This window comes from Streptomyces sp. NPDC006174 (genome assembly GCF_040614075.1).
Lineage (GTDB): Bacteria > Actinomycetota > Actinomycetes > Streptomycetales > Streptomycetaceae > Streptomyces.
The window spans coordinates 114,227-171,045 of sequence record NZ_JBEXTJ010000013.1 but is presented as its reverse complement, the minus strand read 5'-3'; the positions used below and the strand labels follow the sequence as shown (position 1 = coordinate 171,045).

At 71.4% G+C, this 56,819-nt stretch carries 51 protein-coding genes and 3 tRNA genes (1 of these 54 cut by a window edge); 30 read left to right on the top strand and 24 right to left on the bottom strand.

Annotation, left to right across the window (positions count from 1 at the left end; genetic code table 11):
* The first annotated feature begins 77 nt into the window (after positions 1-77).
* The 4 genes from ABZ267_RS27120 (at position 78) to ABZ267_RS27105 (ending at position 3,734) form a co-directional block, all read left to right on the top strand.
* Positions 78-1,184 (top strand): peptidase, encoded by a 1,107-nt coding sequence (locus ABZ267_RS27120; protein ID WP_356751497.1) that lies wholly within the window; start codon positions 78-80, stop codon positions 1,182-1,184.
* Between the two features lie 47 nt (positions 1,185-1,231).
* The gene (locus tag ABZ267_RS27115) at positions 1,232-2,011 is read left to right on the top strand and encodes a GntR family transcriptional regulator (RefSeq protein ID WP_356751496.1); all 780 of its coding nucleotides are present in this window, start codon (positions 1,232-1,234) and stop codon (positions 2,009-2,011) included.
* A gap of 274 nt (positions 2,012-2,285) precedes the next feature.
* On the top strand, positions 2,286-2,444 hold the full coding sequence (locus ABZ267_RS27110) for a hypothetical protein (protein ID WP_356751494.1): 159 nt from the start codon (positions 2,286-2,288) through the stop codon (positions 2,442-2,444).
* 561 nt (positions 2,445-3,005) lie between these two features.
* Positions 3,006-3,734, top strand: a complete 729-nt coding sequence (locus ABZ267_RS27105; RefSeq protein ID WP_356751492.1) for an HAD family phosphatase — start codon at positions 3,006-3,008, stop codon at positions 3,732-3,734.
* An 18-nt stretch (positions 3,735-3,752) separates the two neighbouring features.
* On the opposite strand, the gene dhaL is transcribed toward ABZ267_RS27105, so the two are convergent.
* The 3 genes from dhaL to ABZ267_RS27090 all read right to left on the bottom strand — a co-directional run bounded on the left by dhaL (position 3,753) and on the right by ABZ267_RS27090 (position 6,261).
* Positions 3,753-4,430: a dihydroxyacetone kinase subunit DhaL gene (gene dhaL, locus ABZ267_RS27100; protein WP_356751490.1), complete on the bottom strand. Its 678-nt coding sequence runs from the start codon at positions 4,428-4,430 to the stop codon at positions 3,753-3,755.
* A gap of 43 nt (positions 4,431-4,473) precedes the next feature.
* Positions 4,474-5,466 carry a dihydroxyacetone kinase subunit DhaK gene (locus ABZ267_RS27095; protein ID WP_356751488.1) on the bottom strand — a complete coding sequence of 331 codons (993 nt, stop codon included), beginning with the start codon at positions 5,464-5,466 and terminating at the stop codon, positions 4,474-4,476.
* Between the two features lie 345 nt (positions 5,467-5,811).
* Complete coding sequence (locus ABZ267_RS27090) at positions 5,812-6,261, bottom strand: universal stress protein (RefSeq protein ID WP_356751486.1); 450 nt, start codon at positions 6,259-6,261, stop codon at positions 5,812-5,814.
* A 233-nt stretch (positions 6,262-6,494) separates the two neighbouring features.
* On the opposite strand from ABZ267_RS27090, the gene ABZ267_RS27085 reads away from it, so the two are divergent.
* From ABZ267_RS27085 to ABZ267_RS27035, 11 genes are all read left to right on the top strand, one after another.
* Complete coding sequence (locus ABZ267_RS27085; protein ID WP_356751484.1) at positions 6,495-7,619, top strand: TIGR03364 family FAD-dependent oxidoreductase; 1,125 nt, start codon at positions 6,495-6,497, stop codon at positions 7,617-7,619.
* A 5-nt stretch (positions 7,620-7,624) separates the two neighbouring features.
* Positions 7,625-8,338 carry a phosphonatase-like hydrolase gene (locus tag ABZ267_RS27080; RefSeq protein WP_356751482.1) on the top strand — a complete coding sequence of 238 codons (714 nt, stop codon included), beginning with the start codon at positions 7,625-7,627 and terminating at the stop codon, positions 8,336-8,338.
* Positions 8,335-9,462, top strand: coding sequence for an ABC transporter ATP-binding protein (locus tag ABZ267_RS27075; RefSeq protein WP_356751481.1), 1,128 nt, complete (start codon positions 8,335-8,337; stop codon positions 9,460-9,462). The genes ABZ267_RS27080 and ABZ267_RS27075 overlap by 4 nt, the downstream gene beginning before the upstream one ends.
* Positions 9,455-10,345, top strand: coding sequence for a 2-aminoethylphosphonate ABC transporter permease subunit (locus ABZ267_RS27070; RefSeq protein WP_356751479.1), 891 nt, complete (start codon positions 9,455-9,457; stop codon positions 10,343-10,345). Before ABZ267_RS27075 ends, ABZ267_RS27070 begins: the two co-directional genes overlap by 8 nt.
* Positions 10,332-11,129: an ABC transporter permease subunit gene (locus ABZ267_RS27065; protein WP_356751477.1), complete on the top strand. Its 798-nt coding sequence runs from the start codon at positions 10,332-10,334 to the stop codon at positions 11,127-11,129. Before ABZ267_RS27070 ends, ABZ267_RS27065 begins: the two co-directional genes overlap by 14 nt.
* A gap of 44 nt (positions 11,130-11,173) precedes the next feature.
* Entirely contained in the window at positions 11,174-12,238 is a 1,065-nt protein-coding gene (locus ABZ267_RS27060; RefSeq protein WP_356751475.1) for a 2-aminoethylphosphonate ABC transporter substrate-binding protein, read from the top strand.
* A gap of 196 nt (positions 12,239-12,434) precedes the next feature.
* A complete protein-coding gene (locus tag ABZ267_RS27055; protein ID WP_356751473.1) occupies positions 12,435-13,979 on the top strand; it encodes an alkaline phosphatase family protein in 1,545 nt (514 codons plus the stop codon).
* Positions 13,980-14,053: 74 nt separating this feature from the next.
* Positions 14,054-14,860, top strand: a complete 807-nt coding sequence (locus ABZ267_RS27050) for an HAD-IIA family hydrolase (RefSeq protein WP_356751471.1) — start codon at positions 14,054-14,056, stop codon at positions 14,858-14,860.
* 91 nt (positions 14,861-14,951) lie between these two features.
* Positions 14,952-15,518 (top strand): hypothetical protein, encoded by a 567-nt coding sequence (locus ABZ267_RS27045; RefSeq protein ID WP_356751469.1) that lies wholly within the window; start codon positions 14,952-14,954, stop codon positions 15,516-15,518.
* A gap of 1 nt (position 15,519) precedes the next feature.
* On the top strand, positions 15,520-16,179 hold the full coding sequence (locus ABZ267_RS27040) for a class F sortase (protein ID WP_356751468.1): 660 nt from the start codon (positions 15,520-15,522) through the stop codon (positions 16,177-16,179).
* A 337-nt stretch (positions 16,180-16,516) separates the two neighbouring features.
* On the top strand, positions 16,517-17,527 hold the full coding sequence (locus tag ABZ267_RS27035) for a glycoside hydrolase family 6 protein (RefSeq protein ID WP_356751466.1): 1,011 nt from the start codon (positions 16,517-16,519) through the stop codon (positions 17,525-17,527).
* 87 nt (positions 17,528-17,614) lie between these two features.
* Here the strand turns inward: ABZ267_RS27035 and ABZ267_RS27030 are convergent.
* Positions 17,615-17,688, bottom strand: a tRNA-Lys gene (locus ABZ267_RS27030).
* A gap of 192 nt (positions 17,689-17,880) precedes the next feature.
* On the opposite strand from ABZ267_RS27030, the gene ABZ267_RS27025 reads away from it, so the two are divergent.
* The 3 genes from ABZ267_RS27025 to ABZ267_RS27015 all read left to right on the top strand — a co-directional run bounded on the left by ABZ267_RS27025 (position 17,881) and on the right by ABZ267_RS27015 (position 21,902).
* Complete coding sequence (locus tag ABZ267_RS27025; protein WP_356751464.1) at positions 17,881-19,173, top strand: peptidoglycan-binding protein; 1,293 nt, start codon at positions 17,881-17,883, stop codon at positions 19,171-19,173.
* Between the two features lie 51 nt (positions 19,174-19,224).
* Complete coding sequence (locus ABZ267_RS27020) at positions 19,225-21,087, top strand: SPFH domain-containing protein (RefSeq protein WP_356751462.1); 1,863 nt, start codon at positions 19,225-19,227, stop codon at positions 21,085-21,087.
* A gap of 224 nt (positions 21,088-21,311) precedes the next feature.
* Positions 21,312-21,902 (top strand): lytic polysaccharide monooxygenase auxiliary activity family 9 protein, encoded by a 591-nt coding sequence (locus ABZ267_RS27015; protein WP_356751460.1) that lies wholly within the window; start codon positions 21,312-21,314, stop codon positions 21,900-21,902.
* A gap of 161 nt (positions 21,903-22,063) precedes the next feature.
* Here the strand turns inward: ABZ267_RS27015 and ABZ267_RS27010 are convergent.
* From ABZ267_RS27010 to ABZ267_RS26980, 7 genes are all read right to left on the bottom strand, one after another.
* Positions 22,064-22,137 (bottom strand) — tRNA-Lys (locus ABZ267_RS27010).
* Between the two features lie 61 nt (positions 22,138-22,198).
* The gene (locus ABZ267_RS27005) at positions 22,199-22,957 is read right to left on the bottom strand and encodes an IclR family transcriptional regulator C-terminal domain-containing protein (RefSeq protein WP_356751458.1); all 759 of its coding nucleotides are present in this window, start codon (positions 22,955-22,957) and stop codon (positions 22,199-22,201) included.
* 167 nt (positions 22,958-23,124) lie between these two features.
* Entirely contained in the window at positions 23,125-23,991 is an 867-nt protein-coding gene (gene ehuA / locus ABZ267_RS27000) for an ectoine/hydroxyectoine ABC transporter ATP-binding protein EhuA (RefSeq protein ID WP_356751456.1), read from the bottom strand.
* The gene (gene ehuD, locus ABZ267_RS26995) at positions 23,981-24,622 is read right to left on the bottom strand and encodes an ectoine/hydroxyectoine ABC transporter permease subunit EhuD (protein WP_356751454.1); all 642 of its coding nucleotides are present in this window, start codon (positions 24,620-24,622) and stop codon (positions 23,981-23,983) included. Before ehuD ends, ehuA begins: the two co-directional genes overlap by 11 nt.
* Positions 24,619-25,350: an ectoine/hydroxyectoine ABC transporter permease subunit EhuC gene (gene ehuC / locus ABZ267_RS26990; RefSeq protein WP_356751452.1), complete on the bottom strand. Its 732-nt coding sequence runs from the start codon at positions 25,348-25,350 to the stop codon at positions 24,619-24,621. Before ehuC ends, ehuD begins: the two co-directional genes overlap by 4 nt.
* Before the next feature lie 18 nt (positions 25,351-25,368).
* A complete protein-coding gene (ehuB, locus tag ABZ267_RS26985) occupies positions 25,369-26,271 on the bottom strand; it encodes an ectoine/hydroxyectoine ABC transporter substrate-binding protein EhuB (RefSeq protein WP_356751450.1) in 903 nt (300 codons plus the stop codon).
* A gap of 147 nt (positions 26,272-26,418) precedes the next feature.
* Entirely contained in the window at positions 26,419-27,402 is a 984-nt protein-coding gene (locus ABZ267_RS26980; RefSeq protein ID WP_356751448.1) for a D-2-hydroxyacid dehydrogenase, read from the bottom strand.
* 212 nt (positions 27,403-27,614) lie between these two features.
* Between ABZ267_RS26980 and ABZ267_RS26975 the strand changes: the two genes are divergently transcribed.
* Positions 27,615-28,382 (top strand): decarboxylase, encoded by a 768-nt coding sequence (locus ABZ267_RS26975; RefSeq protein WP_356751446.1) that lies wholly within the window; start codon positions 27,615-27,617, stop codon positions 28,380-28,382.
* 123 nt (positions 28,383-28,505) lie between these two features.
* Complete coding sequence (locus tag ABZ267_RS26970; RefSeq protein ID WP_356751444.1) at positions 28,506-29,633, top strand: LLM class flavin-dependent oxidoreductase; 1,128 nt, start codon at positions 28,506-28,508, stop codon at positions 29,631-29,633.
* An 89-nt stretch (positions 29,634-29,722) separates the two neighbouring features.
* On the opposite strand, the gene ABZ267_RS26965 is transcribed toward ABZ267_RS26970, so the two are convergent.
* On the bottom strand, positions 29,723-31,636 hold the full coding sequence (locus ABZ267_RS26965) for an EAL domain-containing protein (RefSeq protein ID WP_356751442.1): 1,914 nt from the start codon (positions 31,634-31,636) through the stop codon (positions 29,723-29,725).
* 404 nt (positions 31,637-32,040) lie between these two features.
* Here ABZ267_RS26965 and ABZ267_RS26960 point away from each other — a divergent pair, with 404 nt between their 5' ends.
* Positions 32,041-33,282, top strand: coding sequence for a M6 family metalloprotease domain-containing protein (locus ABZ267_RS26960; protein ID WP_356751440.1), 1,242 nt, complete (start codon positions 32,041-32,043; stop codon positions 33,280-33,282).
* A gap of 61 nt (positions 33,283-33,343) precedes the next feature.
* Here ABZ267_RS26960 and ABZ267_RS26955 read toward each other — a convergent pair.
* The 7 genes from ABZ267_RS26955 to ABZ267_RS26925 form a co-directional block, all read right to left on the bottom strand.
* Positions 33,344-33,417 (bottom strand) — tRNA-Lys (locus ABZ267_RS26955).
* The gene (locus tag ABZ267_RS26950) at positions 33,408-34,082 is read right to left on the bottom strand and encodes a bifunctional DNA primase/polymerase (RefSeq protein WP_356751438.1); all 675 of its coding nucleotides are present in this window, start codon (positions 34,080-34,082) and stop codon (positions 33,408-33,410) included. Before ABZ267_RS26950 ends, ABZ267_RS26955 begins: the two co-directional genes overlap by 10 nt.
* Positions 34,083-34,236: 154 nt before the next feature.
* Positions 34,237-34,578: a hypothetical protein gene (locus ABZ267_RS26945; protein ID WP_356751436.1), complete on the bottom strand. Its 342-nt coding sequence runs from the start codon at positions 34,576-34,578 to the stop codon at positions 34,237-34,239.
* 109 nt (positions 34,579-34,687) lie between these two features.
* The gene (locus ABZ267_RS26940) at positions 34,688-36,022 is read right to left on the bottom strand and encodes an AAA domain-containing protein (protein WP_356751434.1); all 1,335 of its coding nucleotides are present in this window, start codon (positions 36,020-36,022) and stop codon (positions 34,688-34,690) included.
* A complete protein-coding gene (locus ABZ267_RS26935; RefSeq protein ID WP_356751432.1) occupies positions 36,019-37,635 on the bottom strand; it encodes a hypothetical protein in 1,617 nt (538 codons plus the stop codon). The genes ABZ267_RS26940 and ABZ267_RS26935 overlap by 4 nt, the downstream gene beginning before the upstream one ends.
* Positions 37,626-38,825: a hypothetical protein gene (locus ABZ267_RS26930; protein ID WP_356751540.1), complete on the bottom strand. Its 1,200-nt coding sequence runs from the start codon at positions 38,823-38,825 to the stop codon at positions 37,626-37,628. The genes ABZ267_RS26935 and ABZ267_RS26930 overlap by 10 nt, the downstream gene beginning before the upstream one ends.
* Positions 38,737-39,702 carry a phosphatase PAP2 family protein gene (locus ABZ267_RS26925; RefSeq protein WP_356751430.1) on the bottom strand — a complete coding sequence of 322 codons (966 nt, stop codon included), beginning with the start codon at positions 39,700-39,702 and terminating at the stop codon, positions 38,737-38,739. The genes ABZ267_RS26930 and ABZ267_RS26925 overlap by 89 nt, the downstream gene beginning before the upstream one ends.
* Positions 39,703-39,946: 244 nt before the next feature.
* On the opposite strand from ABZ267_RS26925, the gene ABZ267_RS26920 reads away from it, so the two are divergent.
* Positions 39,947-40,546: a histidine phosphatase family protein gene (locus ABZ267_RS26920; RefSeq protein ID WP_356751428.1), complete on the top strand. Its 600-nt coding sequence runs from the start codon at positions 39,947-39,949 to the stop codon at positions 40,544-40,546.
* Positions 40,547-40,819: 273 nt separating this feature from the next.
* On the opposite strand, the gene ABZ267_RS26915 is transcribed toward ABZ267_RS26920, so the two are convergent.
* Entirely contained in the window at positions 40,820-42,178 is a 1,359-nt protein-coding gene (locus ABZ267_RS26915) for a tetratricopeptide repeat protein (protein ID WP_356751426.1), read from the bottom strand.
* A gap of 279 nt (positions 42,179-42,457) precedes the next feature.
* Between ABZ267_RS26915 and ABZ267_RS26910 the strand changes: the two genes are divergently transcribed.
* Both ABZ267_RS26910 and ABZ267_RS26905 read left to right on the top strand, forming a co-directional pair.
* On the top strand, positions 42,458-42,925 hold the full coding sequence (locus tag ABZ267_RS26910) for a hypothetical protein (RefSeq protein WP_356751424.1): 468 nt from the start codon (positions 42,458-42,460) through the stop codon (positions 42,923-42,925).
* Positions 42,926-43,019: 94 nt separating this feature from the next.
* Positions 43,020-43,925, top strand: a complete 906-nt coding sequence (locus ABZ267_RS26905; protein WP_356751422.1) for a fused MFS/spermidine synthase — start codon at positions 43,020-43,022, stop codon at positions 43,923-43,925.
* A 9-nt stretch (positions 43,926-43,934) separates the two neighbouring features.
* On the opposite strand, the gene ABZ267_RS26900 is transcribed toward ABZ267_RS26905, so the two are convergent.
* Positions 43,935-44,513 (bottom strand): hypothetical protein, encoded by a 579-nt coding sequence (locus tag ABZ267_RS26900; protein WP_356751421.1) that lies wholly within the window; start codon positions 44,511-44,513, stop codon positions 43,935-43,937.
* Positions 44,514-44,656: 143 nt separating this feature from the next.
* On the opposite strand from ABZ267_RS26900, the gene ABZ267_RS26895 reads away from it, so the two are divergent.
* The 3 genes from ABZ267_RS26895 to ABZ267_RS26885 all read left to right on the top strand — a co-directional run bounded on the left by ABZ267_RS26895 (position 44,657) and on the right by ABZ267_RS26885 (position 48,453).
* Complete coding sequence (locus ABZ267_RS26895) at positions 44,657-45,373, top strand: response regulator transcription factor (protein WP_356751419.1); 717 nt, start codon at positions 44,657-44,659, stop codon at positions 45,371-45,373.
* Positions 45,370-46,815 (top strand): HAMP domain-containing sensor histidine kinase, encoded by a 1,446-nt coding sequence (locus ABZ267_RS26890; RefSeq protein ID WP_356751417.1) that lies wholly within the window; start codon positions 45,370-45,372, stop codon positions 46,813-46,815. The genes ABZ267_RS26895 and ABZ267_RS26890 overlap by 4 nt, the downstream gene beginning before the upstream one ends.
* Positions 46,816-46,959: 144 nt before the next feature.
* Complete coding sequence (locus ABZ267_RS26885) at positions 46,960-48,453, top strand: cellulose binding domain-containing protein (RefSeq protein ID WP_356751415.1); 1,494 nt, start codon at positions 46,960-46,962, stop codon at positions 48,451-48,453.
* Between the two features lie 96 nt (positions 48,454-48,549).
* Here ABZ267_RS26885 and ABZ267_RS26880 read toward each other — a convergent pair whose 3' ends face one another.
* Genes ABZ267_RS26880 through aspT (ABZ267_RS26870) form a run of 3 tightly spaced genes read right to left on the bottom strand, consistent with a single transcriptional unit; the run spans position 48,550 to position 53,625 of the window.
* Positions 48,550-50,220, bottom strand: a complete 1,671-nt coding sequence (locus ABZ267_RS26880; RefSeq protein WP_356751414.1) for a bifunctional aspartate transaminase/aspartate 4-decarboxylase — start codon at positions 50,218-50,220, stop codon at positions 48,550-48,552.
* Positions 50,221-50,243: 23 nt separating this feature from the next.
* A complete protein-coding gene (aspT, locus tag ABZ267_RS26875; RefSeq protein ID WP_356751412.1) occupies positions 50,244-51,947 on the bottom strand; it encodes an aspartate-alanine antiporter in 1,704 nt (567 codons plus the stop codon).
* A gap of 1 nt (position 51,948) precedes the next feature.
* Positions 51,949-53,625 (bottom strand): aspartate-alanine antiporter, encoded by a 1,677-nt coding sequence (aspT, locus tag ABZ267_RS26870; protein WP_356751410.1) that lies wholly within the window; start codon positions 53,623-53,625, stop codon positions 51,949-51,951.
* A 375-nt stretch (positions 53,626-54,000) separates the two neighbouring features.
* On the opposite strand from aspT (ABZ267_RS26870), the gene ABZ267_RS26865 reads away from it, so the two are divergent.
* The 3 genes from ABZ267_RS26865 to ABZ267_RS26855 all read left to right on the top strand — a co-directional run.
* Entirely contained in the window at positions 54,001-55,326 is a 1,326-nt protein-coding gene (locus ABZ267_RS26865; protein ID WP_356751408.1) for an extracellular solute-binding protein, read from the top strand.
* 168 nt (positions 55,327-55,494) lie between these two features.
* Complete coding sequence (locus ABZ267_RS26860; protein WP_356751406.1) at positions 55,495-56,520, top strand: sugar ABC transporter permease; 1,026 nt, start codon at positions 55,495-55,497, stop codon at positions 56,518-56,520.
* Positions 56,517-56,819, top strand: the start of a protein-coding gene (locus ABZ267_RS26855) for a carbohydrate ABC transporter permease (protein ID WP_356751404.1). It continues 621 nt past the right edge of the window; only the first 303 of its 924 coding nucleotides appear in the window; the start codon lies at positions 56,517-56,519; the stop codon falls past the right edge of the window. The genes ABZ267_RS26860 and ABZ267_RS26855 overlap by 4 nt, the downstream gene beginning before the upstream one ends.

Here is a 56,819-nt window from a genome sequence, read left to right as displayed (position 1 = left end):
GCGCGCGCGTGCTTGCGTCGGAGAACACCACCGGTGGCGCCGCCCCGGTCGTCCGCGAGCAGCGAAGGGTCCCCGCCATGTCCCCCACCTCCCGCGCGCGGCTGCGTGACGCCCGTGCGTTCGCCGGCCTCGGGCTGGCCGCCGGGATCGCGGTGCCCGCCGCGCTCCTGGCCGGTCCGCAGGCCGCCGCCCAGCCGGCCGCCTCCTTAACGGCCCAGGCCGAGGCCGACGGCGAGCAGGCTGCCTGCGGTGATCCGGGTGCCAAGGAGTTCCCGATCGAGACCCGGATCCAGGACGCGCCGAGGACGTACGCCTCCGGTGGCGGTCACGGCACCTGGTTCCTCGATCTCACCAACACCACCGACACCGCCTGCCACGCCTTGCACCCGGTGCTCGTGCTCAGCGACGAGGACCGGGAGCTGACCGCCGACCAGATCCGGCTGACGTTCTCCGAGGCCGGCCGGCCCGGCGCCGAACACCGCGTGAGCTGGGAGACCACCGACCGCCACGAGCAGATCGGCGTCTTCGGCGGCGCGCCCGAATCCACCGCTGCCGACGACTTCCTCGGCCTCACCGTCCCCGCCGGCGCCACTGTCAGCGTCCGGGTCGAGATGGCCTTCACCTCCGCCGCCGGCCCCGGCCGGATCACCGCCCACGCCGCCGTCGTCCAGCGCCACCACCAGGACAAGGCGAAGGGCGGCGGGCGCGAGGACGGGGACTGGGTGGGGGAGTCGGGGGCGTACCGGTTCGTGATCGTCGACGGAGTCACCGGCGAGTACCCGCGGCCGCGGGCCACCGAGGAGGACCGCGACGGCCGTACGGACGTGCCAGCCGAGCCCCGGCCCCGTACGGACACCACCTCAGCCGCGCCCAAGCCTTCCTCCACGCCCGCGCCCACTCCCACCTACACCGGCCCCGGCAAGGAGCCCGTCCCGGACCCCAGCTCCCTTCCCCGTACGGAACCCGGTACAGAACCTCGTACGGAAACGTCGGCGCCTCCCCGCCGGGACGGCGAGGAGCGGCCCGTGCGCCCGCCGCAGTACGCGACCGGCCGCCCGCTCCCCGAACTCGCCCGCACCGGACCCGAGCTGCTGCCGTGGGCCGGAGCGGTCGCCGCCGCGCTCGTCCTCTGCGGTGGCGCGCTCATGGCGAAGGGCCGCCGGATGCGCCGGAGCCTGGACTGACCGCCACCGCGACCAGGACGTTCACCTCCGTCTGCCACCATCGGGCGGTGGACTACCCGAACGACCAGGCACCTGGCGCACCGATCCGCTCCGGCATCCCGGAGCACGGCCGCATCCCGAAGTACTACGCGGTCAAGGCCCAGATCTCGCTGCTCCTCGACGAGTTGGGTGAGGGCGGGCTCCTGCCCACCGAGCGGGACCTCGCGCTGCGCCACGAGGTGTCGCGCGAGACCGTACGGCAGGCGCTGCGCGAGCTGCTGCTGGAAGGACGGCTGCGGCGGCAAGGACGCGGGACCGTCGTCGCCGGGCCCAAACTGGAGCAGCCGCTCTCGCTCGCCAGCTACACCGAAGGCGTCCGCCGCCAGGGCCGGCGGCCCGGCCGGCACCTCATCGGCCTGGAACGCTTCCCCTGTCCCGACGCCCTCGCCGCCGAGATCGAGGTGGCGCCGCGCGAACCGGTCTGGCACCTGGAGCGCGTGCTGCTCGCCGACGACGAGCGGGTCGGCCTGGAGAGCACATACGTCAGCGTGGCCCGACTCCCGCGCCTGGACGTCGAGTTCGACCCCGACTCCTCCTTCTACGCCTACCTCCGCGACCGGCTCGGCATCGCCTTCCAAGACGCCGACGAGCGCATCGAGACCGTCCTCGCCACGCCGCGCGAGGCCCTCCTCATCGGCACTCCGCCCGCTCTGCCGATGCTCCTCCTCCACCGCCTGTCCCGGGACACGGAGGGCCGGCCGCTGGAGCGGGTGCGGACGTTGTTCCGAGGAGACCGGTTCTCCTTCACCACGCGTCTGGGGCAGCCCGCTCGACGTGATGCGCCTTAGCCGGATGGTCCCGGCACCGCCGTTCGCGCCGGGCTCGGTCCGGCCGCTTCGTCGGTATCCTCACCGATCTGCTTCAGACGAAGCTCTGCCGCCGGAGCGATCCCTGAACACCGGTCACGGGACGGGCTCGGCCGGCTCCCGATACCCACTCCTGCCCGTCGTGTGGCGCCGGGCTTCCGCTGATCCGCAGCAAACCCGCACGCGCGCTGCACACACTTCTCTTCGATCTCAGGTCGATGCGCCTGAACCGGTGAACCCCCGAGGGGGCACTGTCGTGGGCATCTTGGGCGCGGCCGACGTCGTCGTGACGACCACCACCGCGGCGTATTCCCGGGTTGCTCGGCTGAACCCGCTGTCGCAGATCCTCAACGACCGGGCCGGACAGTTTTCATACATTCGACGCCGTGCACTCAAGAGTTCGCTGAGCAGCTGATTCCACGGCGGCATCCTTCCTAGGATGCACCGCTTCGTGCCTGCGTGGAGCCCAGGCGCGCGTTGGGAGAGCGCTTCGCGCTCCGCGTGCGCTGGTAAAACAAGGGGTAGGTATTCCAAATCCTCTTACTTTCTTTCGAGTGTGCACACCTGAGAGTGCATTAAGCGCCACGGCTCGTCCATTTCCGGCCATCTGGCTGAATGGGCGAAAACGCCCATCGAGATAATATGGGTAGGCCGAATTTCCTCAACGCGGCGTCTGATGAATGCAGTTGACAAGCGAAGCCGCCGTGTCGCCGGTCTCTCTCCGCTTTCCCCTAGTGGATTTCCCGCATGAATGTCGAGAGGCCAAGCCGGTGATTGCGCAGCTTGCGCAAGAGTGAATAGCTTCTCGGTAACGCCACTTTTGCGTGACGGCCTATGAGCCGATTTTTGGCCGCACCCGACTGCAGGCCGCAGCGGGCAGTGCGAGGACCTTCGCCAACGCATGCGAAGTGGCGACCCCCACGGCCCGCGGTCCCGCGTCATGCCGGATCGCATTTCTCTCAGGAGTGGTCCACTGATGACCATCACAGAGCAGCCATTTCACGGCTGGTCCCCCGAAGCCGTCGTCTTCGACTGCGACGGCACCCTCATGGATACCGAACAGCACTGGCAGGACGCCCGAGGCCGGGCGTTCCGGGACTTCGGCCTACGGCCGGCGCCCGGGTTCGCCGAACGCGCCAAGGGCGTCCACTACCTCGACTGCGGCCGGATGATGGCCGAGGAGGCCGACAAGCCCGACCTGGCACCGGAGCTCACCGAGTCGCTGCTCGCCCACTTCATGGAGCGTGTCGCCGATGACCCGGTGACCATGCCCGGGGCGGCCGAGTTCGTCCAGAACCTGTCCGGCCGCCTTCCTCTGGCGGTCGCGAGCAACTGCCCCCTGGCGGTGGTCAAGAGGAGTCTGGAGCAGGCCGGCCTGCTGTCGCACTTCGATCATATCGTCGTCCCCAGCGACCCAGGATCGGCCGGTGCGGCCACCACCAGCACGGACGGTGGGACGCTCATCAGGCCCAAGCCGTGGCCGGACGTCTATGCCACCGCCGCACGGCTGTGCGGCGCTCGGAGCGAACGGACGCTGGCCGTGGAGGACTCGTTCACGGGCGTCGAGTCGGCCCGCCGGGCGGGGCTACGCGTGGTAGGGGTCGGCAAGCGTCCCACCGACGGCCGGGAGAGCACGGTCGATCTCTGGGTGCCCACCCTCCACGCCCCCGAGTTGCTGGACCTGGAGTGGGTGCGCGTCGGGTAGTGGCGGGAAGGCACTGACTCAGCTGGCGGCGTGTACGGCGTCCAGGCGCGCCCCGAGGTCGGGAGTCTCGGCCTGGGCGCAGGACAACAGGAGGGCGACGCCGACGGCCCCCGGGTCGGGAATTCCTTCGGTGCGTCCACCCAGGTAACTGGAACGCCCCATACGAGCCCGGAGCCTCGCGGTCGCGGCCACACCGTCCCAAGCGGACTCGGCCGCGATCGCGAGCGCGTCAGCGGCGGGAATCGTCACGGCGGTCGAGCGCAGGACGTCGGTGGCGGGGGCCAAGGCGTCTACGAGGGTCTTGTCCCCTGGCCGGGCGTCTCCGACGCGTTGGATCGCGGCGAGGCCGGCGGCGAAGCCGTCGGCCAGCGCGGCGGTGGTGAGCCCGTCCTCGGCGACTGTTGTGGCCAATGACTGCAGCAGCAGGCCGAAAAGAGGGCCGCTCGTACCGCCGACCTCGTCGAGAAATGCCTCGGCCGTAGCCAGAAGCGGCGCTGCGGGATCGGAGCCCGGCTCCGGGAGCCGGTCCCAGCGGGCCCGGGCGGCGTCTACCCCGGCGGTGAGGTTGACTCCGAAGTCCCCGTCGCCGACTTGCTGGTCAAGGGCGGTGAGCAGGGGCTCACCACGGTGGGCCGCTTCCGCGAAACGTCGCATCCAGCCGTAGGTGAAGCGGGCGCTGCTGGCAGGTTCGGTCATGGAAGTCCTCCCGGTGTCGGCTGCGGTGGAATGGGGCCGCTCTTCACCAGCGCAGGGCCGGGGTGTGGACCGGGGCGTCGTAAAGGCTCAGGTCCGAGGGGTCGACGGCCATCAGGGTGATGGAGAAACCGTGCATGTCCAGGGAGGTGATGTAGTTGCCGACCAGACTTCGGGCGAGCGGTACTCCGGCGCCCCGCAGTAGGGGGGCGAGTTGCCCGTGTGCCGCGTACAGCTCCAGCAGTGTGGTGGCGCCTAGGCCGTTGACCAGCGATATCACCGGGGTTCCGGTGGGCAGCGCCGCCAGCAGTTCCGTCGTCATCCGTTCGACCAGGTCGGCCAGCGGCTGGCGAGGAATGGTCGAACTGGCGCGTTCACCGTGAATGCCCACGCCGTACTCCAGCTGACCCGCGTCCAACGTGAAGGCGGGCTGACCGGTGGCGGGAGACGTGTGTGCGGCGGTGGCGATGGCGAGTGAACGGCAGCGCGCCACGAGCCGTTCGCCCAGATTCTGGAGTTCGGCGAGTCCCATGCCGGTGTCCGCCGCGGCACCGAGGATCTTCTCCACCAGGACGGTGCCACCCGTGCCACGCCGTCCGGCGGCGATGTCCTCCGCGTCGGAGGCGAGGTCGTCGTCGACGAGGACGCGGGCGCACGGTATGCCCTTGTGGGCCAGGCGCTCGGCGGCGATTCCGAAGTTGATGCGGTCGCCGGTGTAGTTCTTCACCAGATGGAGGACCCCTCCGGAGCGGGCGACCGCGAGAGATGCCTCGTACACCTGCCGGTTGTGCGGGGAGGCGAACACCCGGCCGGGAACAGCGGCGTCGAGCATGCCCCGTCCGACATACCCGCAGTGCAAGGGCTCGTGCCCTGATCCACCACCGGAGAGCAGGCCGACGACGCGCGTCGCGGATGTGTCGCGCGCCGTGAGGAAGCCGAACCGGGAGGGCGCCGACACCAGTCCCCCGTGGACATCGGCGAAGGAGCGCAGTGCTTCGGAGGCGAGGTCACCGGTTGCGGTCTCGAAGTACGCGGACATCTCACTCCTCGGATATCCAGGCGCACCAGCGGACCGACGGGCCGCAGGGGCGGACACGGTTTCACCAGGTTGCGATGGCAGCTGATGCCGCGCAAGTCCGAAGAGAGATCGCACATGTGTTCGAGTGCCGAGTGATTCTCGACCAGGCCGTCCGGTCTGCCGAGGAACGCTCAGGAAAGGGGTCCGGCGTCCCAGTACCCGTGACGGTCCTCCGGGTCGGGGAGAAGCGGCAAGGCGGGACGCTGAGATCGGCCTTGCTGTCACCGGCCGGCCTTGACAGGGCGGGACGCAGCCGCTTGCAGCGGTGTACGGATACGGGACGAGGTGTCTTTCCCGACGGCGTGCTCATGTGGTGTGCGCGATGGGAACGTCCACGCCCGCCTTGCGCGCGACATCCGCGGGCACCGGCCCCAGGAGGCCGCCGGCCAGGGGCCGCGGGCCGCGGTTGCCCACCGCCAGGAGGTCGGCCGAGTGCTCCCGGGCCACCCGCATGAGCACCGCGACCGGTTCGCCCTCGACCGCCCGCAACCGCACGCTTGTCGCTCCCCGGGCCTCGGCGCGCACGCGCGCGACCCGCAGGCTCTCCTCCGCAGGGGCGGAACCCACCACCTGGTAAGCCTCCTCGCCCGGCTCATGCTGAGCCTTGGCCAACTCCGGTCCTGACAAGGGCCGATAAGCACAGGCGGCCACCAGGTCCGCCCGGGTGCCCGCAGCCAGGCGGGCCGCGCTCTCCACTGCTGTGAACGAGGACGGCGAGCCGTCCGTGCCGACGAGAACTGTTCGATAGAGGTGCACTCTCAACTCCCCTAATATAAACACTACTTACTTCACAGTAAGTAGTGTGCGGCCTGTCGAGACGGGCATCGCACCTGTCGACGCGATGGAGCGCACCTTTCGCGAAGGGAGCCCGGGGAGTCGGAATAAGATCACGAATGCATAACGGGTCTAGCCCAAACTTGCGAGGTCGTTCACCATCCCGTTGTCGACCGGATGGGTCCGGGACACCCGATCCGAGGAGCGTGGCCGCCGTGAGAGTCATCGTCGTAGGAGCCGGCGTGGTGGGAACCATGCACGCCTGGCACGCAGTCAGCCGCGGCCACGAGGTCGTACAGATCGAGCGTGAGAGTGAGGCGCGCGGAGCATCGCTCCGCAATTTCGGACAGATTTGGGTCAGCGGCCGGGCCGGTGGCGACGAGCTGGAGGCCGCGCTGCGGGCGCGGGAGCTGTGGGAGGCGATCGGGCGGCGGGTGCCGGGGCTCGGCTTCCGGGCCTGTGGTTCGCTCACGCCGTTGCGGACCGCCGCCGAGGTCGCCGTGGCCGAGGCCGCCGTCGCCCGGACCGACGCGGCGGCGCGCGGCTACAAGCTGCTCACCGCCGAGGAGGCCCGCGCCCTCAACCCCGCCCTGCGCGGCACCTTCACCGCCGCGCTGTGGTGCGAGCGGGACGCGGCGGTCGAGCCGCGTACCGCCCAACTCGCCCTGCAAGCCGAGCTGCTGGCCTCCGGCCGGTACACCTTCCTCGGCGGCCGTGAGGTCCGTGAGGTCGTCGGTACCGCCTCCGTGCGCGACGACCACGGTGACGTCCACACCGGTGACGCCGTGATCCTGGCGACCGGCGCCTGGCTCGGCGGGCTGGTGCGCGAACTGGCCGGGCCCGAGCTGCCGGTGCGGCGCGTCCGCCTCCAGATGATGCAGACCGACCCGCTCGGCGAGCCTCTCACCACCTCGGTCGCCGACGCCGACAGCTTCCGCTACTACCCCGCCTACCGCGGCGAGGCGCTCGACGCCCTCAACGCCCGCCAGCCCCAGGACCCGGTCGCGGCCGAGCACCGTATGCAACTCCTCATGGTCCAGCGGAACGACGGCGGGCTGACCATCGGCGACACCCACGAGTACGAGCACCCCTTCGCCTTCGACACCGTCGAGGAGCCGTACGAACACCTCACGCGGGTCGTCGAAACCTTCCTCGGCCGGCCGCTGCCGCGCATCAGGCACCGCTGGGCAGGCGTCTACGCCCAGTGCACCGACACCTCACGCGTCGTCCACCGCCAGCGGGTGGCCGACGGGGTCTGGCTGGTGACCGGACCCGGCGGGCGCGGCATGACGTGCTCACCCGCCATCGCCGAAACGACCGCCGACCAACTGGGCTGGTGAACACAATGACTTCAGCGACACCGACGACCGACAACCGACTCGGCCTCGTCGTCCTCGACATGGCCGGCACCACCGTCGCCGACGGCGGCCTTGTCGAGCAGGCCTTCTCCGCCGCCGCCGAACGCCTCGGCGTACGGCCCGGATCCGGTGAGCACGAGCGCCAACTCGCCTACGTCCGGGCCACCATGGGCGAGTCGAAGATCTCCGTCTTCCGACACCTCTTCGGTGACGAGCAGAAGGCCCAGCACGCCAACACCGCCTTCGAGGAGGCGTACGGAGACCTCGTGGACGGCGGCCGCATCGCTCCGATCACCGGCGCGCGCGAAGCCGTCGAGCGGCTCACCGCCGAAGGCCGTACCGTCGTCCTGACCACCGGGTTCGCCCGCACCACCCAGGACGCCATCCTCGCCGCGCTCGGCTGGCAGGACCTCGTCCCGCTCACGCTCTGTCCGGCCGACGCGGGCGGCCGTGGCCGGCCCTTCCCGGACATGGTGCTGGCCGCGTTCCTGCGCACCGGTGCGGTGGACGACGTGCGGCGGATCGTGGTGGCCGGGGACACCTCGTACGACATGCTCAGCGGCGTACGCTCCGGCGCCGGGCTCGTCGCGGGCGTCCTCACCGGCGCCCACGACGCCGGCCAGCTGGACCGGCACGGCGCCACGCACGTCCTCGGGTCGGTCGCCGAGCTGCCGGACCTCATCGCGCGGGCCGAGGCATGAGCCCCAAGAGCCTCGCCACCGGCCCGGCCGTCGAGCCCATCGCCTCCAGCGGCATCCGGTTCGACGGCGTCAGCGTCGCGTACGGAGAGCACACCGTCCTGGACCGGCTCGACCTCACCGTCGAACCCGGTGAGGTCATGGCCCTCCTCGGGCCCTCCGGCTCCGGCAAGACCACCGCGCTGCGCGCCGTCGCCGGATTCGTCCGGCCCGCCTCCGGACGCGTCCTCATCGGCGGCCGCGATGTGACCCGACTGCCGCCGAACCAGCGCGGCATCGGCATGGTGGTCCAGCAGTACGCGCTCTTCCCGCACCTCAAGGTCAAGGACAACGTCGCCTTCGGCCTCAAGGCCCACCGCACGCCGAAGGCCGAGATCGCCGGACGCGTGGCGGAGGCACTGGAACTCGTCGGCATGGCCGCGTACGCCACCCGCTATCCGCGCGAGCTCTCCGGCGGCCAGCAACAACGCGTCGCCATCGCCCGCGCGCTGGCCATCCGTCCCGGCGTCCTCCTCCTCGACGAACCGCTCTCCGCGCTCGACGCCCGGCTCCGCTCCGGCATGCTCGCCGAACTGGCGCGGCTGCACCGCGAGTTGACGGACGTCTCCATCCTCTACGTCACCCACGACCAGGTCGAGGCGCTCACCCTGGCCGACCGCATCGCCGTCATGGACCGCGCCCGCCTCCAGGACTGCGGCACACCCGAGGAGCTCTACCGCCGGCCTCGTACGGAGTTCACCGCCTCGTTCGTCGGCAACGCCAACCTCCTCCCGGTCACCGTCACCGGCCCGGGACGCGTCGAGCTGGCAGGCACCCCGCTCGACACCCGTACCGACACCGCCGCCTCCGGCGCCACCGCCACCCTCTGCCTCCGGCCGCACCTCGTCGGCCTAGGCGCCGGGCCCAACGCGCTCACCGGCACGGTCACCGAGGTCCAGTGGCGCGGCTCCACCCACCGCGTCCACGCGGACGTCGCCGGCCACCCGCTCATGGCCGACCTCCGCGAACTCCGCGACCCTCCTGCCCTCGGCGACCCGGTCACCCTGCACTTCGCACCGGAGGACGCGGTGCTGCTCCCGGCGAACACCGTGAACGCGACGAGCGTCCCGGAGGTGGCCAGTGGCTAGCACCACCACCGCCGGCGCCACCGCGGCCGTCCGCCGGAAACCCGCAGGCCTCGCGAGGACACCCACCTGGGCCTGGGCCCTCCCGCCCGTCCTGGTCCTCGCGCTCGGCTTCCTCTATCCGCTGGCCCTCGTCGTCCGGCAGTCCTTCACGCCGGAATCACTGGACGAAGGAGGCGCCTCCCTCACCCCGTACACCGGGGTCTTCGCCTCCACCGCCTTCCGCGAGGCGCTCACCACCACCGTCTGGCTCGCGGCCGGCGCCACCGTCGGCTGTCTGGTCCTCGGCTTCGTCCTCGCGCTGGTCATCGCCTTCGTCCCGTTCCCCGGCGGCAAGGCCGTCGCCCGGTTCATCGACGTCTTCCTCTCCTTCCCGTCCTTCCTCATCACGCTGGCCCTGCTCTTCATCTACGGGTCGGTCGGCATGGCCAACGGAGCCTGGACCGGCGTCACCGGAGCGGCCGAAGGGCCCTTCCACTTCCTGACCACTCCTTGGGGCGTCCTGCTCGCGGAGATCACGTACTTCACACCGTTCGTGATGCGTCCGCTGCTCGCCGCCTTCTCCCAACTCGACACCGCCCAGCTGGAGGTGGCCTCCTCGCTCGGCGCCGGGCCGCTGCGGATCGTGCGGCAGGTGATCCTGCCCGAGGCGCTCCCGGCGCTCGCGGCCGGCGGCAGCCTGGTCCTGGTGCTCTGCCTCAACGAGTTCGGGATCGTCCTGTTCACCGGAGCGAAAGGCGTCACCACGCTGCCGATGCTCGTCTACAGCAAAGCCATCCTGGAGTCGGACTATCCGGCCGCCTGTGTCGTCGCCGTCGTCAACATCGTCCTCTCCGTGGGCCTTTACAGCCTGTACCGGGTGGTGAGCCGTCGTGCTGGTGCATAGCCGTACGGGAAAGTGGGCCACCTGGTCCGCGTTCGCGCTCCTCTTCATCCCTCTCTTCGCTGTGCCCCTCCTCGTCATCCTCGCCGCCTCGTTCGCCACGAACTGGTCCGGCGCCCTTCCCTCCGGCCCGACCGCCGCCCGCTACACCGCCGCGACCAGCGGCGACTCCCTCCAGGCGCTCACCACCAGCCTGGTCACCGCGCTCTGCGCCGGCGTGCTCGCTCTCGTCCTCGGCGGCTGGGCCGCGCTCGCCGCCGACTCGCTCGGCCGACGCGGAAAACGCTTCCTGGACGCGCTGTTCATGCTGCCGGTCGCCGTGCCGTCCGTGGTCGTCGGTCTCGCGGTCCTCGTGGCGTTCAGCCGGCCGCCGGTCCTCCTCAACGGCACCCGCTGGATCGTGATCATCGCCCACACGGTCCTGGTCACCGCCTTCGCCTACCAGTCCGTCTCGGCCGCCGCCCGGCGCCTGGACCCGATGTACGAGCAGGCCGCGGCCAGCCTCGGCGCGAGCCCGGCCCGGGTTCTGTGGCGGGTCAGACTGCCGCTCCTGCTGCCGTCGCTCACAGCGGCGGCCGGGCTCTGCTTCGCGCTGTCCATGGGGGAGTTGAGCGCCACGATGATGCTCTATCCGCCGGACTGGACCCCGCTGCCGGTGCAGATCTTCGCCGCGACCGACCGCGGCTCGCTCTTCACCGGCGCCGCACTCGCCGTGGTCCTGATGGGAACGACGCTCCTCGTCCTGACGGCCGTCTCCCGCATCCGGACCCGCGCCTCCTACCGCTGAGAACCCGAACCCCTTCACGTAACCGCTCCAGGAGAAGACACCCCATGCGCACCCCTGTCCTCAACCGGTCCCTCGCCGTCCTCGGCGCCCTCTCCCTCACCGCTGTCACCCTCACCGCCTGCGGCGGCACCTCCGCCGCGTCCGACGAGAAGGTCGTCACCGTCTACAGCGCCGACGGCCTCAAGGGCGAGAGGGGCGACGGCTGGTACGACAAGGTCTTCGCGGAGTTCGAGAAGGAGACCGGCATCAAGGTCGAGTACGTGGAAGGCGGCTCCGGCGAGATGGTGCAGCGCACCGTCCGCGAGAAGTCCAACACCCAGGCCGACGTACTCGTGACCCTCCCGCCGTTCATCCAGCAGGCCGACGCCAAGGGGCTCCTCGCGGCGTACGAGCCGAAGGGCGCCGACCAGGTCGGCGCGGCGGACAAGGCGTCCGACGGCAAGTGGACCTCCGTGGTCAACAACTACTTCGGCTTCATCTACAACAAGCAGCGGCTGAAGACTCCGCCGCGCACCTGGGAGGAGCTGCTGGACGCCTCGTACAAGGAGAAGGTCCAGTACTCCACGCCCGGCGTCGCCGGCGACGGCACCGCCGTGCTCATCAAGGCCATGCACGACTTCGGCGGCAAGGAGCCGGCGATGGCGTACCTGAAGCGGCTCCAGACCAACAACGTCGGCCCGTCCGCCTCCACCGGCAAGCTCGCGCCCAAGGTCGACAAGGGTGAACTCCTCGTCGCCAACGGCGATGTGCAGATGAACTACGCGCAGTCCAAGGACATGCCGAACCTCGGCATCTGGTTCCCGGCGAAGGGCGACGGGAAGCCCACCAGCTTCGCTCTTCCGTACGCGGCCGGGCTCCTGGCCAAGGCGCCGCACAGCGAGAACGGCAAGAAGCTGCTCGACTTCCTCCTCTCCGAGAAGGCCCAGCGCGATGTCAGCGCGGTCGGCGGAGGCTTCGCCGCCCGCAAGGACATCAAGGCCGGCGACGCCAACGCCACCGAACTGAACGGGCTGTTGGAGGGTGTGGAGATCTTCGAGCCGGACTGGTCGGACATCGGCACCAACCTGGACACGTACATCGACGCCTGGAAGACGGCCACCGGAAGCTGACCGGCCACCTCTCGGCCACGGTCTCCTGCGAAGGTCCATCCCGCACCGCGAAACCCGTACGGGCAAACCGCGCACCGCACAGGTCTGGACTCCGCCCGCTCATCTCGCGAAGGTAACGGGTCTGGTCCAGAAGGCAGTTCACGAAGTCCACGCCCCGCCGTCCACTCCCGTGTCACCGTCCCCCTCGGAGGATCACGTGTCCCGAACCGTCTCCCGGCGCTCCGTGCTCGCCACCACCGCAGCCGCCGCCTCCGCCGCCGCCGTCGGCTCCCTCGCCACCGCCACCACCGCCCACGCCGCCCCGCCCACGCTCCCGAACGGCACCAGCAAGGACAAGGTCCTCGTCGTCGGCATCGACGGGCTCCGCCACGACGTCATCGCCGCCGCGAGCGCCCCGCACCTCAAGGCGATGATGGCCAACGGCACGTACGGCACCTCGCTGCTGTACGCCAACCCGATCGCCGCCACCTCCTCCGGACCCGGCTGGTCGACCATCTCCACCGGCGTCTGGCCCGACAAGCACGGCGTGAAGGACAACTCCTTCGCCGGCAAGAACTACACGCGCTACCCCGGCTTCCTCGCCCGCCTCGCCCAGGTCCGGCCGCAGCTCTCCACGTACGCCGCCGTCGACTGGAAGCCCCTGGACGCCCAGGGCACGGTCACGGCGGGCGCCGACGCCAAGCTCGTCCTCGACGGCGACCGCGACGGCTACACCGGCCACGACGCCACCATCGCCGCCGACACCGAGTCGATCCTGCGCAACCAGAACCCGGACGTCGTCTTCGCCTACCTCGGCCAGGTCGACATCGTCGGCCACAACCTCGGCGCCGCCAGCGCCCAGTACCGTCAGGCGATCGACGTCATCGACGGCTACCTCGGCCGCTTCCTCGCCGCGATCAAGGCCCGGCCGACGTACGCCTCCGAGCGGTGGACGGTCATCGTCGCCACCGACCACGGCCACACCGACGCCGGTGGCCACGGCGGCAGTTCCGTCGAGGAGCGCCGCACCTTCGTCCTGGCCCAAGGTCCCGGCATCGCCGCCGGTGCCACGCCCCGCGACACCCGGCTCGTCGATGTCGCCGCCACCGTCTTCAAGCAGCTCTCCATCGCACCGGACCCGGCCTGGGGCCTGGACGGCAAGCCGATCCAGGAGCGCTCCACCGACGCCTTCGAGGCCCTCTACCCGGCGCTCACCGGACGCGTCGACGAGACCGGCATCCCGGCCGGCGTCCTCGGCTGGACGCACACCGCGCCCAGCGGCTGGTCGGTCATCAACTCGGCGATGGGCACCGGAGGCGTGGCCGAGTGGCGCGGCTGGTCCTTCGCCACCGACGAGTTCTGGAGCCGCAGCCAGCGCGACCAGTCCCGTGAGCTGAACGTCCGCGCGCGCGGCATCTTCGCGGTGGCCGACTCCGACGAGTGGGACGACAAGGCGTCCTCGGGCCCGTTCGACTCCACGCTCGTCACGCCGGCGTACGCGGTCGGCGGCAAGACCTCCGTGACGCTGGACTTCACCACGCTCCACCGGCAGGAGGGCGGCCAGAGCGCGCGTGTCCTCGCCTCCTGGAACGGCGGCACCCCGACCGTCGTCCGCTCCTACACCGCCGACGTGATCTCCCAGCCGCAGTCGCTGAACCTCGCCGTCCCGGCCGGAGCGACCAGCGTCAGCTTCCGGTTCCACTACACCGGCGCCAACAACTGGTACTGGGTGATCGACGGGGTGAAGATCACCACCAGCTAATTATGCTGGGGGTGCCGGGACGGCGTGGTCCGGGCACCCCCAGCACGCAGTACGTACGGCAGGAGCCCCCGCACATGGCAGACCGCAAGCCGATCACTTCCTGGCTCACCGACATGGACGGCGTCCTCATCCACGAGGGCATCCCGATCCCCGGCGCCGACGCCTTCATCAAGCGGCTGCGGGATTCCGGGCTCCCGTTCCTCGTCCTCACCAACAACTCCATCTACACCGCGCGCGACCTGCACGCCCGCCTCGCCCGCATGGGCCTGGACGTGCCCGTCAAGAACATCTGGACCTCCGCGCTCGCCACCGCGCAGTTCCTGGACGACCAGCGTCCCGGAGGCACGGCGTACGTGATCGGTGAGGCCGGCCTCACCACCGCGCTGCACGACATCGGATACGTACTGACCGACCACGCACCGGACTACGTGGTGCTCGGCGAGACCCGTACGTACAGCTTCGAGGCGCTCACCAAGGCGATCCGGCTGATCAACGCGGGCGCCCGCTTCATCTGCACCAACCCGGACGAGACCGGGCCGTCCGCCGAGGGCCCGCTGCCCGCCACCGGTGCGGTCGCCGCGCTGATCACCAAGGCCACCGGCAAGAAGCCGTACTTCGCGGGCAAGCCCAACCCGCTGATGATGCGGACCGGTCTCAACGCCATCGGCGCGCACTCCGAGACCAGCGCCATGATCGGCGACCGGATGGACACCGATGTGCTGGCCGGACTGGAGGCCGGGATGCAGACGTTCCTGGTCCTCACCGGCCTGACCGGCCTCGCGGACGTCGACCGCTACCCGTTCCGGCCCTCCCACGTCGTCGACTCCATCGCGGACCTGGTCGATCTCATCGACCTGCCGGACCAGGCGGACCGCACCTGACCTGCACGGACCGTATCCGTGGTCGCTCGAATGGAGGACTGCGGATGCGGGCCGTCGGCCCAGGCCTGAACCTTCCCGTAGGAGGTTCACGATGCGTTCCACGCCCATCACGTTCTGTGCCGCAGTGGCGGCCGCGCTCATAGCCCTGCCCGTGCCCGCCGCACAGGCATCCCCGGCCGCCCGGGCCGGCGACGACGACCGGAGATCCGGCACCGTCTCGGTCACCCCGTCCACCATCGCCCCGGGCGGGCAGGTGGAACTCTGGACCGACGCCTGCGGCAAGGGCCGGGAGGCCAAGGGCAACTCCGACGCCTTCGCCTCGGTGGCCCGCTTCCGCCCCGCCGACGACCAGGGACTCTTCGCCGAGGCCACCATCCGCTCCGACGCCGAACCCCGCACCTACGACGTCTGGGTGACGTGCGAGAACGGCAAGGGCAAGGCCACCGGCACCCTCACCGTCATCCACCACACCCGGCCCTCGCCCGTCGCTCCCGTCAAGGCGGGCGGCGGAGGCACCGCCACGCTCGCCGAGCGAGGAGCGGAGTCCGAGGGGCCCGGCCTCCGGCACGCGGTGATCGGTCTCGTCCTTGCCGCCGTCGCCTCCGTGGCCGTCGCGCTGCGCACCTCGCGCCGCCGCCGCGACCCGGCCGCGGACTGACATGTCCGCCTCGGACCGCCCGGCAGGCACCGGGCGACTGCTCACCGGTGTGGCCTGGGCCGTGCTGCTGCTCGGCCTCTGGCTCTACGGACGCGATGTGGCCGGCGGACTGTCGGCACCGACCACCGGCGATGTCGCCGCGGTCGGCCGCCCGCTCGGAGCCCCGCTGCCGCCGGCGCACGAACCGGACCAGGGCGCGGCCCCGCGCAGCGTCGAGGTCGCCTCGGTCGGGATCGACGCTCCGGTCGTCCCGCGCGGCCTGGACAAGGACGGGGCCATCGACCCACCGCCGTACGACCTGCCGCAGACGGCCGGCTGGTACGGCAAGGGCGTCCGGCCCGGCGCCGAAGGGGCGGCCCTGCTCGTCGGCCATGTCGACACCGAGACCAAGCCCGCCGTCTTCTACGGGCTCAGCGCGGTGCGGCCGGGCGAGAAGGCCGAGGTGGTCCGGGAGGACGGCAGCGTCGCCGAGTTCACCGTGGACGACGTCCAGGTCGTCACCCGCGAACGCTTCGACGCCGAGAAGGCGTACGGGCCCCGCGTGGACGGCCGGGCCGAGCTGCGGCTGATCACCTGCGGCGGTAAGTACGACCAGGAGTCCCGCTCGTACACCGCGAATGTGGTCGTCTCGGCCTACCTCACGGGAGTGCGTGACGCGTAGGCGAGCGAAGGACATCCGGCCCGGCCGGCCGCCCCGCGAGGGGTGCGCCGACCGGGCCGGCCTCGACCGCGTGCACCGGGCCGCGGGAGTTGCCCGGCGCGGTACGGGAGGTCCGTGCGGTACGGGGTCGATCTCTGCCGCCACTGTAGGGGAACGGGTACCCCCGGGCGCCGGTTCCGAACAGGATGTCCGGAACCCGGTGCCTCTGGGTGACGGTGGAGAGCGCCGGCACCGCCGCCAAACGGCCCGAGCCGCTGTGCCAGGATGGCCGGGAGCCGGCGGCACACGGGTGCGACCCGTGGGAGCGGTGCGGGCGAGTGCACCCAAGGGGGATTGGATGTACGGCAGTTGCACCGGACTCAGGCCGGCCGGTACGGCGGTGGCGGTCTGCGTCGCCTTCCTCCTGTCCGGCTGCTCCGGCGACGGCGACGGCGACGGTGGCGCTCCGGTCGTCGGTCAGCGGGCCGAGGCGAACGGTTCGTACTGGGTCGATCCGGACGGTACGGCGGCCCGGCAGGTCGCCGCGTACGAGAAGGACGGCGACCAGGAGAAGGCCGGCCTGATCCGGAAGATCGCCGAGCAGCCGACCGGCGAGTGGATCGGCCCGGATGCCCCGACGGTCGAGGCGCGGCGGGTCACCGAGGCGGCCGCGAAGGCCGATCGGTACGCGCTGCTGGTCCTCTACAACATCCCGCACCGTGACTGCGGCCAGTTCTCCAAGGGCGGCGCGGCCGACGCGAACGCCTACCGGGCCTGGGTGGACGGCGTCGCGCGAGGCATCGGCGACCGGCAGGCGACCGTGATCCTGGAGCCGGACGCGCTGCTCCACCTGGTCGACGGCTGCACACCGCAGGAGCACCACGACGAGCGGTACGACCTGCTCAGCTCCGCCGTCGAGCGGCTGAAGCGGCAGCCCGCCACCCAGGTCTACATCGACGCGGGCAACGCGGGCTGGCAGTCGCCGGAGGCGCTGCACGAGCCGCTGCGGCGGGCGGGCATCGAGAAGGCGGACGGCTTCTCGCTCAACGTCTCCAACTTCCTGACGACGGCCGTCAGTACGGAGTTCGGCAAGAGGCTGTCGGCGAAGGTCGGGGACAAGCCGTTCGTCATCGACACCAGCCGCAACGGCAACGGCCCCTACGAAGGCGGCGACCCGGCCGAGACCTGGTGCAACCCGCCCGGCCGCGCGCTCGGCGAGCCGCCGACCACGGAGACCGGCGACGAGAGCGTCGACGCCTACCTGTGGATCAAGCGGCCCGGCGAGTCCGACGGCGACTGCAAGGGCGGCCCGAAGGCGGGCGACTGGTGGCCGGAGTACGCACTCGGCCTGGCCCGCGCCACGAAGTAGCGCCCGGAATTAGCGCTCGGTCGCCGGTCGCCGAGCAGGAAATGATCAAGGCCCCCTCACGCTCGGTGAGAGGGCCTTGATCGTGCGTGCGCCGTCAGGGACTCGAACCCCGGACCCGCTGATTAAGAGTCAGCTGCTCTAACCAACTGAGCTAACGGCGCCTGCTGACCTGGAGAACTCTACCCGACTCCGGCAGGTGCTCCGGACCATTTACCGGCCGCCACGCCATGCCAGATAGTCGTTTTTTCGCATTGATCCGTCAAAATGCCTTATGTCGGGAGAGTTGAGACAGTGACGCCCGTCGCAGCTGCGCCCAAAGATCTTGACGAGTGACGAGTGCGGAGGGGAATCGCATGACTGTGCCGGTCTTCGAGGAGTACGAGCCCGCCATCGACTGCACCTGTGCGGGGTGCGCCCTGCGGCGGCGGGCCGCCGCGCGGGCGGTCGCGGTGCGGTACGGCGGCCACCCCGCCGCGCACGGCGCGCGCCGCGCCCTGGTCCTGGCCACCGCCGCCGGCGTCGTCCTCTCCTGCGGTGCCGCCGGAGCCGCGGCCGCCGCCGGCCACAGCACCGGCGCTCCCAGGTTCGCCGAGGACCCCGACCCCGTACCGGACACTCCGCAGGGCGAGAAGGGTCCGCTGAAGGGGTCCGGCGCCTCCGGGCCGCCGTCGGACAGCGCGGTCCTGCGCAGGACCACCCGGGCCGAGATCATCAACCGGGCCAAGCAGTGGGTCGCCGCGAAGGTCCCGTACAGCATGGGGAAGTACTGGTCGGACGGGTACCGCCAGGACTGCTCCGGCTATGTCTCGATGGCCTGGAACCTCGGCACCAACGAATGGACCGGCAGCCTCGCGAGCTACGGGACCCGGATCGCCCGCGCCGACCTCCAGCCGGGCGACATGCTCCTCTTCCACAACCCGGCCGACCCGTCCCAGGGCTCCCACGTCACGATCTTCGGCGGCTGGACCGACCACACGCGCACCCACTACATCGCCTACGAGCAGGCGCGCCCGCAGACGCGGAAGCAGTCGACGCCCATGGCGTACTGGAACAACTCCGACCGGTACGTCGCCTACCGCTACAAGGGCGTCAGTGCCGGCACACCGGGATCGGGCTCCGCCACCGCCTTCCCCGGCGCCGACCGGTTCGGCCCCGGCGCGGACAACGCCGACGTCAACCGGCTCGGCGAGATGCTGGTGGCCCGTGGCGGAAAACGGTTCTACGAGATCGGGCCCGGCCCGGTGTGGAGCGCGGCCGACCGGCGGGCCACGCAGGCGTTCCAGCAGGCCCAGGGGTGGAAGGGCGCGGAGGCGGACGGCATCCCGGGCCCGGACACCTGGCGCCTGCTGACTACGGGCACCGGCCGCGACATCCCGGCCGCGACCACGGGCGGCAGCCCGAACACCTCGGTGGCCTTCCCCGGGCGCGGCTATTTCCAGCCGGGTCGGTCCAACAGCCATGTCGACCGGCTCGGCAGACAGTTGGTGAAGAAGGGCTACGGCAAGCACTACGTGTCGGGCCCCGACCCGCGCTGGACCGAGGCGGACCGCCGCAACGTCGAGGCGTTCCAGCGAGCCCAGGGCTGGCGCGGCGCCGAGGCCGACGGCTACCCGGGCCCGGAGACCTGGCGCCGGCTGTTCGCCTGAGGCATGAAGACCTGACGGACCCGACGGACGACGGAAAGGAACCGGGAACCGGTGACCCCAGACCAGAACCCCCACACCTTGACCGACCACAACCCCCGCCCCTGGACCGACCACAACCCCCGCCCCTGGACCGACCACGACCCCCGCCCTTCCGGCGGCGAGACCCCGATGCCTCTGGTGGACGGCGTGGCCCTGCACCAGCCGTCTCCGGTCGCACCACCGCCACTGTTCCGCCGGAGGGAGGAGCCGCCGGCGGGGGAGGAGCGGCCGGTGGCGGAGGCGGGCCCGGTCGGCCCGGAGTACGTCGTTGACGACCCGGCGCCGGAGGCGGCGGTGGAGACCGAGGCCCCGGCTCCGGAGGCGGCGACGGTCAAGCCCGGAGACCCGGCTCCGGCGGAGACCGGCACTCCGGTCCCGTTGAAGCTGGTCAGCCTGTCCCACCCGGGCCGCAGCCTCCACCTGGACCAGTTCGCCCCGCCTCCGGAGCCGGCCGGCTCAGCGAGCGCGACGGCCCCGAAGACCCCCGCGCTCCCGGACCCCGACCGCCCGCACGCTCAGCCCGTCCGGCGTTCGAGGACGGAACCCTCGGCCGAGTGGACCCCGCTCCCGGCGTACGGCGAAGAGGCAGGCCCCCGCCCGGACCCCGCTCCCGGCGCACCGACGGACAAGGCCGAGCCCAAGGGCCCCCGCCCGGGCCCCGTCCTCGACGCGCTCAAGGACCTCGACCTCGTCCTCGACCTCGCCAACGGCACCCGCGCCACCTCCGCCACGGTCTCCGTCTCCGTACCCGCCCCGCAACCCCCGCCCTCCCCCCGTCGCCACTCCGTCATCGCGGGCGAGTCCACCGCCGCCATCCCCGTACACCTCCTCTTCCGGGACGACCCGGACCAGCCCGAACCCACCGCCTTCCCTGCCACCGTGGCCCGCCCGGCCACCACCAGGACCACCCCCCGCCCCCGCTCCCCGCACCTCCGCGTCGAACCCCCCACCCGCCCCGCCCCCCTCGCCGACCCGCGCCTCGTCGAGCGTCCCGGCCCCGCCCTCCCCGGTTACGCCGCCCTGCTCACCGGAGCCGCCGGACTCCTCGGCGTACTGGCTCTCCTCTGGTGGCGCGGCGCCCTCCCCGCCGCCGCGCAGAGCGCCGTCGGCCTCGCGCCCCGCCCGTACGACGGCATCGGCACCGGCGTCTGGGCCGGCCTGGCGCTCCTGGTCACCGTGATCGTCCTCGCGCTCGGCGGCCTGGGCCGCGGCCGCGTCGGGCACGCCTGGGTGCTCACGCTCTTCGGCGACTACCGGGGCACCGTCCGTCGCACCGGCCTGGTCTGGGTCTCGCCGCTGCTGCTGCGACGCCGTGCCGACGTACGGCTGCGGCACTGGCGCAGCGAATCGCTCCCCGCCGTCGACGCCAACGGCACCGCGCTGCGGGTCGTCGTCCTGGTGGTCTGGCGGATCCAGGACACCGTGCGCGCGGCCCTCGGCATCGAGGACCACGAGGCGTATCTGAGCGCGCAGGTCGAGTCCGCCATGGCCCGGGTCCTCTCGCAGCTGCCGGCCGACGCGTTCCACGAGGACGCGCCCACCCTCCGTAACGCGGAGGCGGTCGGCGACGCGCTGACCCGGATGCTCAAGGCGGACTGCGAGCCGGTCGGAGTGGAGGTGTACTCCGCGCAGCCGACCGGAATCGAGTACGCCCCCGAGGTCGCGGCGGCTATGCAGCGGCGGCGGATCGCCGCCATCGACGCCAGGCACCGTGACAGCGTGCTGACTTCGGTGGTGGACGCGGTCGACGACACCGTCAACCGGCTCACCACGCGCGGCATCGTCGAACTCGACGACTACGAACGTAAAGCGCTGGTCAAGGACTTGACGGTTGCCTTCTACACCGGCCGCACCGGTGGAGGCGACAGCGCCTGACGGACGATCAGCGCCGCGTCGACGTCCCGAGGGGCCCGGAGACTTCACTCCGGGCCCCTTCCGCCGCTCCGGAATCCGATGCTCATTGGTCTGGACATGTTCATGCGGCGTCAATAATCTAAGACTTGGTCTAGACCGCAGTACCCACCCACCACGCACCAAGCGCGCAGCAGTGTCGAGCAATGCTCATGGAACCTCCCCCACGTTCTAGAGGAGCGACAGCAATGCGGAAAAAGGCAAGCGCGGCCGTGATCGGCCTGGCGATAGCGGGCGTCTCCGTTCTCGCGACCACCAGCGCCAGCAGCCACGGCTACACGGACTCCCCCGTCAGCCGGCAGAAACTCTGTGCCAGCGGCACGGTCTCCGGCTGCGGCAACATCCAGTGGGAGCCGCAGAGCGTCGAGGGCCCCAAGGGCTTCCCGGCCTCGGGTCCCGCCGACGGCAAGATCTGCTCCGGCGGCAACGGACAGTTCTCCCAGCTCGACGACCCGCGTGGCGGCAACTGGCCCGCCACCCAGGTCACCGGCGGCCAGGGCTACAGCTTCCGCTGGCAGTTCACCGCCCGCCACTCCACCAGCGACTTCCGCTACTACATCACCAAGAACGGCTGGGACTCCACCAAGCCGCTCACCCGGGCCGCGCTCGAATCGCAGCCCTTCATGACCGTGCCGTACGGGAACCAGCAGCCGCCGGCCACGCTGACCCACCAGGGCACGATCCCCACCCAGAAGAGCGGCAAGCACGTCATCCTCGCCGTGTGGAACGTCGCGGACACCACCAACGCGTTCTACGCGTGCTCGGACGTGAGGTTCTGATCACCCGCGGGTAGCCCGTAGGGCGCCTGTGTCTTTCCGCTGTGGCTCGACACGGCGGCCCTGAGCCGGGGCCGCCGTTGCGGTGGGCGGCTGCTGAACCGGGCCGGGAACAGCACTGTGGGCGGTCTCCGTGAAGGAGACCGCCCACAGGCATGGTGTCGTGCGCCGTCAGGGACTCGAACCCCGGACCCGCTGATTAAGAGTCAGCTGCTCTAACCAACTGAGCTAACGGCGCCTGCTGACTCGAAAATAATACCTGGTCCTCAGGGGTGCTGATGACACCCCGACCAGGGGCTCTACAGCGCCAGCGACAGCAGCACCGGAGCCGCGCGCCGGTTCAGCGTGTCCGCCGCCTCGCGGAGCCGGTGGGCTTCCTCGACCGGCAGCGACAGGGCCAGGCATCCGGCGGTGGCTCCGGCCGTCAGCGGCACCGCCGCGCAGACCGTGCCCACCGCGTACTCCTGGAGGTCCAGCACCGGGACCGTGGCGGGCTGCGCGTCCAGCTTGGCCAGGAGCACCTTCTCGCTGGTGATCGTCCGCGAGGTGAGCCGGGCGATCTTGTGCCGCGAGAGGTGGTCGCGCCGTGCCTCGTGGTCGAGCTGGCCCAGCAGGCACTTGCCGACCGCGCTGGCGTGCGCGGAGGAGCGGAAGTCGACCCATTCGTTGACCGCGGGCGTGAGCGGGCCGTCGGCGACCTGGGTGACGCTGATCTCGCCGTCCACGTACCGGCTGAGGTAGACGGCGGCGCCGACCGAGTCGCGCAGCTGGTCCAGCGCCTGCTGGAGCCGGTCCTCCAGGGCCTGGCGGCGGGCCGCGCCGGAGCCGAGGAGCAGCAGCGAGGCCCCTATGACGTACGCACCGTCGCTGACCTGTTCGACGTATCCCTCGCGGCGCAGCGTCAGGAGCAGCGGAGCGAGGTGGCCGGCCGGCAGGCCCGTCTCGCGGGAGATCTGCGCGTCGGTCACACCGTCGCCGTGCCGGGAGACCGCTTCGAGCACGCGCAGGGCGTACGGCACCGAGTGGAACGGCGCGGTCGGCTCGGGCTTCAACGCCACGGTGTCCCCCTACAAGGTTGTGACCGCAAGCTTCGGCCCCACGATAGCGGCCGGGCCCCGCTTTCGGAGTGGCAGTTGACGAGTCGGCGGGGGCGCCCCGGCGCTGTCAGCAGGGGCGCATCCTTCTGGCATATGCCAGCGTCATGAGCGAGTGAGTAACTCCGAGGTCACAGGACCGCGTTGAGGAACTCGCGCGTACGTTCGTGCGACGGATCGGAGAAGATTTTCTCCGGCGTCCCGGCCTCCACGACCCGGCCCGCGTCGAACATCAGGACCTTCTCCGAGACGTCCCGGGCGAAGTTCATCTCGTGGGTCACACAGAGCATGGTGATGTCGGTGGTCCGGGCGATGTCACCGAGCAGCTCCAGCACACCGGCCACCAGCTCCGGGTCGAGCGCGGAGGTCACCTCGTCGAGCAGCAGGATCTCCGGCTCCATCGCCAGCGCCCGCGCGATGGCCACGCGCTGCTGCTGGCCGCCGGAGAGCTGGGAGGGGTGCGCGTCGACCTTGTCGGAGAGGCCCACCAGCTCCAGCAGCTCCCGGGCCCGGGTCTCCGCCTCCTCGCGCTCCTTGCCCAGGACGCTGACCGGCGCCTCGGTGATGTTCTGGAGCACCTTCATGTTCGGGAAGAGGTTGAACTGCTGGAAGACCATCCCGATCTTCTTCCGGGACTCCCGCAGCTGCTTCTCACCGGCCGGCTTCAGCCCGCCGTCCGGCGTGCGGACATGGGAGAGCGGCGAGCCGTCGACCCAGATCACGCCGTCGCTGACCTTCTCCAGCGTCATCAGCAGCCGCAGGATCGTGGTCTTGCCCGAGCCGCTGGGCCCGATCAGCGTGACGTGCTCGCCGCGGTCGACGGTGAAGTCGAGCTGGTCCAGGACCACGTGGTCGCCGTACCGCTTGACCACCTTCTCGAAGCGGACCAGCGGCTCGCCCGTGCGCCCGGCCGCCGGGACGGCGTCCTCGGGGACGGTGACCGGCGCTCCCCGGTCTGCGGACGCCGTCTTCTTCAAGGGCAGGGGTTCAGTGGCCAAGGCGCTTCTCCAGCTTTCTCATCAACAGCGACGTGGGATAGCTCGCGACCAGGAAGATCAGGCCGGCGAGGGTGAAGACCTCGGTGTACGCGAAGTTCTCGGCGCCGTACTTCCGGGCCTCGAAGACCATCTCCTGCACGGTGATCACGGCGAGGAACGGGGTCTCCTTGAACATCGAGATCGCGTAGTTCCCGAGAGCCGGCAGCACATTGCGCACCGCCTGCGGCAGGATCACGGCCTGCCAGGTGCGCCGAGGCGGCAGCGACAGCGCGCGGCACGCCTCCCACTGGCCCTTCGGCACGCCGTCGATCCCGGCCCGGTAGACCTCGGAGGTGTACGCGGCGTAGTGGACGCCGAGCACCGCGATGCCGATGTACAGCGGCTCGACCGTGTTGAACAGGGCCGCCGCGCCGACCAGTTGGACCAGGAGCGGCGTTGAGCGGACGAACTCCGTGACGGCCCGCACCGGGATCGTCACGAACCTGCTCGGCGCGCGTCCCGCCACCGCGACGGCCAGGCCCAGCACGGCCGCCACCACGGTGCCGAGCACGGTGGCGAGCAGCGTGACGCGGAACCCTTCCAGCAGCAGCGGCAGGGAATCCTGGACCGCGTTCCAGTCGAAGCCGTTCACCGGGCACCTCCCGCGGTGGCCGTGGTCGCGCTGCGGCTCCGGAACAGGCTCTTCGCGCCGGTGTCCAGGCCGAGCCGCCGCTTGGCGCTCCGCTCCAGCAGGTTCATCAGCATCGTCAGCGCGTAGGCCAGCACGAAGTAGGCGGCCAGCAGGGTCAGATAGGCGGTGAGGGTCTCACCGGTGCGGTCGCGCAGCGTCTGGACCACCGTCATCAGATCGGCCGCCGAGATCAGCCACAGCAGCGGCGTGGCCTTCAGCAGCTGGATCAGCAGGTTGGTGAAGCTCGGGATCATCTGCACCCAGGCCTGCGGCAGGATCACCTTCCACAGCCGCCTGGACGGCGACAGGTTGAGCGCGATGGCCGCCTCGTACTGCGCGCGCGGTACGGAGCTGATGGCGCCGCGCACCACTTCGGCGCCGTACGCACCGAAGTTGAGGCCGAACGCGATCACCCCGCAGACCACCGGAGTCAGTTCGTAGCCGGTCACGAGCGGCATCGCGTAGTAGAGCCAGAACAGCTGGATGTAGAGCGAGGTGCCGCGGAAGAACTCCACGACCACCCGGGAGAATCCGCGGGCCAGGAGCAGCCGGCTGCCCGCCATCAGTCCGAGCGCGAAGGCCAGCACTCCGGCCAGCAGCGCGCCGAGGACCGTGGCCTGGAGCGTCACCCACAGACCCGAGCGGACCTGCGGGAACTCCTCGGCGAGGAGCGAGAAGAAGTCACTCATACGTGTGCGTCCGCCCCGTCAGCCCTTGCACAGATCCGCGGTCTTCAGATCGACGGGCGGGATCTCCGACTCGCCGAACCCGTACGGCTCCAGCAACCGCACATAGCGCGAGCGGTCCGACACGATCTTCTTCAGCTCACGGTTGAAGGAGTCCCGCAGGTCCTCGTTGCCCTTGCGGAACACCGCGCCGCCGGGCGAGAACTGCGCGTTGCCGTCGATCTGCGGCACGAACGGCTCGGTGACCTCGGTCTCCGGATTGGTCTTCGCCAGCCAGCGCAGCGAGATTCCGGTGAGCAGGAACGCGTCGACCCGGCCGCCCTTCACCGCGTCGGCCCCGTCCTGCGGCTTCTGCAGCGTCTTGATCCTGCCTTCGGCTATGCCCGCGCCCTTGGCGTAACCGCCTTCCACCGCACCGGACATGACGCCGATGGTGATCCCGGCCTCCTTGGCGGACTCCAGGTCGGTGACCTTCTTCGGATTGCCCTTCCGCACCATCAGCGCGGTCGGCGAGATGAACTCCGGCTCGGAGAAGATCGCGTTGCCGCAGCGCTCCGGCGTGATGGCCATACCCGCGCTGACCACGTCGTACTTCCCGGCCTGGAGCCCCGGGATCAGCCCGTCCCACTCGGAGAGCGTCGGCTTCAGCTCCTTGACGCCGAGCGCCTTGAAGATCTCCCGGTGCAGCGTCGGCGCCTCACCCTTCAGCTCCTTGCCCTCCATGTACCCGTACGGCGCCTCGTTGGCGTACGCGACCCGTACGAAACCCTGCTCGCGGAGCTTGTCGAGCGCGCCGGCGCCGGTGGCGGCGCCCGCGTCGGTCTTGCTGCAGGCGGTCAGGAGCCCGGGAACGAGAAGGAGGCCACCCACGGCCGCCGATCGGTTGAGGAAGCCCCGGCGGGAAAGGTGAGGAAAGTCAGCCATGGTTCGCGATCTCCTGGAGTCGAACAGTCCGGACAGGGTGAGCGCCTGCCCGATCCCGTACGTCTATGCAGGAAGCCGGTCCATGTAACCGAACGGTGGCCGGAGGGTGACCTTCCCGTGGCCTGGCACGGGCGGAGGGTGACGGGGTCACTCCGGTGAGGAGCCTTCTTCCTCTGCGGAGTTGTCGGTGGACGGGACGTAACCCCGGTCCTTGTCCACCACGTTGGGCAACGGACCACCATCCGCCCATAGTTCGTACATCGCCACGAACTGCTCACCGAGCCGGTCACGCCAGCCGACCGTGTCGCCGCTCAGATGCGGCGAGACCAACAGTCCCGGAACGTCCCACAACGGGCTCTCCGGGCCCAGCGGTTCATCGGCGAACACATCTAGCGCCGCGCCCGCCAGCCAGCGCCGGTTCAGCGCCGACACCAGGTCAGCCTCCACCACGCTCGCGCCGCGCCCCACGTTGATGAACCGGGCCGACGGCTGGAGCAGCCCGAAGAAGCGGGTGTCGAACATGCCGTACGTCGACGGCGTCAGCGGCACCGCCGAGATCACCCAGTCCGCGCGCGCCGCCAGCGGTCCCAGGTCCGCGATGCCGTGGATCGTGCGCCGGGCGGTCCGGCCCACCAGCGCCACCTGGACGCCCAGGCCGTGCAGCAGCCGGGTGATCTCGCGGCCGATCGGCCCCGCGCCGACGACCACCGCCCGCGAACCGGCGACCTGCCGGCTCTCCCGGTGGTGCCAGCGCCGCTCCCGCTGGAGGGCGAGGGTGGTGGGCAGGTCCTTGGCGAAGGCCAGCACCAACCCGGCCACGTACTCCGCGATCGGCCGCTCGAAGACGCCCCGCGCGTTGGTCAGCACGGTGTCGGAGGCCACCAGCTCCGGACAGAGCAGCCGGTCCACACCCGCGCTCGCCGTATGCACCCAGCGCGGCCGCGGCCCTCCGCCGGGCCAGGCCTCCCGTACCGCGTCGGAGGTGAAGTCCCACACCAGCAGCACATCGGCGTCCGGCAGCCGGGCCGCGAGACCCGCCGCGTCCGTGCGCACCACACGGGCCCGGCCGGTCAGCCGGCCCAGGCGCGGGGACGGATCGGCGTCGAGGACGAGAACGACGGGTTCCGGCATCGGTGGCTCATCACTCCGCAACGTCGCAGGCCGGCGTAGGTACAGGCAGGACCATGATCTCCGTACCGACCACGCTCGCAGCCGCTCCCGCGCCCGTCAACACGGCCCGTGCCGCACCCGGCCCACCCGCCGTCGCCGGGCCTCCGGGGGAATACTTGACAGAGCCAGGGGCACCAGTGGCTTTCCGCGTCCGACGCGAAGGAAGGGTGAACATGACCACGACCGTAGGACTTCTCTACCCGGGCCACGCCGCCGAGGACGACTTCCCGCGGATCGAGATCACGCTCGACACGGACATCAGGCTGCCGCTGTTCTCCACCGAGGTGGCCGAGGACTCCTACCGGCGGGGCTCGCTGCTGGAGTCCGGTGCGCCGGACCGGCTCGCCGAAGGCACCGAGGAGCTGCGGCTCGCGGGCGCGGAGGCGCTCGTCTGGGCGAGCCCCGGCGGCAGCTTCGTGTACGGCTGGGCCGGCGCGCACAACCAGATCGCCACCCTCGCCCGGAGCGCGGGCCTGCCCGCCTCCAGCACCGGCTTCGGCTTCGTCCACGCGGTACGGGAGCTGGGCGCGTCCCGGGTCGCGGTCGCCGCCGCCTGGCCGGAGGACGTCACCGTGCTCGTCGCGGAGTTCCTGGTGGCGGGCGGTGTGGAGGTGGTGGCCTCGCACAGCGCCGGCCTCGCCACGGACGCCGAGGTCGCGGGGCTCGGGCCGGAGCAGGTCAAGGAACTGGCCCTCGCCGCGGACCATCTGGACGCCGAGGTGCTGCTGCTCCCGGATGCGGCCCTGCACACCGCCGCGTCCATCCCGGAGCTGGAGGAGGCGGTCGGCAAGCCGGTCCTCACGGCGAGCCAGGTGAGCGTCTGGGAGGGCCTGCGGCTGACCGACCGCCGCGTCTGGGCCCCGACGCTCGGCACGCTCTTCGCCGCCCGCCGTCCGGCACCGGGCACGGTGGAGCCGAAGGGCATCGAGGTACGGGAGTGACGACGCCGGGCCCGCTGCCGCCGCCGGAATAACCGGAGCCATCCTCCTGTTGTACGTGCCCGACACCCGTACGCCTCCGACGGCGCGTACGTACGACGAGCACCACCGGGAGAGGGCCGACACGTGGACGAGATCCGAGGCGGGAACACGGGCGACGGAACGGACGTCGACGGAATCCGGGGTACGGCGGCGGGCACCGCCTCCGTACCGCTCTCCGTGCTCGACCTGGTGACCGTGGGCCAGGGCCGCACCGCCACCCAGGCCCTGCGCACCGGCGTCGAGATCGCCAAGCTCACCGAGAGCCGCGGCTTCCACCGCTACTGGGTCGCCGAGCACCACTCCATGCCCGGCGTCGCCTCGTCCTCGCCGGCCGTGATCCTCGCGCACATCGCCGCCCACACCGAACGCATCCGGCTCGGCTCCGGCGGCGTCATGCTGCCCAACCACGCACCGCTGGTGATCGCCGAGCAGTTCGGCACGCTGGAGGCGATGGCTCCCGGCCGCGTCGACCTCGGCCTCGGCCGGGCTCCTGGCACCGACGGCGCGACGGCGGCGGCCCTGCGCCGCAGCGACCGGCTCAACGAAGGCGCCGATGACTTCCCGCAGCAGCTCAGTGAGCTGATCCGGTTCCTGGACGACGACTTCCCGGACGGACATCCGTACGCCCGCATCCACGCCGTACCGGGTCCGGTCCAGGCGACCGCCGACGGCGGTGTGCAGTCCGCGCACCGGCCGCCGGTCTGGCTGCTCGGCTCCTCCGGCTTCAGCGCCCGGCTGGCCGGCACGCTCGGCCTGCCGTTCGCCTTCGCGCACCACTTCTCGGCGCAGAACACGATCCCGGCGCTCGACCTGTACCGCAGCTCCTTCCGGCCCTCCGCCGTGCTGGACGCCCCGTACGCGCTGATCGGCGTCTCCGCGCTGGCCGCCGACGACGAGCGCGAGGCCCGCCGCCAGGTACTGACCGGCGCGCTCTCCATGGTGCGGCTGCGCACCGGCCGGCCCGGGCTGATCCCGAGCCCGGAGGAGGCGGCCGCGTACGACTTCTCGCCGATGGAGCGGGAGTTCGTCGACGGCTGGCTCGCCAACGTCGTCCACGGCACCGCCGACGAGGTCCGCACCGGCCTGGACGACCTGGCCAAGCGCACCGGCGCCGACGAGCTGATGATCACCGCCAACGCGCACGGCGGCGACGCGCGGCTGCGCAGCTACGAGCTGATCGCGGACGCGTACGGGCTGCCGCGCGGCGTCTGAGCCGCAAGCCGTACGGGCTGCCCGCCGCCTAGGGGAAGTCTGACGATTGGGCGCGCGTCGCCGACCCGCGCGGAATGGTCAGACACCCCCTAAGGGGTCTCGGCGGTCGGCCGGGCCGTGATCAGGGCCGCGATCAGTTCCGGCGCCACGGCCCGCGAGTACAGCCACCCCTGCCCGGTGTCACAGCCGATCCGCCGCAGCCGCTCCGCCTGCCCGGCCGTCTCCACGCACTCCGCGGTGACGGTCAGCCCCAGGCGGTGCGCCAGCTGCACCATCGCCTCCACGATCGTCTCGTCGGCCGGGCTCGGGTGCGTACCGTCCTCGTACCGGAAGCCCTTCACGAACGCGCCGTCCAGCTTCAGTACGGAGACCGGCAGGCGGCTGAGGTAGGCGAGGTTCGAGTAGCCGGTCCCGAAGTCGTCGATGGCGATCCGTACGCCCATGTCGCTCAGCGCCTGGAGCGCGCGCAGCGGACGGCCGCCGGAGCCCATCACCGCGGACTCGGTCAGCTCCAGCTGGAGCAGTCCGGGCGCGAGGCCGGTCTCGTTGAGGATCTGTGCCACGTCCGCCACCAGGTCGGAGTCCCAGACCTGGCGTACGGCGACATTGACGCTGATGAAGAGCGCGGGCTCGTCCGGGTGGTCGAGCTGCCAGCGGCGCGCCTGGCGGCACGCGGTGCGCAGGATCCACCGGCCGAGCTGGACGATCGAGCCGTCCTCCTCGGCGATCCCGACGAACCGATTCGGCGAGAGCACACCGAACTGCGGGTGGTTCCAGCGCACCAGCGCCTCCACGCCGCGCACGACTCCGTCCGCCATGCCGACGAGCGGCTGGTACTCCAGCGTGAACTCGCCGCGCTCGACGGCGGGCCGAAGGGTGGAGGAGAGCGCCTGGCGGGTCATGCGGTGGGCGTTGCGCTCGGGGTCGAAGAGCGTCCAGCGGGCCCGGCCGTCGGCCTTGGCCCAGTACAGCGTGGTGTCGGCGGCCTGCATCAGGCCGGTCGGCGAGGTGCCCGCCACCGGCCGCTCCACCACGCCGATCGAGGCGGAGACGGAGAGCCGGTGGCCGGCCAGGTCGAACGGGTGCTGGAGGGCCGCCAGGACCGAGCGGGCCAGCTCGGTGAGTGCCTCCGTACCGCCGGAGTCCTCCACCAGGATCGCGAACTCGTCGCCGCCCATCCGCGCCACCAGCCGGCTGCCGCCCGGGCTGCGGCTCGCGTCGCTCTCGGCGCAGTCGTTGAGCCGGCCGGCGACGGCGGCCAGCAGCCGGTCGCCGATCCGGTGGCCGAGCGTGTCGTTGATGGCCTTGAAGCCGTCCAGGTCCAGGTAGCAGAGCCCGATCCGGCCGTGCCGCGGGAGCATCGAGTCGTCCTGGTACGGCGGCGTCTCCAGGGCCACCGAGAGCCGTTCGAAGAACAGCGTCCGGTTGGGCAGCCGGGTCACCGGATCGTGCATCTGGAGGTGGCGCAGCCGGTCCTGGAGCTCGCGCCGGTCGCTGATGTCCGCCACCGTCAGCAGGACCCGCGCGGGCTCCGCCGCCGATGTGCCGGTCATCGGTACGACGGTGACCTCGGCCCACAGTGTGCGGCCGTCGGGATGTTTGAGGCGGCGGGTGCAGCGGAACCGGGAGCGGCGGCCCTGGAGCACCTCGCGGTAGGCGTGCCAGGTGCGGTCGTCGGAGGCCAGGTCCACCAGCTCGCACGCCTGCCGGTCGGCCAGCGAGCCCGGCGTCGTGCCGAGGAGGCCGCCGAGCGCGTCGTTGGCCCGGACGATCCGTCCGCCCCGGCCGTCCACGACGGCCATCGGGAGCGTGGCGGCGTTGAAGGCGGCCCGGTGGTCGCGCAGCTCGGCGGCGGCGGTGTCCGCCGGGTCCCGGAGCGGTTCGGTCGGCGGTGCCGTCGGCGCTGTCGTCCGGCGTGCCGTATGACGCTCCGTGACCGGTGGGGCCACGGTATCCGGGGATGTGCCTGCCGGGGCCCTGGGCCCTTCGGAGGTTCCGCTCACCGCTCGCTCCCGCTGTGAAGGTTGTCGTGAACAGGTGGGGTCGGTCAGGGCACCGGGTGGTGAACCCGTGAAGGGGCCCGATCCACGCGGGAAAGCGTGGTGAAGCATAGAGGGTGGCGCGTCGGGCGTTCCAGCTCGCATCCGGCCACTGGTTGTGCGAACGGCCGGTCTGTGTCGTTCCGCTTTGCCCACTCCTGATGGTTTCTGAGCGGTTCTGTTGCATCCGGGTGTCGATCCGACCGACGGTGACGTTCCGTGAAGGTCTGGGCTGTGGTGGCGTCGAGCGGTAGAACCTGCGACCGGTGGGGCTGCTGTGACCCGTGTGGGGCAGTACAACAGGACGCATCCGCCTGAACCGGCACAGGGTGGACGACACGTACCGCGTTCCCCAGCCGGAGGTCGATGTGCAGCGTGAGCCCGGGCCCGGGGGAGCGGAGCGGCTGAGGCTGCGCAGTCTCGCGGCCGCTCTGACCTCCCTTCTGGCGCTCGCCGCCACCTCGCTCGTCGCCGGCCCCGCCGCGGCCGCCGTACGCGACGCCGCCCCGTGCGAGCTCCGCAGGACGGAGGCGCACCACTCACTGGGCCTGGACAGCTGGAACGGCGCCTACCCGCAGCCCGACCGCCACCTCGACGCGGTGATGATCTTCCTGTCGTTCCCGGACGCCGAACCCGTCCTCACCCCCGAGGTCCTCACCGCCGACCACTTCCCCGCCACCACCCGCTTCTTCGAGCGCGCCAGCTACGGCAGATTCACCCTCCGCCCGCACCCGCAGCGGGCCTGGACCCCGATGCCGCGCGCCTCCACCTGGTACGGCATAGAGCGCGACTGGGACGCGAAGAAGCGCACCGCCTACCTGCGCGACGCGATCGCCGCCGCCGACAAGGACGTCGACTTCTCGGCGTATGACATCGTCTACCTGGTCGCCGACCCGGACGCGCCGGGCGTGGACTCCGACGCCACGAAGGTCGTCAACTTCGACCGGCCGCTGCGCGCCGACTCCACCGACATCCGGCGGGTCGTCACCGTCTTCGAGCAGCACCCGCCCGACCGCAACGTCCTGGCGCACGAGACCGGGCACGTCTTCGACCTGGCCGATCTCTACCACCGGCCCACCGACGGCAAAGGCGACTGGGACACCTACGTCGGCGACTGGGACGTCATGGGCAGCCAGTTCGGCCTGGCGCCCGACCTCTTCGGCTGGCACAAGTGGAAGCTCGGCTGGCTGGGCGGGCCGCAGGTCGTCTGCGTACGCGGCTCCGCCGATCTCAGCCTCGAACCGATCGCCGCCGCGCCCGCGCCCGGCGGGTCGATCGGGACACGGCTCGCCGTCGTCCGGACCGGCGAGGACAGCGTCCTGGCCATCGAGGCCCGCGGCGCCACCGGCAACGACCGCGGGACCTGCACCGAAGGCATCCTGATCTACCGGGTCCGCGGCGGCACGGCCTCCGGCGGCGGCCCGGTCGAGGTGATCGACACGCATCCGGAGACCGGCTCCTGCTGGGACCGCTCCGTCTACCCGCCGCTCGCCGACGCGCCGCTCCTGGAGGGCGAGACCTACACGGTGCCGGGCGAGCGCACCCGCGTGGAGGTCGCCGACCGCACGCCGTCCGGCTCCTGGACGGTACGGATCACGGCCGGAATCTGAGTCGCGTACGCCGCGAAAAACGAAGAAGCCCCTCGCTTCCGCGAGGGGCTTCTTCCGTCGGTGCGCCGTCAGGGACTCGAACCCCGGACCCGCTGATTAAGAGTCAGCTGCTCTAACCAACTGAGCTAACGGCGCCTGCTGACGTCGTAGACATTAGCACCCTGATCCGCCCGAGGAAAAATCGAATGCCCGGACCCCTGAGCCACCGCCGACCGGCTCACCCGGACACAGGCCCAGAGCAGCACATCGGGTCCGGGCAGCCACGGGTCACGGGTGTCCGGAGCCACCAGCCAGCGCGGCCCGGAACCACCGGACGGGCAGGTCAGCGGCGGTACGGTGACGGCGTCGCCGGTGCCGTGACAGAGCAGCGGCGGCACCTCACCGCGCTGCGTACCGCCGCCCGAACCCCACTCCTCCCAGGCCAGCAGCGACGGCAGCCGCTGGGCCGTTCCGGGAGCGGCGAAGAGCAGCATCCGGCCCCGGTGCACGGCCACCGGACCGGTGCCGGGGCCCTCGGCCCAGAGCCGCTCCACCATCCGCCGCCCGAACAGCGTCGGCACGTTCACGACGTCGAACTGCGAGCCGCATGGCAGCACGCCGGGCGCGGACGGGCGCTCCTCCCACTGCGCGAGCGTGGAGCGCGGATAGGCGGAGGCGTCGGCCAGCCAGGCGGCACCGGCGGCGGTCACCTGCGCGGCGTGCGCTCCGGTCTGGTCCCGCAGCAGGGCGAAGATGTCGACGGCGTGGGGCGCGGCGGGGCCGGCCTGGAGGGTCGTTTCGTCTTTCAGCCAAGCGCTCATGGAGAGAAGGTCTACCGGGAGTGACGGAGCTGATTCCGAGAGTTGCCGGAAACCGGGACAGGGCCGGAGCGGAAGGAGTATCTTGCCCACCCGGAATATGCCACGGGACCTGACCTCCGGCCTGAGAGCATCCTCCGGCCCGTCCACGCGCGGCTCAGACGTTGGACGCGTCCAGCAGCGATCGTCCGAACTCGATCATCTTCTTCGCGTAGTCCTCGGTCCACTCCGCGCGTTCCGCGACATCCGCCGCCGTCAGCCGGTCGAACCGGCGCGGATCGGCGAGCTGCGCCGCCGCCATCGCCTGGAACTCCACCGAGCGGTCCGTCGCCGCGCGGAAGGCCTGCGTCAGCTCGGTCGCGCGGGCCAGCAGCTCACGCGGGTCGTCCATCGACTCCAGGTCGAAGAAGTGCTCCGGATCGGCCACCGCCTCCGACGGCTCGAAGAGCAGCGGCGCGGGACGCAGCCGCTGCCGTTCGTTCCGCTCGGACTGTGTCATGTGCTGTTCCTTCCTCTGGCGGCCCCGGACGGCCACCTTCCATTGTCCAACCCGGCGCAAGAGGGCCGGAGGGCTTGCGGCGGCCGGGGTCCGTCGTCCTGGATTTCCGTCACGGCTTCCACCGCACCCGGTGCTCGGCGAGGTGGGCCAGCACCGCGTGGTTGGCCTCCCAGCCGTCCGGGAACTTCACCGTGACGCCGAGCTGGACCGGCTCGGTCGACGGGTGCTCGTCCAGCAGGTCCGCCACGCCTTCCCGGCAGACCACGATGCAGGCGTGCCGGTGGCGCGAGGCCAGCACGCACAGGCGGCCCGTCTCCAGGTGGAAGGCGGTCGCGTCCGGGCGACCGGACAGCGGGTGCAGAACCACCGTGACGTCGAACTCGCGGCCCTGGAGGCGGTTGGCCGTGTCCACCGCCACTCCGGTGACGCCGAGCTCCGCGAGCGCCCCCCGCACCGCCGCCGCCTGATCGCGGTGGGCCGTGCCGACCGCCACCCGGTCCGCCGTCACCGGAACGGGCTGCTCCGCCCGCTCGCTGGTGGCGACACCGCCTCGGTCCAGCAGCCGGCGGACCACCAGCGCCACCGCCCGTACCGCCTCCGGGTCCGTACGCGGTGTGTGCCGGGCCGGCAGCTCCAGCAGCCCCCACCCGGCCTCGGCCGCCTCGTCCAGCACCCGGTCAGGCCCCGAGCCGTCCGACGCCACCCCGAACGAGAGCTTCCGGTCCCCGTGGTCCGTACCGCTGCGGAACGGTGTGTACGGGTAGAACGCGTTCGACACCAGCGGTGCCGCAGAGGCCGGAAGCCGCCAGGAGACCGGCAGCCGGTGCTGCGGCAGCTCCGGATTGTGCGCGAGCAGCGTGGAGACCGCGCTCGCGGACGGGTCGTAGCTCAGCCCGGCCCACTGGTCCGCGCCGACGATCGAGAACGGGTCCAGCTGTCCCGGGTCGCCGACGAACAGCGCCCGCTCGAACAGCCCGGCCACGGCCAGCAGCGCGTCGGAGCGCATCTGGTACGCCTCGTCGACGATCGCGTGACCCCACGGCTCCACGTTCTTCACGTGCGCCCACTTGGCGGCCGTCGAGATCACGATGTCCAGCCCGGCCAGATCGGCCGCCTTCGCCGACTTGGTCACGTTGTCCAGGCCGTCGAGCACCTTGTCGTACGGGTCGGACTCGCTGCTGTGCAGCCGGCCCACCGGCAGCTCCGGCTCCTTCTCCGCCAGCCGCACCACCAGGTCGTCCACCTGCGCGTTCGTCTGCGCGATCACCATCAGCGGATGGCCGGCGGCGGCCAGCTCCAAGGCCGCCCGGACCACCAGGGTCGACTTCCCGGCGCCGGGCGGTGAGTCCACGACGATGCCACGGGCGGAGCCGCGCAGGGTGTCGTCGAGGATCGCGCCGGTCGCCCGCGCCGCCTCCGCACCGGGGTCGAAGCCGACGGTCACAGCAGGTCCTCCGGGGTCACGGGGTCGGGACGCTCGGTGCGCGTGGCGGCGTCCGCGCCCGGCGGACCGCCGTGGGTCCACGGGGTCTCCTCCGGGTCCGGGAGCTTCGGCCCGCCGCGCTGGTCGTGCTCGAACAGGGTCCAGGCGAGCCGCTCACCAGGCTCCGGCAGCGAACCGGGCGCGGGCTCCTTGCCGCGGCCCATCCGGTCCATGATCCGCAGGACGAGCAGGATCTCGCCGTCCTGGTCCGCGTCTTCCTCGGACCGGACGAACTCCGCCGTCTGCGGCTTGCCGCCCAGCGAGCGGTACACCTTCGTCCGCTCGCCGAGATGCGGACGCTCGTCCGTGCGGAGGGTGACCAGCGGTCGCGGAGAGGGCCGCTTGGACTCGGTGTACGCCATCTCGACCTCGGTCACCTCCGCCAGGAACGCCTCGCCGGCCAGCCGCCGTCCGGCCAGCACCAGCGGGTCGTCCAGTGCCTCCTGCGCCTCCAGCTGGGCCTGCGCGGTCTCGCGGGAGGCCAGCTTCTGCGCGGCCGTCACCGCGTCGTCGCGGCGCGGCTGCGGTGGTTCGCCGGAGCTGACGCGGTCCCGGTGCGCGGTGAAGGACCAGCGGTCACGGGTCCAGCGGTCCTCGGCCCGGGATCCTTCGGGCAGCTCGCGCAGCAGGTCGAGCCCCTGCCACACCTTGTCCCAGGTCGGCAGCATCACCTTCGCGAGGAGGGAGCGGATCTCGCGCTCGGCGTTGCTCAGTTCGCCGAGGCGTCCGTCCGCCGAGAGCCCGTCCTCGGCCGCCGCGAACGCCTGACGGGCCCGGTCGTACCTCTCGATCGCGGGAGCGAGGAGCCGGTTGTCGAAGTCCGGGTCGGTGGCGGGCCCGGCGGGCGGGCAGAGCAGCTGCCTGTCCTCGTCGCGGGCCAGCTCGGCGCGGAGCGCCTCCTCGGCGCCGGAGGTGCCGCCCGGCGGGTCGATCCAGGCGAGCAGCGCACCCAGGTGCTGGTCCTCCAGGCTGCTCTGGCCGGTCGCCCAGTGCCGGTTCAGCAGGTCCGTGGCGGCCAGCAGCAGCGAGGAGCCCGGGACCCGGGCCCGCTCGCCGTAGTGCGTGAGCCAGCGGCCGAGCAGCGGGACGCGGGCCGGGGCCGGATACGGCGTCTCCGGGTCGTCCTCGGCGGTCCGGCGGAACCGCATCGACCGGCCGAGCAGCCGCACGAACTCGATGCCCGCCCGGCTCGGCACGATCAGCTGCGGCGCGTCCGTGCACAGCTCGACCTCCACCTTGGTCTTCTTGCCGGTCGCAGGATCGGTCTCATTGCGTTCGGCGGGTTCGACCACGTCCGCGTACGCCTCGATGTGCGGAAGGACCGCCTCCGCCAGCTCGGCCAGGAACGCGAACCGCAGGTCACGGTCGCGCGGCTGCGCGACGGCCAGGAGGCGGGGCTGGTCGCGGTCCGTGCCGACCAGCGCGCCGAGCGGAGCTCCGGCCTCGCCGGCGGTGGTGAGCGGCACGAGGACGAGCGGCCGGCCGGTGAGGTGGCGGTGGCGGACGGTCGCCAGCGGCTGCGCGCGGCCCGAGTCGACGGCCTCCAGCCGGGCGAGCGTGGTGATCAGCGACATGGGGCGCCCGCCTCTTCCGGCACCTGTCCGCGCACGGCCGCCGCGCTCTCCAGCGCCTCGGCCCGCAGCGCGGCGGCCCGGCGCAGCGCGGCCACGGTCGGGTCGGCCGGGTCGCCTTCCTTGCCCGCGGCGGCGGCCAGCACTCCGGCCACCGTGGTCAGCCCGCCCAGCTCGCCGCGCACGCTCCGGCCGAGCGTCTCCACCGCACCCTCGGCCCGGGACCGCGCCCGGCAGTGGAAGGCCAGCTCGCAGGCGGCCAGGCACTCGGGGGCGTAGGCGGCGGTGACGGAGGAGACGGCGGACTCCAGCTCCTGCGGTGAGCAGGCCGGGTCGAAGGTCGTCCCTTCCGGGAGGGCGTCGGCGATGTCCTCGATGCGGGTGAGGCGCGTCAGCTGGCGGCGGGTGACGGCGCGCTGCTTGCGTACGTCGACGACGGAGGCGGTCGGCAGGTTGGAGAAGTCCTTCGGACAGACCAGCAGCACCTGGTGGCCGACCTCGGCGCCCTCGGTCATCGATGCGACCCGCTCCAGCGCCAGCACGTACACCGCGGCCTGCCGGGCGGCGGCGCCGACCTTCGCGGCGTCGGCGGAGGCGTCGATCATCGGGAACGACTTGATCTCGACCACGGTCCAGCGGCCGTCGGGATGGACCACCACCGCGTCCGGCTCCAGATAGGCCGGAGAGCCCGCCACCTCCAGGGCCAGCATCGGATGGTCCAGCAGCGCCCAGCCACCGGCCGCCGTCGCCTCCCGCAGCGCGAGCGCGGTGCGCGCGGCGCGGCCCTCGGGACCGGCGGCGCTCAGGTCGGGCGTGGCGGCGTCGGGGCCGGGAGCGGGGGAGGAGCCGCCGAGCCGTTCGTACAGCAGGCGCAGCAGCTCGGCTCCGCCGTCCGCCTTGACCTTCGCCTCGAACGCGTTGCCCCGCATGAACGCGAACTGCGACTGCCCGAACGGCGCGGGAGAGCCGAGCGCGGTGGCGAGCACGCCTTTGTCGACCCCGGCGCCGTCGAGCAGGGCGCGGCGCTTGCAGCCCGGGTTGGCCGCGAGAGCGGCGAGCGCGCGGGCGTCGAGCGGGTGCGGTGCGACGGAGGGGCCGCGCAGCTCAGCGAGCCGCTGCCGGAGCGTCGTCGTTGGCCGAGGCGCCGGTCGCTGCGCCTGGGCCCGCGCCGTCGGCTGCCGCGTCGGGGGAATCTGCGGAGGAGGTCCGCTGGCCGGGGATTCGCTCACCCGCGGAAGTCTTGCATCCGGCACTGACAATCGGGGACTTCACGGGCTCGGAGGCCGTGACGGCGGTGGCGAGGACGGTCCGCATCCGGCCCTTCACCCGGTCGGCCAGCCGGATGACCGGCCTGGTCAGCAGGGCTCCGAGCCCCATTACGGCGGCGCCGGCGACCGCGTCCAGGAAATAGTGGTTGGCGGTGCCCATCACGACGATCGTGGTGATCAGCGGGTACGCGATGCCGGCGGCCCGGAGCAGTGGGTGCCGGGCGTGGCGCCACAGGAGGATGCCGCACCACAGGGACCAGCCGACGTGCAGGCTCGGCATGGCCGCGTACTGGTTGGTCATCCCGCTCAGCCCGCGCGGGGCGCTCGCGCCGGCGCCCCACCATCCGTACGCGCTGTACTGCGCCATCGTGTCGACGAAGCCGTGGCTCGCGTCCAGCAGCCGGGGCGGGCAGGTCGGCACGAGGGTGAAGCCGATCAGACCGAGCAGGGTCGAGTTCATCAGCCAGACCCGGGCCGCCCGGTACGCGGCCGACCTGCGCCGGAACATCCAGATCAGGATCGCCGGAGTGACCAGGTAGTGCAGCGTGGCGTACGCGAAGTCGGCGGGTATGCCGATGGACGGGGTGGTGGTGAAAAGACGATTCAGTGGATGCTCGGCGTTGAGGTACAGCGCCTGTTCGAAGCGGAGGATCGCCAGACCGTGGTCGACCGCCGTCGACACGTCTCCGCGCACCAGGAGCCGGCCCACCGAGTACAGCCCGTACACCACCGCGATCAGTGGGAGCTCCGTCCACCAGCGGGGCCGGTGACCGGTCGCGGGCAGGGCGGTGGCGTGCGGCATCCGGTGGCTCCCCCATGTTCATGCGGCCGACGGCGGACGTTCAACCGTAAGGCGGCGGTCGGCCGCCCGCTCCCCCGGGGCCCCCTTGCGGGACGCCCTCCTCGCAGCCTGCCCCGTCGTGGCTCCGGTACCGCGGCGGCGTAGGGCTGCGCAGTGAGGGACGTCGGTCCGGCCCCGGAGGTTGCCTGCCGGCCCGGTACGGGATGATGGACGGCCCAGCACCACCGTTCCAGGGAGAGCCTTCATGGCACCGCGCATCCTGCTCGCTCGGCACGGCCAGACCCAGTGGTCGGTCCAGGGCAATCACACCGGCAGGACGGACATCCCGCTCCTGGACACCGGCCGCGCGGGTGCGAAGCGGCTCGGCGAACGGCTGCACCGGGAGCCGTGGGCCGGGCTGCCCGGCGTCGAGGTCCGCACGAGTCCGCTGGTCCGGGCCTCCGAGACGTGCGAGCTGGCCGGGTTCGGTGAGCGGGCGGAGGCGTGGGACGCGCTGATGGAGTGGGACTACGGGGCGTACGAGGGGCTGACGCCGGCGCAGATCAAGGCGGACCGGCCGGACTGGCTGATCTGGCGCGACGGTGTCCCGGACGGCGAGAGCCTCGCGGAGGTCACCGGCCGGGCGGACGAGGTGGTGGCCTGGGCGCGGTCGGCCGACCGGGACGTGCTGGTCTTCGCCCACGGCCACATCCTGCGCGTGCTGGCCGCGCGCTGGCTGGGCGAGGACATCGCCTTCGGCGCCCGCCTGCGCCTGGAGCCGACGTCGCTGTCGGTGCTGGGGTGGGCGTACGGTGCGCCGGCGATGGAACGCTGGAACGACACGGGCCACCTGGAGACCGCCTAGGCCCGTATGGCGCCCCCGTCCGGCGTGCGCTGCGCCCACCCCAGCGTGTGCGGCGCCCACCCCAGCCCGTCCGGCGTTCGAGGACGGAACCGTCGCTGGGGTGGGCGGCACCCTTCCGGATCCCGTGGCGCGGGAGAGCCATGCATGCACCCGGAACGTGCTTACCGGTTCCGTCCTCGAACGCCGGACGGGCTGAACATGCCCCGGTCCGGGCAATAGAGGCCCACCCAGGCACGGTCAACGCCGGACAGGCCCAAGACGGCCCCGACGGGCTCAGGCCGGCAGGGACTCCCGGTGGCGGGTCAAGAATGACGACGCCGCCGACCCTCCACCCGGCCGGGCCTCCAGCACTCGCGCTGCCCCCGCCACCATCCCCCGAATCCGCGAGGACCGGACCCGGTCCAGCAGGTCCAGCACCTGGTGGCCCGTCGCCGCCGCCTCCTCCACCCGACCCGCCCGCGCCAGATCCCCCGTCAACTGCGCCCGGTACAGCGCCTGGTTCCGGGTGAAGTGCGCGTCCTGGAGCGCCGCCGCCCGCCGCCCGTGCCGCGCCGCACGCGACCAGTCGCCCAGCGCCGACCAGCACTGCGCCTCCAGCAGCTCCAGCTCCGCCTCCCGGAAGAAGCTCATCCACTCCGGGTCACCACCCGCCGGCCCCCGCTCGAACGCCGCCCGAGCCCGCCCGATCGCCCGGTCGCACCCCGTACGGTCCCCGAGCCCCGCCCGGCCTCCCGCCTCCCGCAGCGCCAGCAGCGCCAGCAGCTGTGGCGAGCCGAGCGTGCGGGCCGCCCGCTGTCCGGCCTCGGCCGCCCGTACCGCCTCACGCGGCCGTCCCGCGTCCCGGGCCAGGAACGACGTGTTGCAGAAGGCGTGCGCCTCAAGACCCGCGTCGCCCGCCAGCCGCGCCGTCGCCAGCGCCTCCGCGTAGTGCGAGCGCGCGTCGTCGAACCGCCCGGAGTCATGGGCCAGCCACCCGACCGAGATCGCCAGCTCACCCGCGCCCGCGTGCAGCCGGTCCGCCGTGGCACGCCGCGTCGTGGTCCCGGCGTCCAGCAGCTCGTACGCCGCCTTCAACGGCCGCGCCGCCTGCCGGTAGAGGCCGTCGCCGCCGTGCCGGTCGTCCAGTACGCGGATCCGCCGTACCGCCTGCTCGACGGCGTCCACCTCGCTCTCACCGACCCGGCGCTGCGCGGGCAGAGAGATCTTGGCAGCGGAGGCGGGCGTTCCGCCGAGCCCCAGGGAGGCGGCGGCCACCGTGGCCGTACCGCCCATCATGAACACGCGACGCAGCACGTCGCTCTCCTCGTCGGTGTGATGGGACGCGTCCGGTCCGGCGGCTGCGGGGGGCCCGGAGACGACCCGCGCGCCTCGGCCCCGTACGCTCTCGCGGGCCGAGAACCCCAGGTCGGCCAGAGAGGTGCCGGGGAACATGTGCAGGAAGACCCGTTCGTACGCGTAGTTGGGACAGCGGATCTCGCCGGACTCCACGCGTCCGATATACCGGGCGTCGCAGGCGACCTGCTCACCGATCTCGCGCGCCGCTCTGCGGACGGCGGCCGCGAACTCTCCCGCGGAGCGCTGTCCGCGCAGCTGGCGGAAGACGAGGTTGGGAACTGCCCCTGTCGACACCATGGCCGGCCCCTCTCTGGTGCAAGCGGTGCAAGTGGTGCAAGTGGTGCACGTCGCGCTGGCCGGGTCCTGCTCTCCGGTGTCCCGGCGGAGCAAGAACGTACCTGCTGTGACCGGGAACACACGCGGCGATTCTCCGCATATACGTGCATCTCACCCGCGATCCGCCATGAACTGCCACCCTTTGCGGCGGTCCGCTCCCGTAGCCCTTGACGCTCCGCCACCGTTGGTCCATGTGGAGACGGAGTGTGGCTCCGTTCGGCGATGAGAGGAGGGGTTCCCTTGCTGCACATCGGCATGGAGACCGGCTCACGGACGACCGCGACGAACCCGACGACGACCACGACCCCCACCCCCACCCCCACCAAGGACCACGCACCGGCCCTCGCATCGGCCGAGCAGTCCTGCGACCTCGTCACCGTCCCCGCCCGCCAAGGGCTGGAGGCCGTCGACATCCTCCGCCGCGGCCGGGACCAGGAGGCCGTCGGCCCGGTCCTGCACAACGGCGCCTGCGACACGCTCGGCTTCCTCGTCCCGCCCGGCACCGCCGACGGCTGGGACGTACCGGGCAGCGCCTGTACGCGGACCGACGGCCGAGGACTGCGCCTCCCGGCGGGCCCGCCGCCGGCCGCCGGTGCCGGCTGGCTGCTCCCGCCCGCCGAGGACGCCCCGGTCACCGACCCGGCCGCACTCCGCGCCGCCCTCGACCTGGCGGCCCGCCTGCTGGAGGCGGCCGACGGCTGCAACTGAGCCGGCACCCACCACCGGAGCCCATAATGGCCGTACGGGCGGAACCTCCGCCGCTGCCGGTATCCCGGGCCCCCACCAGCAAGGACCAGCGCACGTGGCACGTCGAGGAGCGCCGGCCGGAGGCAGGAAGCAGCAGCAGGACCGCCGAGGCGGCCGGAGCGAGCGCGAACCTTTCTCCGGCCCCGTCGACAGCGGTCTCGCCGAGCTCATACCGGACCGCGAGCGGCCCGACGGCTGGACGCTGCTGCTCGACGGCGCCCCGCAGTCCCACGTGGACCTCGGCGACCCGGCGTACCTCTCCTTCGCCTACCAGCGCAGGCTCGGCCACATCATCGACCTGACCGCGCCACCGCTCCAGCCGCTGCACGTCCTGCACCTCGGCGGCGGCGCCTTCACGCTCGCCCGGTACACCGCCGCCACCCGCCCGCGCTCCACCCAGCAGGTCGTGGAGGTCGACGCAGCACTCGTCCAGCTCGTCCGCGACCGGCTCCCGCTGGACCCGCAGGCCCGCGTCCGGGTCCGGTCGGCGGACGCCCGCGCCGGGCTGGCCAAGCTGCCGGACGGCTGGGCGGACCTGGTCATCGCGGACGTCTTCAGCGGCGCCCGCACGCCGGCCCACCTCACCTCCGCCGAATTCCTCACCGACGTACGCCGGGTGCTGAAGCCGTCGGGCCAGTACGCCGCCAACCTCGCCGACGGTCCGCCGCTGGCCCATCTGCGCGGCCAGGTGGCCACGGCCGCCGCCGTCTTCCCGGAGCTTGCGCTCGCCGCCGATCCCGTGGTATGGCGCGGCCGCCGCTTCGGCAACGCGGTCCTGCTCGCCTCCGCGCTGCCGCTGCCCGTCGCCGAGTTCACCCGCCGGGTGGCGAGCGACCCGCATCCGGGCCGGGTCGAACACGGGCGGGCGCTCACGGACTTCACCGGCGGCGCGGCGGTCGTCACGGACGCGGTCGCCAAGCCGTCACCGGCACCGCCGCCGTCCGTCTTCGAGAAGCCCTGAGCGAAGGGCCTACGGTTCGACGACCTGCACCGTCGGCGGCGTCCCGTTCCAGGTGCAGAAGACCGAGTACGTCTTCCCGTCCTCTCCGCCGCCGTCGCTGAAGTCGACCCGGATCCAGGCGTCGTTCGTCCACACCTGCATCGACCAGCCCGGCTCCGGCGTCGCCGAGACCAGCTTCGCCGAGCTCTTGCCCAGCTCGAACACGACCCGGCCGCCGTCGGTCCGGTACCCCTTCACCTCACCGGAGTTCGCGGCCACCGTGGACGGCGCGGGCGGCTTCGGCGGGGCGCTCGACGGCGTACGGGAGGGGCGCGCGGTGGACGGTGATGGGCTCGGACTGCTGCTGCGCGCCGAGGGTGACGGCGAGAGGGAAGGTGACGGCGAGGTGCGGTACGTGGACGAGACGAGCGGCTCCTCGGTGGACTGGCCGATCCGCTGCGGTGCGCCGCCGCCCACCGAGACCGGCACGGCCCGCGGCGGGTCGTACGCCGTCCCCGTCATGACCGTGTGCACACCCCACCACGACAGCGTGACCGCCGCGCCGGTGGCGAGCGACCACGCGAGCGCGTGTACGAGTCCTCGTTGCATCGGGCACATCCTGCACCACGCGCACCTGGACTGTCCCCTCCGGTACCTTCCGTTCCGGCTCCGGCCCTCTCCTGTTCCGGCCTTTGCGGAGGTTTCCGGCGGCGGCGGGACCGGGGCCGCGACCATGGCGTACGGTGCCGCCCATGGCAAGTGTGCTCGTGGTCGAGGACGACCAGTTCGTACGTTCCGCCCTCATCCGGCACCTCAGTGAGGCCTCCCACACGGTACGGAGTGTGGGCACCGCGCTCGAAGCGCTGCGCGAGGTCGCGCACTTCCGCTTCGACGTGGTCATCCTCGATCTCGGCCTGCCCGACCTGGACGGCGCCGAGGCGCTCAAGATGCTGCGGTCCATCACCGACGTACCGGTGATCATCGCCACGGCCCGGGACGACGAGAGCGAGATCGTCCGGCTGCTCAACGACGGCGCCGACGACTACCTGACCAAACCTTTCTCCGTGGAGCACCTCTCCGCCCGGATGGCCGCCGTGCTGCGCCGCTCACGCGCGGCCGGGGACCAGGCGCCGCCGCCCCGGGTCATCCGCGTCGGCGGCCTCGCCATCGACCCGCTGCGCCGCCGCGCCGAACTGGACGGCACCGAACTCGACCTGACCCGGCGCGAGTTCGACCTGCTGACTTTCCTCGCCGGACGTCCGGGCGTGGTCGTCGCGCGTAAGGAGCTGCTGGCCGAGGTCTGGCAGCAGTCGTACGGCGACGACCAGACCATCGACGTCCACCTCTCCTGGCTCCGCCGCAAGCTCGGGGAGACCGCCGCCCGGCCGCGCTATCTGCACACCCTGCGCGGCGTCGGCGTGAAGCTCCAGCCGCCCGCCGACGCTCCGGCCGTGGAGCCGCCCGCATGAGGTGGGCGCTGGTCAAGGTGTGTCTCGCCGTCACCGCGATGGTGGTCATCGCCTTCGCCGTACCGCTCGGTCTGGTGATCCGGGAGATGGCCAGCGACCGGGCCTTCTCCGACGCCGAGCGCCAGGCCGCGATGATCGCTCCGGCGCTCTCCATCACCACCGACCGCGAGGAGCTGACCCGGGCCGTCCTCTCCACCGAACCGGGCGACCGGGGCCGGCTCGCCGTCCACGTCCCGGCGCCGGACAAGGCGGCGGACGGAACCGTGGGCGAGGCGCTGGACATCGGCACCCGGCGCGCGACCCCCAAGGACGTCGAGACCGTACGGAAGGCCGGCCGCGCCTCCATCACCGAGGTCGCCGGCGGCTTCGCGCTCCTCCAGCCCACCGCGCTCTCCACCGGTGACATCGCGGTCGTGGAGGTCTTCGTCCCGGAGGGCGAGGTCTCCAACGGGGTCGCCACCGCCTGGCTGATCCTGGCGGGCGTCGGCGTGGCCCTCATCGTCGGCTCGGTGGCGGTCGCGGACCGGCTCGGCGTCCGGATGGTCCAGCCCGCCCAGCGTCTGGCGGGCGCCGCTCAGGACCTGGGGGAGGGGCGGCTCGCCACCCGGGTGCCGGAGGAGGGGCCCACCGAACTCCGGTCCGCCGCCGTGGCGTTCAACTCCATGGCCGACCAGGTCGTCCAGCTCCTGGCCAACGAGCGCGAGCTGGCCGCCGACCTCTCGCACCGCCTGCGCACCCCGCTCACCGTCCTCCGGCTGAACGCGGCGTCGCTCGGCGAGGGCCCGGCGGCCGACCAGACCCGGGCGGCGGTCGAGCAGCTGGAGCACGAGGTGGACACGATCATCCGGACCGCCCGCGAACAGCGCCCGCAGACCCAGGGCGTGCAGACGGGCGCCGGGTGCGACGCCTCCGAGGTGATCCGCGAACGCATGGGCTTCTGGTCGGCGCTGGCGGAGGACGAGGGCCGGAAGGTGCGGCTCGCGGGAGTGGACCGTACGGTACGCATCCCCGTCGCCCGACCCGAACTGGCCGCCGCTCTCGACGCGTTGCTCGGCAACGTCTTCCGCCACACGCCCGAAGGCACCGCCTTCGCCGTCGACGTCCACCACAGCGGCGAGGCGGTCATCGTCCTCGTCTCGGACGCGGGCCCCGGCATCGCCGACCCGAAGGCGGCCCTGGCCCGAGGCACCAGCAAGCCGGGCGCGGTCGGCTCCACCGGCCTCGGCCTGGACATCGTGCGCCGGGTCGCCGAGTCCACCGGCGGCGACCTGCGCATCGGCCGCTCCGTGCTCGGCGGCACGGAGGTCCGGATCTGGATCGGCCTGCACGGCACCGACCCGGAACGCGGCCGCCGCGGCCACGGCCGCCGGGTCACCCGCCGCTTCGGCCGCCAACGCCGCAAGGAACCCCGCACCACGGCCGGTCCCGGCGCCCATCATTAACCCGCTCCCATGCGTTCCTTAAGCGCACCCTAAGAACATCAACTCCGGTCCGTAACGCCCTCTTCGTCCGTTTCGCTGCCGCTAGCGTGCTCCTCGCAACCCCGAAAGAGATCCGCAGGACACAGAGGCAGGCAGGGCACGTTGATGGGTTCCCGTACACACCGCCGCACGGCGAGCACCCGTACCAAGGCGGTCGGTGCGATCGTCGCCGCGGCGGTCGTCGGCGGTACGGTCCTCGCTCTGACCGGTACGGCGCAGGCGGCGGCGGTCGGGGCCGCGTACACCCGGACCAGTGACTGGACCAGCGGCTACACCGGCCAGTACGTCGTCACCAACGAGACCGACAAGACCCTCACCGACTGGACGCTCCAGTTCGATCTTCCGGCCGGCACGAAGATCGGCTCGCTCTGGAACGGCGAGCACACGGTGCACGGCAACCGCGTCACCGTGAAGCCCGCGAGCTGGGACAAGGAGCTGGCTCCCGGCAAGTCCGTGACCGTCGGCTTCGTCACCTCCGCCACCGGTACGGCGGGCGACCCGGCCTCCTGCCTCATCAACGACGCCACCTGCTCCGCCGGCGGCCCGGCCCCCACCCCCAGTGGCCGCCCGACGAACACCCCCACGACCGCACCCACGCCCACCTCCTCCGCCGCTTCTCCCACCGCGTCCGCGTCCCCCAGCGCAAGCGCATCGACCCCCACGCCGGCCCCCACCGCCACCGGTCGCCCCGGTGGCGGCGGGGAAACCGGCTCCCGGTTCGCCCCGTACATCGACACCTCGCTCTATCCCGCGTACGACCTCCTCGACACCGCCACCAGGACCGGAGTGAAGGAGTTCCACCTCGCCTTCATCACCTCCGGCGGCGGCTGCGCTCCGCTCTGGGGCGGCGTGACCGGGCTCGGTGACGATCAAGTGGCCCGGCAGATCGGCGCGTTGAGGTCCGAGGGCGGTGACGTCCGGGTCTCCTTCGGTGGTGCGGCCGGCGCCGAACTGGCCCTGAACTGCGCCTCGTCCGCCGATCTCGCCGCCGCGTACGGCAAGGTCATCGACGTCTACAAGCTCACCGAGGTCGACTTCGACATCGAAGGCGCCGCGCTCCCCGACGCGGCCGCCAACACCCGCCGCGCCCAGGCCATCGCGCAGCTCCAGAAGACGTACCCGGACCTGGACGTCGCCTTCACCCTGCCCGTGATGCCCGAAGGACTGACCCAGCCCGGCGTCGATCTGCTCGCCGACGCGAGGAAGAACGGCGTGCGGGTCGACGCGGTCAACATCATGGCCATGGACTACGGGCCCGCCTACAGCGACGACATGGGCGCGTACGCCATCCAGGCGGCGACCGCCACGCAGGCCCAGATCAAGGGCGTGCTCGGGCTCTCCGAGGCCGCAGCGTGGCAGGCCGTCGCCGTCACGCCGATGATCGGCGTGAACGACGTCGTCACCGAGATCTTCACGGTCGAGGACGCCACCCAGGTCGTGAAGTTCGCCCAGGAGAAGGGCATCGGCCGCCTGGCCATGTGGTCCGGCACCCGGGACAAGGCGTGCCCGGGCGGGCCGAAGCCGGCCGCCGACGCCACCTGCAGCTCGATCCAGCAGGAGCCGCTGGCCTTCACGAAGGCGTTCGCCGCCTTCGGATAGCCCCATCAGCCACCCCGCACCCCCCACGCGCGCGCCCCGGCCTGGTCACCCCACCACCGGCCGGGGCGTGCCCCTTTCCGTGCCGAAAAGATGTCCTCAAACGCCGGACGGGCTGGATGTGTCACCCGCCCGCCACTCCTGCGCGTACTCGTCGAAGATCGCCCGCAGATGGTGGCCGATCTTCAGGTAGTCCAGGTCGTCCAGGTTGGCCAGCGACACCCGTACCGACCACTCCGGCCCGTCGAAGCCGCCGCCGTTCAGCAGGACCACCGACGTCTGCTCGGCCAGCCGGAACAGCGGGTCCACCGGCTCGTAGTTGGCCTCCAGGAAGTCCGCGAACGGCTTCCCGTGCACGCGTTCCGCCTCCGCCAGCAGGTCCAGTTCGATGTAGTACGCGGCCCGCTTCGGATCCTCCGAGACCTTCATGTGCACGCCCTCCAGCAGGAGGTCGAGACGCTGCTGCACGATGGCCCGGATGCGGTGCTTGTACGCCTGGCCCTCGTCCAGCATGTCGAAGAGCGAGAACAGCGCCATCATCACCTGCTGCGGAAGCGAGAGTCCGGCCGTGTGGTTGAGCGCAACCTGCCGGGAGTCGGCCACCATGCGGTCGATGAACTTCATCTTCTCCGGCTCCAACGACAGCGTCCCGTAACGCCGGTTGAGCCGTTCCTTCTCCTCCGCGCTCTGCTCCTTCAGCATCGCGTCGATCACGTTGTCGTCGTGCAGCGCGATCACTCCGAGCCGCCAGCCGGTCGCTCCGTAGTGCTTGGAGTAGGAGTAGACGAGCAGCGTGTTGCGCGGCAGGTCGGCGGCGAGCGAGCGGAAGCCCTCGACGAACGTCCCGTACACGTCGTCGGTCACGATGATCAGGTTCGGGTTCCGCTCGCCGACGATGGAGACGATCTGCTCGGTGACCCGCGAAGAGAGCGCCAGTGACGGCGGGTTGCTCGGATTGACGCAGCAGACCATCTTCACCGACGGGTCCGCCAGCTTGGCGATCTCCTCCTCCGGATAGCGCCACTGCCGCACGCCGGTCTCGGTGAACAGGTTCGCCTCCACATGGACGACGTCGAAGCCGTACGTGTCCAGCTCCGGGATCTCCAGGTACGGCGTGAACACCGGGACCATCAGCGCGATCCGGTCGCCCTTCTTCAGGATCCCGTTCTTCATCAGCGAGTCGAAGATGTAGCACATCGCCGCCGTGCCGCCCTCGGTCGCGAACAGGCTCAGCGTCTGTCCCTCCGGCGGCCGGTGGTCGAACATCTCGTCCGCGAGGTAGCCGCGCACGATCTCCTCGGTGTGGCGCAGGATCCGGTCCGGCACCGGGTAGTTGTCACCGATCGAGGAGTCCGCCAGCTCGTGCACGAACGCGTCCCGGTCGAAGCCGAACCGCTTCACCGCCAGATCCACGCTCGCCTTCAGCAGCTCGATGCCGGGCAGCTCCGGATGCGTACGGACGAAGTGCTCGAACCGGTCCGCGCACCCGGCCTCCTCCGGCATCCCGCCGAGGTTGTCCGCCGTCCAGACCCGACGGGACTCGCGAATCGCGAAGTAGCCGAGCGCGTGGTAGGCCTCACGCGGGCCGGTGGCGGTCCAGTTGGGGTTGCCTCGGCCCGCGTTGAGCATGGCGCGGGTCGTCTTGCCTTTCTGGCCCGGCTTGTCGCTCTGCGCCTTTGTCGCGATCTGGATGAACTTGTCCTTCAGCTCGAACGGCGAGAGCTGCGCGAAGGACCGGATCTCTTCCCGGCTGAGCTTGGTCTTGGGCATGGTGTGTCCGCTCCCGTGCAGGGTCAGTGGTTGAGGATGACGATCACGGCGCCCCACACCGTCAGCAGGACGTTGCCGACGGCGTACGGAATCGTGTAACCGAGGGTGGGGATCTGCGACTTGGAGGTCTCGTTGACGGCACCGATCGCCGCCGTGGTGGTCTGGCCGCCCGCCAGGACGCCCATCAGCACCGGGAACCGGATCTTCTGTACGTAGTGGCCGACCAGGAAACCCACGATCAGCGGGACCACGGTGGCCACCGCGCCGAAGACCAGCAGTCCCCAGCCCGCCGTGGAGAGACCGCTGGTGAAGCTCGGACCGGCGTTGATGCCGACGACGGCGACGAAGAGGCAGAGGCCGAGCGTGTCCATGAACCACTGGGCGCCCGGCGGCACGTTCCCGTACGTCGGATACTTCCCGCGGATCCATCCGAAGACCAGGCCCATGATCAGCCCGCCGCCCGAGGTGGAGAGCGAGATCGGCACGCCGCCCGCGGTCAGCGCCGGAATGCCGATGCAGCCGCCGAGGAAGATGCCGAGCCCCACCCAGACCATGTCGGTGGCGAAGCTCGTCGGCACCGGCTTGCCGAGCGCCTTCGCCGCCGGGCCGACCAGGCGTTCCGGGCCGGTGAGGATCAAGGTGTCGCCGCGTTCCAGCGATGTGGAGAGCCGGTAAGGGAACTCGGCGCCCGCCCGGTACAGCTTGTCGATGTAGACGCCGACCATGAACGGCTCCCGCCGCACCTCCGCGATCGTCCGCCCGAGGTGCGCCTTCTCCGAGGCGACGACGTGCAGCGTCTCCGTCCGGTAGCCGAGCAGCTCGACGTCATCGGCCTCGGCACCGATGTGCGTGACGGGGTCGAAGTCGACGAGGTCGCCCCGGATCGCGCTGACCGCGACGGTGTCGCCGAGCCGGAGCGTACGGGACTGGTCGTGCTCCAGGACCGTCCCGTCCCGGCGGACGCCGGTGAGGTAGATCCGGCGGCCCAGCCCCTTCTGCTGCTCCTCGAAGTCGGCCACCGAGCGGCCCACCAGGTCCGGCCGGTCCACGCGGTACGCGCGCAGCACCACCTCGTAGTAGCCGGCGCCTTCGTCCGGGCTCTCGTCCGGCGCGTCCAGCTCGGCCGCGAGCTCGGCGCTCTCCTTGGCCAGGTCCCGGCGGTAGAGCCTGGGCAGGACGTTGGCCAGGAGCATCGCGCAGAGGATGGTGCCGAGCGGATACGTCACCGCGTAGCCGACGGCCACCAGGTTCGCCTGGGTCTTCGCCTCGTCGGCCGACAGACCCGGCAGCGTACCGATGGCGTCCTGCGCGACCCCGATCGCGGCCGACTGGGTGAGAGCGCCGCTCATCAGGCCGGCGCCGAGCCCGGGACCGTAACCGAGCAGGCTCGCGAAGAGCCAGGAGACCAGCAGCCCGGTCACACAGACCACGACCGCGTTGACCACCTGCGGCAGGCCGTCCTTCTTCAGCCCGCGGAAGAACTGCGGGCCGACCCGGTAGCCGAGCGCGAACAGGAACATGATGAAGAACAGGTTCTTCACCGTGTCGTCGATCTCCACCTTGAACTGCGCGCCGAGCACCAGCCCGGCCACCAGGCACCCCGTCACCGCACCCAGCGCGATCGCCCGGTAGCGGATCTTGCCGAGCAGGAAGCCGAGCGCGATGACCAGGAAGACGAGCAGCTCCGGATGGGGCTGGAAGATGTTCCGGTCGAGGAAGTCGATCACCTCAGGCCCCCAGCACGCCGACGAGGATGGGACCGGTCAGCGGCAGCAGGAAGTTGGAGAGCGTGTACGTGATCGTGTAGCCGAGGAGCGGTACGGAGCTCTGCGCCACCTGGGTGATGGAGGTGATCGCCGGGGTCGAGCACTGCTGTCCGGCGATGGCACCGATCAGCAGTGGTTTCTCGATCTTCAGCAGCTTCCGGCCGACGATCAGCGAGATCGTCGCGGGCACCAGCACCATGGCGATCCCGGCGAACGGCAGCAGCGCGCCGTACTCCTTGAGCAGCGGCCAGGCCTGCGGTCCCGCCGCCAGTCCCGTACAGGCGATGAAGACGGCCAGGCCCATGTCCTTGAGCGTGCTCGCGGCCTGCGGCGGGAACGCGCCGAAGGTCTGTCTGCGGGAGCGGAACCAGCCGAAGACCAGGCCCGAGATCAGGCAGCCGCCGCCCGTGCCGAGCGACATCGGGACGTCGCCGAGCTTGACCACGATCTGGCCGAGGAGCGAGCCGGCGACGATGCCGAAGCCGATGTAGACGAAGTCGGTGGAGTCGTTCTTGACGACCGCGCCGATCTTGGCGACCAGCCGGTTCAGCCCGCCGCGCGCGCCGACCAGCGTGAGGACGTCGCCGCGCTGGAGGACGGTCTCGCCGCTGGCCGGGAGGTGCTGGTCGTTGCGGAGGACATCGGTGATGTAGACGCCGTCCTCGCGGAACTCCGGGTGGCTCTTCTCCAGCCGGTCGATGGTCGAACCGGCAGAGGCCTTCTCGGTGACGGCGACCTGGCTGGTGGCCAGCGGCGCGTCGAGCCCCGGAACGGCCGGGGTCTCCGGGCCGATCTCGCGGCCCGCCTCGATGATCGCCGAGCGTCGGCCGACGACCTGGACGAGGTCGCTGAGCGTCAGTTCCAGCTCCGGAGAGGGCGTCAGCAGCTTGCTGCCGCGCTTGATGCCCTCGACCGTGATGTGGCCGCCGAGCGAGTTCTCCAGGTCGCCGACCGTACGTCCGTCGGCGTGGGTGACCAGGTAGGTGCGGCCGACCATGCCGGGCAGCGCCTCGCGCTCGTCGGCCTCCAGCCCGGCCTGGCCGCCGCGCATCTTCTCCCACAGCTCGCGCGAGGCGTCGGCCAGGTTGATGCGGAGCAGCATCGGCATGATCTGGCTGGTGAAGAGGACGATGGTGATGAGGCCGAACAGGTAGCAGACCGTGTAGGCGGTCGCCACATGCCCTTGGTACTGCGTGATCTGCTCGGAGGTCAGATCGCTGAGCTTGCCGATCGCCTCGGAGGCCGTACCCACGACGGCGGACTCGGTGGCCGCTCCCGCCAGGATCCCGGCCGCCGTGCCGACGTCAAGATCGAAGACCTTGGCGAGCCCGTAGGCGATCCCGAGGACACAGACCAGCTCGATCAGGCAGAGAGCGAAGAAGCGCAGGCTGGAGCGGTTGAGGTGGGCGAAGAACTGCGGCCCGGCCATGTAGCCGAGCGAGAAGATGAACAGCGCGAAGAAGACGGTCTTGACGTCGTCGTCGACGCTGACGTGCCGGGTGCCGATCAGCAGCGACACGATCAGCGTGCCGCAGATACCGCCGAGCGTGATCGGGCCGACGCGGAGCTTGCCGACCAGGTAGCCGGCGGCGAGACAGAAGAAGAGGGCCAGTTCGGGATGGTCGCGCAGTACGCCCATCCCGCGTCACCCACCGATTCCGGTGTCGACGGCGCACATGATCAAAGGGGACATAAGGGTGAAATTAACAGGGGTGGGATCTCCTGGCACTTCATCCCGCTCCGGTGACTCCCGTTCACCTCTCGACGGGTGGCCGGGTCCGGGGCCCTCGCGTGACGCGCTGGACATCCTTCGGCAACGGAATCGTCTTCAACTCTTGACACCCACCCCCTTGAGGCAGGAACCTTCCGGCATCGGCGCATGGGAGCGCTCCCACGAATATGGGGAGGGGATCCCGCGCGCTTCCGTCCGGTGGGGCTTCCCGGTCCTCCCGTAGGGCCTCCCCGTCCTTCCGCAGGACTTCCCGAACACTTCCCCGCACCAAGGAGCAGTGGAATGCGCATCACCCGCAGCGTTGCCGGTCGACGCCGGAGAACCGCGATCGTGGCCACCTCGGGCCTGACGGTCACCGCCCTGCTGCTCACCGGCTGCGGCGGCTCGTCCGACTCCGGCAGCAAAGGCGCCGACGCCGACGGCAACATCACGCTGACCCTGGCCGACTTCGGCCAGTTCGGCTACAAGGAGGCCGGGCTCTTCGAGAAGTACCACGAGCTCAACCCGAAGATCACGGTCAAGGAGGACACCACCGCCGAGGAGAAGAACTACTACCCGAAGCTGCTCCAGCAGCTGAACTCGGGCAGTGGCCTCGCCGACGTCCAGGGCATCGAGGTCGGCCGGATCAAGGAGATCGTCGACACCAAGGCGGACTCCTTCGCCGACCTCTCCAAGGTGATCGACGTCGACCAGTGGGTCTCCTGGAAGGCCAAGCAGGCCACCGCGCCGAGCGGCGCGGTGATCGGCGCGGGCACCGACATCGGCCCCATGTCGCTCTGCTACAACCGTGAGCTGTTCGAGAAGGCCGGCCTGCCCACCGACCGCGCCGAGGTCGCCGAGCGGACGGCCGGCGGCTGGGAGGACTTCCTCGCACTCGGCGAGGAGTACAAGAAGAAGGCGCCCAAGGGCACGTACTTCATGGACTCCGCCAGCGCCATGTTCAACGCGGTCGTCAGCTCCAGCCCCGAGCAGTACTACGACGCGAGCGGCAAGCCGGTCTACAAGGAGAGCTCCAGCGTTCAGAAGGGCTGGGACCTGGCCGCCGAGGCCGCGTCCAAGAAGCTGACGCAGGGCCTGGCCCAGTTCGAGGACCAGTGGCAGGCGGCCCTGCGCAAGAGCACCGTCGCCACCGTGGTCTGCCCGGCCTGGATGGCCGGCCAGATCTCCACGTACGCCGGTGACGCCAACAAGGGCAAGTGGGACATCACCAGCGCGCCCGGCGCCACCTCCGCCAACTGGGGCGGCTCCTTCCTCGCCGTACCGAAGTCCGGCAAGAACGTCGACGAGGCCGCCAAGCTCGTCAAGTGGCTGACCGCCCCCGAGCAGCAGGCCGCCGTCTTCAAGGCGATCGGCGTCTTCCCGTCCAACCAGGGCGCCTACGAGCTGCCCGACGTGAAGAGCGCCACCCTGCCGTACTTCAACAACGCGCCGATCGGCCAGATCTACGCGGACGGCGCGAAGTCCATCCCCGAGGCGGTGCTCGGCCCGAAGGACGGCGTGATCAAGGACTCGATCTCCACGCAGATCAACAACATGGAGCAGCGCGGCACGAAGCCGGACGCAGCCTGGGACGTCGCGGTCCGCACGATCGACAAGGCGATCGGCTGACCTGACCCGGCCACGCGCGGCCCGGCCTGACCCGGCGCCGCGCGGACCCGGCGCCGGGGCGGGCGGACGCCTCCTGTCACGCCCGCCCGCCCCGGCCGGCCACTCGCCGTCGTACCGCCGCCCGATCATCAGCCGCACGCCGGCGCCCCCAGGGAAGGACTCCCGCCCGTGGCAACCTCGACCCCCACCCGGGACGCGTACGCATCACCGCCCCGCGAACCGCAGAAGGAACCACCGTCCGAGCGGCGGCAGTTGTGGCGCAGCCGGCTGTGGCGGTTCGATGACAAGGCGTCCCCGTACGCGTACATAGCGCCGTTCTTCCTGATCTTCGGCGCCTTCGGCCTCTACCCGCTCCTCTACACCGGCTGGATCGCGCTGCACCGGGTCTCGATGACCGGTCTGGACTCCATGGAGTGGGTGGGCTGGGAGAACTTCGACAAGATCCTGCACGACCCGGAGTTCTGGACCTCGGTCAGCAACACTTTCCTGATCGGCGTCATCTCGACCGTCCCGCAGCTCCTGGTGGCCCTCGGCCTCGCGCACCTGCTCAACTACCGCCTGCGCGCCAGCACGTTCTGGCGCACGATCATCCTCACGCCGTACGCGACCTCCGTCGCCTCCGCCGCTCTCGTCTTCGCTCTGGTGTTCCGGGCGGACGGCGGACTGCTCAACTGGACGCTCGGCCTCGTCGGCTTCGACCCGGTCAACTGGGCCAACGGACACTGGACTTCGAAGCTCGCCATCTCGATCATCGTGATCTGGCGGTGGACCGGCTACAACGCGCTGATCTACCTCGCGGCGATGCAGGCGGTGCCCAACGACCTCTACGAAGCGGCCTCGTTGGACGGCGCCTCGCGCTGGCAGCAGTTCCTCAAGGTGACCATCCCCTCGCTGCGGCCGACGATCCTGTTCACGATCGTCATCTCGACCATCGGCTCCATGCAGCTCTTCGGTGAGCCGCTGCTGCTGGAAGGCGGCGCGATGGGCGCCACCGGCGGCAACGAGAACCAGTACGAGACGCTCAGCATCTACCTCTACAACTACGGCTGGAACCTCGGACACCTCGGTCCGGCCGCCGCCGTCGCCTGGGCGATGCTCGCGCTCCTGCTCCTCATCGCGGCCGTCAACTGGCTCATCGGCCGCTACGTCGTCCGCACGTCCGACTCCGCGGTCCGAAGGGGAGCGACCCGATGACCATGACCAGCCCCACTCCCACCGCCCCCGTGAAGCTCGCGCCGACGGCACCGAAGAGCGGCGGCCCGGCCCGGCCGAGCCGCTTCAGGATGGGCGCGGGCCAGCAGATGAAGGGCGGCCCGTTCGCGTACATCGCGCTCGCCGTCGTCGGCTTCGGCTCACTGCTGCCGCTGTACTGGACCCTGGTGGCCGCCTCCCGCACCCAGGACGAAGTCCTCGCCTCCACACCGCCGTTCCTGCCGGGCGGAAAGCTGGTGGAGAACATCTCCACCGCCTGGGAGCAGGCCAGTCTCGGCAAG

What these genes read in the sequence shown, in the direction of transcription:
- ABZ267_RS27120 (WP_356751497.1), top strand. Translation starts at nt 78, where the DNA reads ATGTCCCCCACCTCCCGCGCGCGGCTGCGTGACGCCCGTGCGTTCGCC.
- ABZ267_RS27105 (WP_356751492.1), top strand. Translation starts at nt 3,006, where the DNA reads ATGACCATCACAGAGCAGCCATTTCACGGCTGGTCCCCCGAAGCCGTC.
- dhaL (WP_356751490.1), bottom strand. Translation starts at nt 4,430, where the DNA reads ATGACCGAACCTGCCAGCAGCGCCCGCTTCACCTACGGCTGGATGCGA.
- ABZ267_RS27095 (WP_356751488.1), bottom strand. Translation starts at nt 5,466, where the DNA reads ATGTCCGCGTACTTCGAGACCGCAACCGGTGACCTCGCCTCCGAAGCA.
- ABZ267_RS27080 (WP_356751482.1), top strand. Translation starts at nt 7,625, where the DNA reads ATGACTTCAGCGACACCGACGACCGACAACCGACTCGGCCTCGTCGTC.
- ABZ267_RS27075 (WP_356751481.1), top strand. Translation starts at nt 8,335, where the DNA reads ATGAGCCCCAAGAGCCTCGCCACCGGCCCGGCCGTCGAGCCCATCGCC.
- ABZ267_RS27060 (WP_356751475.1), top strand. Translation starts at nt 11,174, where the DNA reads ATGCGCACCCCTGTCCTCAACCGGTCCCTCGCCGTCCTCGGCGCCCTC.
- ABZ267_RS27050 (WP_356751471.1), top strand. Translation starts at nt 14,054, where the DNA reads ATGGCAGACCGCAAGCCGATCACTTCCTGGCTCACCGACATGGACGGC.
- ABZ267_RS27045 (WP_356751469.1), top strand. Translation starts at nt 14,952, where the DNA reads ATGCGTTCCACGCCCATCACGTTCTGTGCCGCAGTGGCGGCCGCGCTC.
- ABZ267_RS27040 (WP_356751468.1), top strand. Translation starts at nt 15,520, where the DNA reads ATGTCCGCCTCGGACCGCCCGGCAGGCACCGGGCGACTGCTCACCGGT.
- ABZ267_RS27035 (WP_356751466.1), top strand. Translation starts at nt 16,517, where the DNA reads ATGTACGGCAGTTGCACCGGACTCAGGCCGGCCGGTACGGCGGTGGCG.
- ABZ267_RS27025 (WP_356751464.1), top strand. Translation starts at nt 17,881, where the DNA reads ATGACTGTGCCGGTCTTCGAGGAGTACGAGCCCGCCATCGACTGCACC.
- ABZ267_RS27015 (WP_356751460.1), top strand. Translation starts at nt 21,312, where the DNA reads ATGCGGAAAAAGGCAAGCGCGGCCGTGATCGGCCTGGCGATAGCGGGC.
- ehuC (WP_356751452.1), bottom strand. Translation starts at nt 25,350, where the DNA reads ATGAGTGACTTCTTCTCGCTCCTCGCCGAGGAGTTCCCGCAGGTCCGC.
- ehuB (WP_356751450.1), bottom strand. Translation starts at nt 26,271, where the DNA reads ATGGCTGACTTTCCTCACCTTTCCCGCCGGGGCTTCCTCAACCGATCG.
- ABZ267_RS26980 (WP_356751448.1), bottom strand. Translation starts at nt 27,402, where the DNA reads ATGCCGGAACCCGTCGTTCTCGTCCTCGACGCCGATCCGTCCCCGCGC.
- ABZ267_RS26975 (WP_356751446.1), top strand. Translation starts at nt 27,615, where the DNA reads ATGACCACGACCGTAGGACTTCTCTACCCGGGCCACGCCGCCGAGGAC.
- ABZ267_RS26950 (WP_356751438.1), bottom strand. Translation starts at nt 34,082, where the DNA reads ATGAGCGCTTGGCTGAAAGACGAAACGACCCTCCAGGCCGGCCCCGCC.
- ABZ267_RS26945 (WP_356751436.1), bottom strand. Translation starts at nt 34,578, where the DNA reads ATGACACAGTCCGAGCGGAACGAACGGCAGCGGCTGCGTCCCGCGCCG.
- ABZ267_RS26935 (WP_356751432.1), bottom strand. Translation starts at nt 37,635, where the DNA reads ATGTCGCTGATCACCACGCTCGCCCGGCTGGAGGCCGTCGACTCGGGC.
- ABZ267_RS26925 (WP_356751430.1), bottom strand. Translation starts at nt 39,702, where the DNA reads ATGCCGCACGCCACCGCCCTGCCCGCGACCGGTCACCGGCCCCGCTGG.
- ABZ267_RS26920 (WP_356751428.1), top strand. Translation starts at nt 39,947, where the DNA reads ATGGCACCGCGCATCCTGCTCGCTCGGCACGGCCAGACCCAGTGGTCG.
- ABZ267_RS26915 (WP_356751426.1), bottom strand. Translation starts at nt 42,178, where the DNA reads ATGGTGTCGACAGGGGCAGTTCCCAACCTCGTCTTCCGCCAGCTGCGC.
- ABZ267_RS26900 (WP_356751421.1), bottom strand. Translation starts at nt 44,513, where the DNA reads ATGCAACGAGGACTCGTACACGCGCTCGCGTGGTCGCTCGCCACCGGC.
- ABZ267_RS26895 (WP_356751419.1), top strand. Translation starts at nt 44,657, where the DNA reads ATGGCAAGTGTGCTCGTGGTCGAGGACGACCAGTTCGTACGTTCCGCC.
- ABZ267_RS26890 (WP_356751417.1), top strand. Translation starts at nt 45,370, where the DNA reads ATGAGGTGGGCGCTGGTCAAGGTGTGTCTCGCCGTCACCGCGATGGTG.
- ABZ267_RS26885 (WP_356751415.1), top strand. Translation starts at nt 46,960, where the DNA reads ATGGGTTCCCGTACACACCGCCGCACGGCGAGCACCCGTACCAAGGCG.
- ABZ267_RS26880 (WP_356751414.1), bottom strand. Translation starts at nt 50,220, where the DNA reads ATGCCCAAGACCAAGCTCAGCCGGGAAGAGATCCGGTCCTTCGCGCAG.
- aspT (WP_356751410.1), bottom strand. Translation starts at nt 53,625, where the DNA reads ATGGGCGTACTGCGCGACCATCCCGAACTGGCCCTCTTCTTCTGTCTC.
- ABZ267_RS26865 (WP_356751408.1), top strand. Translation starts at nt 54,001, where the DNA reads ATGCGCATCACCCGCAGCGTTGCCGGTCGACGCCGGAGAACCGCGATC.